We start from the raw sequence: 43,709 nt of genomic DNA, 5'->3' as shown, positions 1-43,709 counted from the left end.
AGCTGGGTGCGGGGAAACTCGCACGCCCAGACCTAACAGAGAGGGGCGGGGAACAATATCCCCCCTCGACTCAACCCGGATGATTCCCCCTCGGTTCGCCCGACCCCACCAATTTGTCGAATGCAACCCCAATTATTTAGAGCTAGTTGAATTAGACAATGCGGGCCACTGTCCCCAGGATGAATGCCCGGAACAAGTAAATCAAGCCATTTTGAACTGGATGAGCCGGAATTTTGCACCTATGGGCGAGAGCGAATTGCAGCACTGTTGATTAGACGTCAACTACCGCACACCAACCCGAAGGGTCTGGTGTGGGCTTGAAAAAGCCTGTTGACCAGACGGCTAGTTCTTGACTAGCAGGCGTTAAGACCAAGCGTTAAACTTCGTACCTTGAAATGCGTGCCAGTTTCAAGCTCTACAACCGAGCAATTAAACAGGTGATTAAGGGAAAGCCAGTGTTGCTCAGATAGTACCGAGTCTTAACATCGTCGAGGCAAACTTAACCAAGAAATTGAGTGATGCAGTAATGCGTACATTTGTCCTAGATAAAAACTTGAAACCTCTTGACCCATGCCACCGGGCACGGGCAAGAGAACTATTGAAAAAAGGGAGGGCTAAGGTTTTTAAACGCTATCCGTTTACCATTGTTTTACAGGATAGGATTCTCGAAGATTCGGTAACTCACTGTCACCGAATCAAAATTGACCCAGGTAGCAAAACTACGGGTATTGCCGTGGTTCAAGAGCAAACTGGTCGCGTCACGAACGCATTAGAAATTGCTCACCGAGGGCAACAAATTAAAGAGGCTCTCGAATCTCGCAGCTCGCTCAGAAGAGGGCGTCGCAACAGAAAGACCCGTTACCGCCAACCCCGTTTTTTAAACAGAACCCGTAAAACAGGATGGTTGCCACCATCTCTTGATAGCCGTGTTGCCAATATTGAAACCTGGGTTAGGCGAATCAGAAAGGTCTGTCCCGTTACCGCCATTTCTCAAGAATTGGTGCGTTTCGATTTAAAACAGTTCCAGAATCCTGAAATTTCTGGAATCGAATATCAAAGGGGCGAATTATTCGGTTTTGAAATTAAGGAATATTTACTGCAAAAATGGAATAGGAAGTGCGCTTATTGCGGTGCGACAAATGTTCCTTTCGAGGTTGAGCATATTCTCGCCAAGTCTAAGGGAGGAAGTAATCGGGTCAGCAATCTGTGTCTTAGTTGCCATTCCTGCAACCAAGCCAAGGGAAGTAAACCCGTTGAAGAATTTCTCAAGAAAAAACCTGAAATCCTTCAGCGGATACTAGCCCAAGCCAAGACACCTCTACTGGATGCAGCAGCCGTCAATGCTACTCGTTGGGAGCTATACAGAAGACTACAGTTAACCGGACTGCCCGTGGAATTGGGTTCAGGGGGACGAACAAAATTCAACCGCCAAACCAGGGGAATAGAAAAACAGCATTGGACTGATGCAGCTTGTGTCGGGGAATCAACTCCCGAAAGACTACTGCTAAATAGCGTGAAACCTTTGCTAATTAAGGCTAAGGGACACGGAAGAAGACAGCGCTGCGGAACCGACAGATTTGGGTTCCCCATTCGTCATGCACCGGCCCAAAAGTTCTTCATGGGTTTTCAAACTGGGGACTTGGTGAAAGCTAACGTCCTCACTGGAAAATATGCAGGAAGCTACACAGGCAGAATTGCAATTCGGTTTAGACCAAGTTTTAAGCTAACCGCAAGAGACAAATGTTTTGACGTGCATCCAAAACATCTGACAACTATTCATAAGGCTGATGGCTATGAATATTAGTCCTAAAAACAAGGATGCCCTGTCGGGCAACTTATTTATTGGCGACAATTTCCCAGACGCTAATCCGTTGGCGGTACTCGCGGAGCTCGATATATCCGCCTCGGTTATAGCGTCCGCCCCCTTGTCGCATTTTAGGTGGACGACTCATGGAGCAAAGTAAGTCTCCGTCTTTCTGTGATGTCATGTATCTACTGTTATTGATGGTTGCTTCTTTGAGAAGCTCAGAGATTGACACAATCACCAAGATAGTGTATCTTCTCTAACTGGTAGTACAGATCCAAGTTATGCAGTTAGTCGAAAGGCAAGTCATTAAACCAAATCACAGGTTTTACCCAGAAGCTGATCGATTGTCTTTGCTGTCCAACAAACTTTACAACTGCGATAACTACTATATCTACGGTCAAAACTTTTTCTCAGGTCAACCAACCAATGCTCTGGCTGTCGATCGAACACTCAAAAAGAGTCTAAAGTACAAAGCATTGCCGGCCCAAGTAACACACAAAACTCTCCCGTTACTGCTGAAAACATGGACTAGCTATCATAGTGTTAAATTGGCGGGCGCGATCGCGATCGCCCCACTAAGTTTCAAGCAGCACCGAAAACCACTGATTTAAAAAATCAGAAAAGAAAGAGCAGGGGCGATATGTAGTTGTATTTAACTGTCAATGTGTTAGCAAAAAAGCTTTTGCCAAAGAATATGTCAGTTTGTCTGGGACTAACATTTGGCGGTATTGAAAAGTTACCTAAATCTTGAAAATCCGGATTGTTCGCGAGGTAAGTTGTTAAGTTATTGAGGTAGTTTAGGAAAAGTTAGAACAAAACGCAAGTGTAAAGCGGATTATAACCCTTGCAACGAGCTTCGCCAACATTAAAGAGCTATGAAACCCCTCCCTGGAAGAACGGTAAAATTCTACCTTCTAACTTGTACCTTCTAACTTGTACCTTCTAGCTTCAAGAAACACCTTGTTTCTTGCTCCTAAAAATAAATACCTTCCCTTGTGCCAACAATCTTTCAGTCTGCTTATAACCGATCGCCCCCAAGTATACGGGAAAGTTCAAAAATGCCGGTATCTGGCATTTTGGAGCCTGTTAACGCATAAAAAGTCAATTTAGCCAACAACTGACGGCCCCCGTGCCCCCGGTCTGCTGGCGGCTAACTGCTGAAAGCCTCTGAGGGCAAGCAGCGCCCTTCCAGCTTTTGGCAGTAACGCAAACGAGGAAAAAACTGTCGTGAAATTCCACTGGCTACTACCGAGTTTCTTAAGTGTATTTTTGCTCGCCGGAGCCGCCGAAGCAGCTAGACTGCAATCTTGGCGGTTTGATGCTTCAGAGAACCGGCTTTACATTACAACAGACGGGGGAGTACAACCCAAGGCTCAACTGATCTTCAACCCGATGCGGTTGGTAATCGACTTGCCGGGGACGAGTCTGGGTCGTCCCTCGGTCAGCAGACCGCTCTCAGGAGCGATCGAATCGGTGCGGGTAGGGCAGTTTGACAACAATACGACCAGAATTGTGGTCGAGATCAGAGACGGGTTTACTATAGACCCTCAGCAAGTAAAATTCCGGGGTATTTCTCCGAGCGAGTGGACAGTGGATTTGCCAACGCCGGTGCGGGCAGAAACTCAAAATCCGATTTCAGAGCCAGGGGGAGAAAGGTTATCAGTTGAACCTTCAGCATCCCAAGCCGAGTCAGCCCAGGCGACTGTAGTTCAGAACGTTCAGGTGACGGCGGACGGTTTTTTAGTCCGCACCCAGGGCCGTCGCCCCCAAATTAATTTTGAACAAAGTCGCGCTGGGGACATCGCCACCCTCGATATTGAAGGAGCGAGTTTAGCTCCGGCCCTAAGCAACCAACAGCCTCAAACGAACGGTCAGCACGGGGTTGACAAGATTGAAGTCCGGCAACTGCCAACAGACCCGCCCGTTACCCGCGTGACTTTGCGGATGAAGAGTCCTAATACTCAGTGGCGGGCGTCAGTGAGCAATTTGGGCGGGGTTGTGCTATTGCCTGGAAGTGTAGTACGACAGCCCTCGGTTCCCCGCCGCCTGACGGTAGACCCTCCGGCTAGACAAGCTCAAGGAAATTTAGCGAGAGTTCAGTCAATTGATTTAGCCAGTAACGGCACGCAACTGGTGGTGAGAACTGACCGCCAAGTCTCCTATAGCAGCGGGTGGGATCAGGGGTCGAGAGCTTACTGGATTAGGATCGCCTCTAGTGTGCTGACGGGCGAAATTCCTCAGCTCGATGCCAACAGTCCTGTATCGTTTAGTGCCAGCCAAGAAGATGCGGAGACTGTGGTGATTTGGGTGCAGCCCCGATCGGGGGTAGAGGTAGGCAGGGTGACAAGACCCAACCCGCAGTTGCTGTCTTTGCAGTTGCGATCGTCGAATGCTAGCGCGCAGCCTTTGACTCGCACTCCCAATTTGCAGCCTTTGCCGAGAAGGACTTTCGGAACCGATGAGTTGCCCCAAGCTTCTAACCGCCGCGCCGTAATAGTAATCGATCCCGGTCACGGTGGCCGCGATCCGGGGGCAGTCGGGATTCAGGGCATTCTGGAAAAGGAGATTGTTTTGGATATCTCGCTTCAGGTGGCGAGGCTGCTGGAACAGCAAGGGGTGCAGGCGGTGATGACTCGGACTGACGACAGGGAAATCGACCTGGATCCCAGAGTTTCTTTGGCGGAACGGGTGAATGCTACTTTGTTTGTCAGCATTCACGCTAATGCGATTAATATGAGTCGGCCGGATATCAATGGGATTGAGACTTATTATTTCAATAACGGCCAAGATTTGGCCAGGGTGATTCACGCCAGTATTTTGGAGGGGACGGGGGCGAATGACCGCCGAGTGCGACAGGCGCGATTTTATGTTTTGAGGAAGACTTCTATGCCTTCTGTTTTGCTGGAGGTGGGTTTTGTGACGGGTGCTGAGGATGCTGCTAGGCTTTCTGACCCAGCTTACCGCAGTCAAATGGCGGCTTCGATCGCTCGCGGCATTTTGCTTTATCTTCAACAAAGATAATGGGCAGTGGGCAGTGGGCAGTTGACTCTTGACTGTTGACTGTTGATTAATGTTATTGGTTATCTGTTATTAGCCACAGCAAACGATTAACAAATGACAACTGCCAACTGCCAACTAACAACTGCCAACTGCCAACAGATAACTAACTATTAACAAATGACAACAGACTCTGGACAACAAAGAATCGGTATTTTTGACAGCGGCGTGGGCGGTTTGACTGTTTTGACCCAGTTGTACCAACAATTGCCCAACGAATCGATACTTTATTTTGGAGATACGGCGAGGCTGCCTTACGGCACTCGCACCCCGTCAGAAATTGTGGAGTTTGTCCGCGAAATTATGGCCTGGTTGGTGGAACAGGATGTGAAAATGGTCATTATGGCCTGCAACACCAGTTCTGCTTTGGCGATGGAGATGGTGCAGGCTGAGTTTGATATCCCGGTGCTGGGAGTAATTCTGCCGGGGGCGCAGGCTGCGGTGCAGCAAGGCAAGCGGATCGGGGTCATCGCAACTCCTGCTACGGCTGCTAGCAATGCTTATCGAAATGCGATTTTGGAGATGGACGATTCTTGCCTGGTGTGGCAGGTTAGCTGTCCGGCTTTTGTGCCACTGGTGGAGCAAAACCGGATTCACGATCCTTATACTTGTGAGGTGGCTAGGGAATATTTGGCTCCTTTGATTCAGCAGCGCATCGATACGCTGATTTACGGCTGCACTCATTATCCGCTGTTGGCTCCTGTGGTTCGATCGCTTTTGCCTGCTGGGGTGACATTGATCGATCCTGCGGTACGGGTGGTGGCGGCTGCAGCCAGAGAATTGGAGCTTTTGGGGCTGCGAAATCCTGGTACGGCGCTACCGACTCGTTTTTGCGTGAGCGGCCCCCCGCAGCAGTTTGCTCAGTTGTCGGTGCAGTGGCTCGGTTGTACTCCTGCTGTTGAGAAAATATCCCTGCCGACAGTTGTACGTAGCGAAGCGGGGCGTAAGGCATCGCCCGTCCCACTGGAATCTGCCGAATAATCCGGAAAATTTATAGATGAATCTAACCCCCCAAAACTCAGGTAAAGCTGGCTCTGGGGGGTTTAATTATTGCGATGTAACCTAGCAATTACACATCAATAGGTAATATTATTGAACAAAAGCTTTGATGAACAATGCAAATAATGTCCTATACGTGCTGGAGCTCTTCAGCCTTGAACCATGTCACCCTATGTATCACAAGCAGTTTTACTTGTAGACGGCTATAACATAATTGGACTTTGGCCTCGACTCCGAGAGAAGCGCGATCGCGACGAACTCGAAACAGCTCGCCGCGAGTTGATTGAGGTTTTAGTTAACTACAGCGCCGTTCAAGATTTTGAGGCCAGGCTGGTGTTTGACGCCCACTATCGAGATACTCCCGGCGTTAAAGAAATTATTACTAAAAATTTATCAGTGCACTACACTGACTTCGGTCAGACAGCAGATACTTATATTGAAAAATCTTGTGCTAGTTTGCGCTACGAGTTGCGATCGGTCAAAGGCAAAGGCCGCATGATTGTCGCCACCTCAGACCGAGCGCAGCAATTGACCGTAGTCGGCTACGGTGCCGAATGGATGTCCGCCGAACAACTAGCGGCTGACGTAGAATCCACCGCCCGCCGCAGCGAGCGCCGGCACAAATCCCGCAAACAAAATTCCAGTCGCTTTCTCGCCAGTTCCCTCGATCCAGAATCCCAGCAGCGCCTCGCCAAGTTGAGAATGGGGCTGCATTAGCTGCTGAAACCCGCTCCCTGTCTGACAAAAAAAAAGTTTCTCAAAGGCCTTGCCAAATCGAGGAAGTTCAGCTATTGTTAGTAAATGTGGGTAACAAAAACCCCCAATCCTCGGTAGCTCAGTGGCAGAGCGGTCGGCTGTAATGAATGCAAGCCTTTGGCATCAACCAAAAGCCCTAGTGACATAGCAGCTCTATCCGGTAACGGATACTGAAAAATCGGGTGAATTCAAGGAAACCGCAGCACTTCGGGTGGCGGCAATCTTGAGCCAAGTCTGGCGAAAGGCAGCGGTTACGATCGCAAGTAGCTGGAAAGGTGCAGAGACTAGAGATGAGGAGCCTAACCAATAAATCTCATAGCGCCCGACATCCGACGACAAATCACAAACATGATTTGTAGGGATGATGAAATAGTCCGCGCCCTTCGGAAACGTTGGGATAAGTGTAACCGATTGGTCGTAGGTTCAAATCCTACCCGGGGAGTTAGTAAAAGTCTGAAGTTGGAATTTTCCAGCTTCAGACTTTTTGTTTTTTAAGATTTGAGATGGTTTGGGGTCAAGCTTTCTGGTAGCGCCTTAATTCACATCCCTGTGAGTGTGAATTAACTCACCTTCCATAGGTATGGAAATATTCAACTTAGACAACTCCGGGTTTAATATCGCCTTGACAATACCAGAACTCACCATCACCTCCAAACAACCAAGGGCTTGATGAAGAGCTACTCGTGCGTGTTGCACAGAAAAACGTTCCTTAAACACCAGTACCAACTGCCGATAAATTTGTTCAATGTACTGAGTGCGGCCCAAAATGTCAATCAGCAAACCATATAAACCTGTAACAGGCAATCGCTGACCGTTCTTCACATAACACTTGATCTTGCTAATTTGACCAGCATCATAAACAGCTACAAACTCGACTTCCGCATCCAATAAATCTAACTGAAACACATTGTATGCCGAAAGTAGCCACGGAACCTCCTGCTGCGAGAAGCGTTGCATCACCTGTTTCATAGAACCCAAATCAAATCCAGCAATCACAGCTTGACCCAAAATATCATTCGTGAATCCGCCTTGAGCCAACCACTGAAAAGCTTTTTCCGGGCTTAAATTCAACCCAGAATCCCGCGCGATTTCCCTAGAATGCTCTTGTAAATCAGTGAACTGACCATTAGCAGCGTACCAGTAATCCGCGAACCGAATGTGCTTTTTAACTCGGCTGCGCTGATTGTGGTCATATTGAGATTTAAGCCAGTTGCCGTCGTGCTTCTGCTGCTCTAGTTCCAAAATTGTGTAAGCCACTTCACGGGCACCAGTGTGAGCTAAAGTCATGCCAGCAGCTAAAATTGGATCAGCAAAACCTGCCGCTTCTCCCACCAAAAACCAGTTTTCTCCTACTGTTCTATCAGCCAAAAATGACCAATCTTTTGTAGTTTCAATCTTTCCGGTACTGGTAGCATTAGCGATTAACTTGCTGATGCGGGGTTCGCTGTTGACGGCTTGAGAGTATATATCCTCTGGCCGCTGTTTCATCTGCTTGTAATGTTCCACAGGGCAAATAAAGCCGATACTGGTGCGAGTAGGGCCCAAGGGAATAAACCAAATCCACCCGTGACTCAAACTCATTACCTGTACGCGGGTGCCACCAACGCCAATTTCATCGGCCCATTCAGCGTTTGTCCAGTAGTCCCAGATAGCGATATTTTGCAACCGCGTCGGGCAGTGTGTTTCGATTCCTAAAACTCGTCGCAACACGCCAATGTGACCGGAGGCGTCGATGTAGTAGCGGGCAGTTATTTGTTCTTGCCGCAAGTGCAAAGCGGTAATTCTATCGCCCTCTTTATCTACTTTAACAACGGGCGTTTCTTCTTTTACTAAGCATCCCATTTCTTCCGCGTGACGCAGCAAAATTTCGTCATATTTTGCTCGATCGACTTGGAAAGCAGTTTGCCGTCTCTGTCCCTCAAATTTAGCAGGACGCTGCTCATCTTTAAACTGTTCAGGCTTGATAAAATTAAAATCCCAAGGATTTGGATCGCTTCCCCAGCGATAGGTAGCACCGATTTTAATTGGGAAGTCGGCTGCTTCTACTTTGTCCCAACATCCCATTTCTTGAAGCACATCACTAATTTGAGGCAATTGACTTTCCCCAACATGATCGCGAGGGAATTTTTCTTTCTCTAGGATTAGCACGCTCAGATTGGGATTGTATTTCTTGATCAGAGTGCCAGCAGTGCTCCCAGCGGGGCCGCCGCCCACAATTACAACGTCGTAATGGCTCATATCACAGAGAGATAGTAGATGCTGACTTTGGGTATTTACGAGAAATATTTCTAACTATTCAGCCTCCAAATGAGCGAGGCTAAATAGTTATTTTCAACAGGTTTTATCTGAGATGTTGCACCATTCCCAAGAACTTGTAGGGGCGGGTTCACCAACCGCTTTAAATGGTACAAACAGGTTAAGTAAACCCGCCCCCACCCACGAAAAAGCCCCAATTAACATTGGTGCAACCTTTCAGTTTGCAACAGATTTTATCCGACTGCTACTTTCTCATCTTCAGCTATGGGAGAAGTCTGAGAAATATCCAGATTCTCAGTCCAGGTATGAGCAATATCCAAATTTTCAGTCCAAGTATGAGCGATATCCAAATTCTCAGTCCAAGTGTGAGCGATATCCAAATTCTCAGTCCAAGTGTGGATCAAATTCGGTTCTAGTTCATTCATGAGCGTAGAAGAATTGCTGTTAAGTTGTGACATGATAGGTCTCCTTGTAAGTAATAGATTTTGTCTAATTCTAAAATTGATCGGGTTCTAAAAGTAGCCAATTTTACATCTCGTAAGCTACGCAGCTTTTAAAGGTTGCAAAATCTCGCGGGGCTGGGTAAAAGGTTGGTCAAAGCTATGGGTTTTTGCATAAACCAGAAGTTCAGCAATCTGTTTCGTGAAAATTTCAAACAAATTCTCAACTATCTCAAAAATCTCTTGACGGCTCTCAATAGTCAGTGGTATATTTTTGATCGATTGCTCCACATCCGGCGTCCCTGTAGTATGACCTGTTTCCACATCCAAATGAAAACAGCCAAAATAGATAAGCTCCTTTTTAGTAATTGATCGGAGTTCTTCGGCAATTGATGCTGTCGCTGACAAGAACACGTTACCCGATGCTTCTACCACTTCCAAAATTGCTAGCTTGGTGATGGGACTGGCTCCAAAAGCGTATCGAAAAATTTGATATGTTACCAACCGTGAAGCTTTTAGTTGTTCACTCCAGACAAAATTCAAAGCATCGCTGAACTTCAAGGATTTGTTATTAATACCCAGTGTTTCCATGTCTGCTAAAAACCACAACCAGTGATGATCGTCTTCGTAAGTATGATTGTTGATCATTGCCTGAAGAGGATCGTTGGTTGGTTCTTCTCGGAAAATAGACTGGTTCAATTCACCAAAACTCATTGCAAAGTGAGCAATGCAGGGAGCGAAAGCTAGGCGTTGTCTTGGGTCTATACTTTTGTCTCGCATAAACTCAAATAGCTCTGCTTTAGCAAATTCTTGCTTCTTCTTTTCAATCAATTCTAGGACTTCTTCCATTGTGATGCACCTGATTAATGAATCTATAGGCTAGTAACTTAATCACGACGTAAATGTGATTTAAATCAATAATTGTTGTGTTTGATATCACGTTTAATTATGTTCTCGATCGCCTAAACCTGCGTTTTCCTGCCCCGGGCGTCCCCTTCGTTGTTGTTTACCGGACTCAAACATTGAGCAAAACTTTGAGTATATAAAAATTTGTCTGTCATGTGTGCGATCGGCATCACAGAATTTGTTACAATATGGCAATTAACTGGGTGAGGTGTCAGACCGTACATGATTAAGTCGGAGTTCAAACCAGATGTTTGGCTGTCCGCCCGTTCAGGCACTTTCAAAGTTTAGGCATCTCGCTATCTAAAAAATCCATGAGTAATTACTTAAATTGTAATGTATCCCAAATCACCATAGTCACAAAAAATACTTAAGTATAGTTCGCCAGAGATTCGATCGATATCAAGCGCAATGTTTACTAAAAATTTCGTCACAGAATAAAAGCCATGAATACACTTCCCGGTTACAAAATCACAGAAGTTGTTCAACTTGGTGTGAAGTCCATCATTTATCGCGCTGTCAGGGAATCCGATCGAGCGTCAGTCATTATTAAAACACTCAATACCGAGTACCCCACAATAGAAGAAATTACCCGTTTGAGACATGAATACAAAATTAGCTCGAATCTCAAACTCGAAGGGATTGTCAAACCCCATAGCTTAGAAAAATATAACAACAGTTTCGCTCTGATCTTAGAAGATTGTGGCGGTCAATCTCTCAAGCACCATCAAGCGGGTAAAAGCATTAAACTTCATAAATTTTTGCCACTAGCTATTCAAGTGGCTCAAACTCTCGGAGAAGTGCATCAAAACCAGATTATTCATAAAGATATAAAACCCTCAAATATTATCATAACACCCGATTTTGAACAAGTAAAAATCACCGACTTTAGCATGGCGACGCGCCTATCGAGAGAAGTCCACCAAAATAGCAATACTATGGTGCTAGAAGGCACTCTAGCCTATATATCCCCAGAGCAAACTGGTCGGATGAACCGAGACCTCGACTACCGAACTGACTTGTACTCTCTAGGCATCACCTTTTATGAAATGCTAACAGGAGAGTTGCCCTTTAATTCAACCGACCCGCTAGAATTAATTCACAGCCACATTGCGGTGACGCCAGTTCCTCCCCATCAACTAAACAATCACGTCCCGCAGATAATTTCATCCCTTGTCATGAAACTATTAGCTAAAAATGCCGAAGACAGATATCAAAGCGCCTTTGGAGTAAAAGCAGACCTGGAAAATTGTCTAACTCAACTACAAACTACTGGCAAAATTGAAAATTTTATTCCAGGGACACTTGACAAATCTGGTCAATTTTTGATTCCCCAAAAACTCTACGGTCGCACACAAGAAGTCGCTGATTTGATGACATCTTTCGAGCGAGTCAGTTGGGGACAAACTGAGATGGTGTTGGTAAGCGGTTACTCAGGCATCGGTAAAACCTCAGTGGTCAGTGAAATCCACAAACCAATTGTCAGGCAGCGGAGTTATTTTATTGCTGGTAAATTTGACCAATTTAAGCGGGATATTCCTTATGCTTCCCTGACTCAAGCCTTTGAGTCATTGATGCAGCAGTTATTAACAAAAAGCTCAGAGGAGTTGGCAATTTGGAAAGAAAAGCTCTTGTCGCGGCTAGGTCAAAACGGTCACATTATTATTGATGTTGTCCCTTCTGTCGAACTAATAATTGGTTCGCAGCCTGCTGTTCCACAATTGGGGCCGACAGAATCTCAAAATCGCTTTAATCGATTGTTCAAAGAATTCTTGAAGGTGTTTGCCCAAGCAGAACACCCCTTAGTTCTATTTCTGGATGATTTGCAGTGGGCAGATTTAGCTTCCTTAAAATTGATTCAGGAACTGGTAACAGACTTGGAGAGCCGATATTTTTTACTGATAGGAGCCTATCGAGATAACGAAGTCAATTCGACTCATCCTTTAGTTCAAACTGTCGAAAAAATTCAACAGACTGGTGCTCAGGTGCATCACATTATGCTCCCATGTTTAGAGTTGAGCAGCGTCACTGAGCTAGTATGCGATACTTTGGGTAATCAAACTGAAAAGTTAAAGTCTTTGAGCGAGTTAATTTTTAATAAAACTGGCGGAAATCCTTTTTTTATAACTCAACTTCTTTCAACTATTCACTCAGAACAACTGTTAGTTTTTGATTTCACTGTTGGTGCATGGCAGTGGGACATCACGGAAATTGAAGCCGCTGGCATTGCAGATTACAGTGTCGTTGAATTAGTTGCTCGGAATCTGCAACAACTGCCGGAGGAGACGCAGCAAGTATTAAAATTAGCGGCTTGTATGGGCAACCGTTTTAATTTAGAGAATTTGGCAATTGTTAGAGAAAAATCCGGTCCTGAAACGGCGGCTGATTTATGGGATGCACTTCAAGCTGGTTTAATTCTACCAATGAGCGATGCTTACAAAATTCCGATGCTTGATGAAGAAATCGTGAAAACACACGGGAGGGGTGGGAGGCCCATCCCACAAAACAATCAAAATCATCCCGCAATTATGCAACGCTCAATTGATTACAGGTTTTTGCACGATCGCGTACAGCAAGCCGCCTATTCTCTCATTCCCGACTCCCAGAAAAAACAAACCCACTTAAAAATCGGCTTCCTGCTACTGGATTCAACTCCCGCGTCAGAAATCGCAGAAAATATCTTTGATATTGTCAACCAACTCAATATCGGAGTGGAATTCCTCACCACTCAGTCAAAGCGAGATGAATTAGCTAACTTTAATCTCATAGCTGGCAATAAAGCTAAGAGTTCTGCCGCCTATGAAGCGGCACTCAAGTATTTTAATGTAGGTCTAGGACTTTTAGCTGAAGAAGCTTGGCAGAGTCACTACGATTTAATCATGGAACTCCATATCGAAGCGCTGGAATTGTCCTACATAAATACCGACTTTGAGCGAGCGTTTCAGCTATCAGATGTGATTATATTCCGCGCCCAAAAGTTGCTAGAAAAAATTAAGGTTTATGAGCTAAAAATAGTTTTTTATTTTAATCAAAATCAAGCTCAACATTCGATAGATATAGCTCTCGAAGCTTTGAAAATGCTGGGAATTTATATCCCTAAAACCCCCAAAAAACTGAATATTCTCATGGAGCTATTTCTGACAAAACTAGCTTTAAAAAACAAGCAGATTGATGATTTATTGAATCTGCCGCCAATGACTGACCCTAATAAAATTGCGGCTATAAGGATTTTAACGAATATGACTCCTGCTGCTTTTATAGTAGCACCTGATCTGTACCCACTGATCATCTTTAAAATGGTTATTCTTTCTCTGAAGTACGGGAATACGCCGCTGTCTAGTTTCGGGTATGTAGGGTATGGTTTGATTCTCTGTGGAGTGTTAGGTGATATGGATTCTGGATACCGATACGGTCAACTAGCTCAGGCACTGTTAGAGCGATTTCACACCAACTTGCACAACTCTCGGATCTCACTAAGCTTTAATGGTTTTATTCGCCAGTGGTCGGAACACCTCAGAGCAAGTCTTACAGGTTTCATTGAGGGAATTCAGAGTGGAATAGAAACGGGAGATGTCAACAATGCTTGTTATTGTGCTAGTTTTTACAGCAATTATATATTTTTTAGTGGCGAACCTCTGGATTCCGTCGTGACTAAGCAGAGTCAATACATTGAAATGTTGGTGAATTACAAGAATGAATTTACGATTGGTTACGCCAGAGTGGGGGCCCAAATGGTCTTAAATTTGCAAGGTAAAACAGCTAATTTTTGCCTGTTGAGTGGCGAAATGTTTAATGAAGAAACTATGCTGCCAGCTTTAATAGAGAGTAAAAATAATCTGGTAGCATTTGTAGTTTATTTGTATAAATCATGGCTCCATTATTTATTTAAAGACTATGCCAATTCGGTAAAAAATGCGATGACAGCCTCAAATTACTCTGACGCTGTGATGAGCATGATGTATGTTCCCATCCACAACTTTTACTATTCGCTAGCACTCTTAGCTTTATACCCCAATGCTTCTAAAACCGAACAGAAACAATATCTAAAAAAAGTTGTGTCGCTTCAGAAAAAAATGAAGCATTGGGCTTTTCACTGTGCGGAAAATTATCAACACAAATATGACTTAGTAGAGGCTGAAAAAGCGCGAGTATTGGGACAATATGAAAAAGCAGCTCAGTATTATGATCTAGCAGTGAAAGGAGCATCGAAGAATGAATACATCCACGAAGAAGCTCTAGCCAATGAACTAGCGGCAGAATTTTATCTGGCTCGCGGTCGAAACAAAGTGGCTCAGAGTTATCTAATAGATGCTTACTACGGCTATATTCACTGGGGAGCAACCGCCAAGGTAAAACATTTGGAGTCACAGTATCCGCTCTCTTTACCCCCTGCCTCGATGGCAAAAGCGGGCGCAGATAGAACTATTACTAGCACTAATTATAGCACGAGCAGCAGTCACAGCAGTTTATTGGATTTGACAACTGTTGTTAAAGCATCTCAAGCGTTAGCTAGCGAAATTGTGTTGGACAAGTTGTTAGAAAAGTTAATGAAAATGGCGATCGAGAATGCTGGTGCACAAAAAGGTTTTCTGTTGATGCCCAAGGGAGGCAAATTGCTGATTCAAGCAGCGGCATCGGTGGAGTCTTCGGATGTTGCAGTTGAACAATGCCCTAGAGTATCTCCTGCAGAGGTTTTGCCAATAACCGTGATTAATTATGTTGAAAAAACGCACTTAGATGTAGTTTTAAGTCAGGCTGCTAGAGAAGGTCTATTTACAGACGATCCCTATATTAAAAGGCAGCAAGTGAAATCTGCGCTTTGTACTCCTATTCTGAATCAAAGCAAACTCGTAGGTCTCCTTTATCTGGAAAATAATTTAGCTACTGAAGCGTTTTCTCCAACTAGGTTGGAGGTTTTGAAAATACTTTCTTCTCAAGCTGCTATCTCTTTAGAAAATGCGGTACTTGTTGCTAATTTGTCGGAGGCTAAGGAACAGTTGGAGGATTATTCGCGGACGCTGGAGGTGAGAGTAGAAGAGCGCACGCAGGAATTAAAGACTAAAGAAGCTAAGCTGCAAGAAGCTCAAAAACTGGCGCACCTCGGCAACTGGGAATTTGATTTGGAGGGGGATAAATTAACTTGGTCTGAGGAAGTATTCCGAATTTTTGGCATTGACCCTAAACTACCAGAACCCACTATTTTAGAACACAGGAAGCAAATTCATCCAGATGACCTAAAGTTGTGGTTAGAGGCAGTAGAGCAGATTAGTCTGTTAGGAAATCCTTGCGAGTATGAGATGAGAATTTTGCGCGCTGATGGAGCGGTCAGATATATTTATCTTAAGGCGCAAGCTATTTTTGATGGCGGTAAGGTGATTAAGTTATTTGGGACGATACAGGACATTACGGAGCGCAAGTTAGCGGAGGATGCTTTGCGACTGTCGGAGGGGCAATTGAGAGAAAAAGCGACACAATTAGAAGTTACTTTGTCCCAATTACGCTCGACGCAGACTCAACTAATTCAAACTGAAAAAATGTCTTCTTTGGGACAGTTGGTGGCGGGGGTTGCTCACGAAATTAATAATCCGATTAATTTCATTTATGGCAATGTTCTCCATGCTAGCGATTATAGCTCGGAGCTGCTGGGATTGATTGAGCTTTACCAGGAATCTTACCCGAATGCTAATCCTGAGATTGTTGCTAGAACAGAAGATATTGACCTCGCTTTTATTCAAGAAGATTTGCCTAAAATTCTAAAATCAATGCAGGTTGGGGTCGATCGCGTTCGCAATATTGTGCTGTCGCTGCGGAATTTCTCACGCCTGGATGAAGCCGAGATGAAACCAGTGGATGTTCACTCCGGGATTGATTCGACTCTGCTAATTTTGCAGCACAGGTTGAAAAAGGATGCACTCGGACATGGGGTTGAGGTAGTTAAAGAATACGGTCAACTGCCGAACGTAAATTGTTATGCTTCTGGGTTAAATCAGGTGTTTATGAATATTTTGAGCAATGCAATTGATGCAGTGGAGTTAGGAGTTGGGCGACCGGAGACAACTGCCCAACTAGAAAATCCTTTATCTCCAATTTTTGAGCGAAGGATTAAGATTCGGACTGAGGTATGCGACCAAAACTTGGTGAGAATTTATATTGCTGATAATGGTCGGGGGATGACGGAGGAAGTACGATCGCGAATATTTGACCCTTTCTTTACTACAAAAGCTGTGGGCAAAGGTACCGGTTTAGGGTTGAGTATCAGTTATCAGATTGTGGTAGAGAAACACGGAGGGAAGCTAATGTGCTTTTCCGCGCCCGGTGAGGGGGCTGAGTTTGTGATTGAAATTCCCGTGAAGCAGTGAACTTTTTGTAAGGATCGTCAATTAAATAATTTCCCTTTTTTCTTGTGGGATGGGCGTCCCGCCCGTCCTTTCTGGGCGGGCGGGACGCCCATCCCACAACAGTCATGAAAAGTGGATTTTATTTAATTCTCATCCCTAAGTTTTTATATATGTTTTTTTAACCGCCGATAAACGCAGATGAACGCAGATACAATTATATCTGCGTTCATCTGCGTTCATCTGTGTTTCTCGGCTGATATCTGCGGTTAAAACTTCTCAATTTAAATATTAAACATCGCGTTCTGTCCGCACCCATTTAGTTTGCCGCTTCAGGAGAAAACCTAGATACAAAGGGATTTTCCAAAGGATGTAAAAAGGTACAGATAAGAGAGTTGAGCCAGAAATATCGGCACGCCCGAATTTTGCCCAAGCGCCGACAATTGAAACTAAAATCAGCAATCCTTGTACTGCTAACAAGACGGCGGGAATTGAGGATGTTCCCAAAATTGCTGCTAGTAAAGAGGTGGCAAAAGCAGCTAGCCAGATCGCGACTAAAAGCGATAGGGGAGGGACGGATAAGTCGAGGGCGATCGCCAATAAGTCAAAACGTTTTTGTTCGACTGAAGCTGCTGTCAGCCGGGGAGTTTGAGTTAACAATGTCTGTATGTGACCGTGTTCCCACCTGGTTCTTTGACTTTTAGCTGCTTGCTGCTGCTGTGGCAAACACCCGGTGACGTTGGCTTGGGGGCAGAATACTGTTGGGTGTCCGGCGATCGCCAAATCCAAACTCATCTGCATATCTTCAACAATATTGCTGCTAGCTAGGGAAACCGATCGAATTATCGACCAGGGAAAAGCCATGCCAGTACCTGTTAGTAATGATGGGAATCCTAACTGTTTTAATCCGCTGGGACGGACTAAGTTTTTCACAAGAAATGCTAAAGCAGAAATGGAATCTTTGGGAGTAGGATTTGGTGGCTGTTCCATGAGATAAGTTGCTTGCACTGGTCTTTGTTCAGTAACTGCAACCCGGGCTAATTTTTCTATAGAGTCTGGCTGACAGATGCAGTCTGCGTCAACCATGATGACTACTTCGGGGGGGTCTGATTCGATCGACTGCAAGCCAAAATCCAGTGCGTATCCTTTGCCCTTGCGTTGTGTGTCTTGGCGCTCGATCGCACTTGCACCGCAGTTACGGGCGATTTCTGCCGTAGCGTCCGTGCAGTTGTCCGCAATCACTAACAGGCGGTCTTGAGGTGTTAGCTGTGGCAATATGGTGGAGATGGTGGCGGCAATTCCTGCTGCTTCGTTGTAAGCGGGAATTAAAACTGCTACTTTGGGGCGGGGCGCTTTAGTTTCCGCTGTCTCGCCCTCGCCGGACAAGAAAGCTGCACTGCATTCTAGAAATAGAACTGCAACGGGAATTAGAAGGATCAGGGCGATCGCCAATAGCACAACATCAATCAATAGGAACATTAGCTGATTAATTTCCACAATTCTAGTACCTTAATTTAATTTTATTTGTTGCGTTCATTGAGTGTATTTAATCTTATTGCATCTTTGTTAACTCACTGCGCCACGCTATCTAAAGTATGATTATATCATGCCCGCCAACAATCACCCTTCTCACATTTGTTGTGAGAACTTAAGTCCTCCTAAAAATATTAGGACTAGCCTCCTCACTAAAAATTAATTTGATTGCGGTTGTGCGGTTTCCAGTAAGATCATATCATGTCAATTATGACAATGTTAAGTCACTCAATTTAATTAAACGTCAAACAAGCCCAGACTGGAGAAACCCGGTTTCAAAAAGAAACCAGGTTTCTACGTGTTCTATTTTTAATCCACTAAACACTTAGGCGATGTTTAACATCAAATCCGGTTGCATCGGAATCATAAAATCGAGTCAACAATCAACACTCAACCATTGAGTTTTTCGACCCCTCCTTCTACAGTCAACAGTCAACAGTCAATAGTCAACAATCATTTCGCTCGTGCAACCGGAATTGATATAACTCATCCCCTGTGGGTGGGAACTCAGGAAGTAATCTCCCAACTCAAAACTATGTTCAAGCTACGCTGCATCGCGGATAGCAACAGGTTCAGATTTTTTGGTGGTGAACTGTGCGGGGGGTGCAAATTCTCTTAGATATCTCGATATCGATCGCAAATATCCCACTTCTGCTTGAATCGAATCCAGGGTAGAAAGACTCTCAACTAAGTCATCAAACTCATCTGCCGTAACTCCAGCATTGTGCAAGACTTCTTGGCTAAGTCGCCCGCAAATTCCTTGCAGGAGGAGTTCGATAATCTCGCTATAGTCAGCGATTTCTGTTCCGTAACCTTGCAATTTCTTGGGATTGATTCCCCACTGCAAAATCTTCAACAAGTCTTCAGGCGCACTCCACGCAAAAGAGGAAGCAATGACTTCTTTTTCCGCTGCGACAAGAGCGTGCTTGATTTGCACTTCGGGGAAATCTGGATCGATGATTAAGCTTTCCAGCTTTGAAACTTGTTTATCTAATACGGGCAAAGAAAAAGGAGCTAATTCTACACTCACCATGTCGCCAGCATCGTTAACACTTCTAAAAGGATCTTCCAAGACATTAATTAGAAGGTGAATATCGGTAGGCTTTTTCCAGTCAAATTGTCCTAGGAAAAACGGTTCTTCATATCCCGGCAAAAGTCCTTGAAAATAAATCGGCAGATTTTTGCCTGATTCAAGAATTTTATAAAGAGCTACTTCCAAGGTTTCTGTCGGCCAACCGAGATTACTTACTGCGACAAACTTCAGTTTGCCGGGAACGGACACAACCAAAGAATTCAGCAATAAATGTACGGCTTCGACCAGATTTTGAGCAGTTACGTAACGGTGGGGAGCGTGAACGTTGACAGTTTTACCTTGTTCTACTTTTTTGGACATTTGCTCGCAGAACAAGCTATTTTCTAACATATGGGTAAAGCGAACCATCCCGTAAGTGACATCTCCTTCTTGAGCTGCTTTGGCAAATTGCCATTCGGCAAACTTTTTCGAGGCGGCGTAAACTTCGGTTGTAAAATATCGAGATGTTTTGCCTGTAGAAGAGAAGATGCAATGTTCTACGCCGTATTCTTCGCAGAGTTGGATGATGTGTTTACATCCTAACAGGCTGGTTGTAACTGTTTCTCGGATTTTGATTTCAGCTAGTCCGGGTTGACGTTGGGCTGCTAGGTGAAAAACAATTTCTGGTTTTTCTACCTCAAATATGTGTTTGAGCGCGTCGAGGTTGCGAATATCGGCGGCATAGAAAGTTACACGACCTTCTCTGGTAAAAAGCGGGAGATTTTCTTCGGGGTTGTGACATCGGGCGTTGTCTGCGGAAATGATTTTATTTGCGCCTAATTCGAGGAGTTTTGCGATTAAGAAACGACCGACACATCCTTCTCCACCGGTGATGAGGATGGTTTTTCCTTTGATTTTGCTGCTGCAGGCTGATGCGTATAGGTGAATAGTGCGATCGCGCACGTCGCTAAAAGGTTCGCTTTCTAATTGTCCGTCGGCTTGATAGGCGGAGATTAGCTGTGCGGTGAGAGTTTGTAATGCCGCGAGGATTTCAGGATCTTGGGGTTCCGGGGAACCGGGGCGAACTAGCTGCTGGATGCGATCGATTATTTCCGCTTTGCTGGCACCTTCAAACACTTCTCTTTGGTTAAATGCACTCTTCACTTTTTTTTCTCCTTTAAATTCTAGAAATACCGTTGCTGATAAGCGCGTTGTTAAACAAATTTTCGAGGAACAGAATCTTTAAAATTCTGGTGGGTTTTAGGATTTTTTCGACGACGAAAAGCTAGTTAATGGGAAAGACACGCGATCGGCTCGGCTTGTAGTTTTATTAAGCCCTTTTGTAACCTGCTTACTTCTGCGAGCTGCAAATATCGGCTAAGTCGGAATGTTTTCTGTCGAAAATTTGTCACTACAACTATATACTTAAATTGCTGATTGCTGCCAATACTCTGAACATATCTTTACTATTTCTTTGCAATAACCTGTGAGTTTTCACGTAATTTTAAAGTTTATGTAAAGTAGGGTCTACATTTAAAAAACTTAACAATACACTAGACATTGATTCTAGCACTTTACTATTTAATTAAAATGTATTTTTTGTTACTAAATGAAAGTGAAGTTTAAGTAAAAATACGCACAAAAATCTTAATCAAATATTTCCGTCTGCTCAAAATCTTGTTACTTGAGGGGTGGGGTAGTCCTGCAGTGCCTACCCCTGTATGTGTGCTGCTACTAGGCGCGAACGGTGCGTTCTTTTTTGCTGCCTTCAAAGCCGCGAGCGTCGGCAACATCGTAGCCTCCTGTCCGCAAGCGGCGGTCTAAATCGCTGGCTTCAGGAGAAGTTTTTGCTGCTTCTTCGATCGTCACTCTGCCTTCTAGCACCAGTTTGTAAAGACCTTGGTTGATAATCTGCATTCCTTCGTAAGTATCATGTTCCATCAACCGGAAAGCTTCATCATCAGCACCTTTCATCAAGTAATCGTGCATAGCAGGTGTATTCACCAAAATATCGTGAACTGCTACCCGACGGTTGTCAACTGTTGGCAGCAAAAGTTGGGCAATTACCGCTACTAAAGAATCGCAAATTTGAAGCCGCATCGCCTGTTGTTCTTCAGGTGGGTAGAGGTTCAACAACCGATTAATAGCGTTAATGGCACTGCGAGTGTGGAGAGTTCCCAATACTAAGTGACCTGTTTGAGCTGCTTGCAAAGCTGTATTGATGGTAACTCTGTCGCGCATTTCCCCGATCAGAATTACATCGGGATCTTCCCGCAAAACTGCGCGCAAAGCCTGCTGAAACTCGTGGGTATGCAAGCCGACTTCCCGCTGGCTGACCAAGCATTTTTTAGAAGGATGAATGAATTCGATCGGGTCTTCAATTGTAACTACGTGCTTTTGCTCCATCTGATTGAGGTGGTCGATCATCGCAGCTACAGTTGTGGATTTCCCCGAACCGGTAGGCCCCGTAACCAATATTAATCCCTGCGATCGCAAAATGATATTTTTGAGAACTTCTGGCAACCTCAAGGAATCGATAGTAGGTATTTCCAAACTAATCAACCGCAATACTATGGCACCGCCGCTGAGGGAATCAAAACAGTTTAGCCGACACCGCACGAAGCCAGGGTAAAAAATTGCTGAGTCTAATTCCTTGGTAGTTGCAAACTGTTTTCTCTGTTCGGGGGTGAGAATTTCGGCTAGGTAATTTTCAAAAATTTCTGGGGTTACTTTGGGGTGGTTAGTTGCTACTTGCATCACGCCCCGAATCCGAAATCGAGGTAGTTGGCCGACTCGAATGTGAATGTCGGAAGCGCTCGCTGCATGGGCATCTCTGACCATTTGTTCGATCGTACTGACGGGTGTCTCAACAGGCCGCTGCTGCTGGGCTGCGGGGGGCACACTCGGCGCTGGAGGCGGTGCGGGAGTTGCAGCCAAGGGCGGGGGCGGTGGCGGTGTTCGTCGGCGGCCTTGAGCCTCTGGTTGAACGGGTGTAGGATTGTTTAATGGGTTCATTTTTTGGTCTCCAGTCAATCGATTTTAGATTTTAGATTTTAGATTTTAGATTTACTCGACAGATTAATCTGGGAGCTTGAACTAAGCTCTAAAATTGGGGTATGTCCACAAAGCGAGTGTTGGGGCTTGTATCCGTTGTTGGGCGCGGTCAATGTATTAATTGCGAAAAAAGGCCCGATTTCTAATTTTATCGCTCGCAGCTAATTCGGTGTTAAATGCTGAGAATATTTTACAATTAGGCTTGATGGGGCGATCGAGTAATTAACAATTTTAACTCCTATGAACATCGGTCACAAAATTGCCGACTGGCTCGAAAATCGCGCTGTTACACCTGCCTACGCGGGTTGGCTGCTGTCGGGGATGACGGTTTTCTTTTTTGGGTCGGCAACTAATACAATGTCTGGGTGGCTGTACGTGCTCAGCGGTGGGGGTTTGGCGTTGTTGGGAGTAGCGGCGGTTTTGCCTGGAAAATCGCTCCGTTCCTTGGAAGTCCGTCGCCGCCCGATCGAACCGGTGAGTGCGGGCGATCAAATCACCGTCGAACTAGAAATCGAAAATCGCGCCCGCCAACCTAAGACTTTGTTGCAAGTGATAGACATCTTGCCGTTTGTATTGGGAGAACCGATTGTCCGCCCGATCGAAGTCATAGAGCCTAACAGTATATACAGGGATACATACTATCTGGAAGTCCGGCAGCGCGGCGTCTATCGTTGGCAAGAGATAAACTTGAGGACGGCGGCACCTTTAGGGTTGTTTTGGTGCAGACGCAGCCGCGCAGTCAAAGCGGTGGCGGTTGTGTATCCAAAGGTTTTGCCGTTGAGCACTTGTCCTTTGATCGATCGCATCGGTCAAGAAGACAGCCCGCAATTTTACAATCGCAGTCGATCGCAAACTGCCACCGAAGGCCTCACCCGCAACCTGAGACCTTACCGCCACGGAGACCCCACCCGCCTGATTCACTGGCGCACCAGCGCCCGCTACGGAGAACTGCGGGTGAGAGAGTTAGAAGTTGCAGCCGGCGGTCAAGAAATTATTATTGCTCTCGACAGCGCTGCGGCGTGGCAGCCAGAAGAATTTGAACGAGCCGTGACAGTAGCTGCGTCTCTTTACTTCTATGCTAGCAAGCGCCTGTTAAACGTCAAACTTTGGACTGCCGGGACTGGACTTGTTTCGGGGAACCGGGTAGTTTTGGAAACTTTAGCGGCGGTTAATGCTGGGGAAGATGCGATCGATAATCGGTCGAAACTGCCGATAATTTGGCTGACTCAAAACTCTGCAAGTTTAAACACTCTTTCCCCTGGCAGTCGCTGGGTACTTTGGTCGAGTGCCACTGCTGAAACAGGCGAAAAAATGTTAGTCAAACATGAGTTACCCGGTTTAGAAATTCGCTCCGATCGACCCTTAGAACTTCAGTTACAAGATCCTCTGGAAAGAGCGATTAGTTATTAAGTAAGATAGTCCACGAAAAAACCTGTGAAAGAGCGATTAGTTATGAAAATTGACTTGATTAATCTAAAATCTCAAGAAACATGATAAACTACAGAAGTATAATCCATAAACTTGAGCGTCTTACAGGAGCCGGCAATTGCTTGGCAAGTTAAGAGCAGGTTAGATTACTCGGACTCCGGTCGCAAACATCATATCTCATTCACCAAATAGGAGAAAAAATGAGTTTCTGGGAGAAATTAAAGCAGAACGTATCGCAAATGAACGATTCTCTGCAAACCAACATTTCCAAGTTTAAAAATAATGAGTTTGCTGAAGCCTCAATGGCCATCTGTGCATTGATTGCTGCTGCTGATGGCACTATCAATACCGAGGAAAGACAAAAAACGGCGGCTCTAATAATTTCCAATGAAACACTCCAAATTTTTCCGGCGTCGGAGTTGAAGCAAAAATTTGATTTTTATTGTGAGAAGCTATCACAAGACTTCGATTTTGGTAAAATTGAGGCTATCCAAGCGATAGGGAAACTTAATAAAAAACTAGACCAAGGTCGTGCAGTCATCCAAATTGGCATTATTATCGGTGGTGCGGATGGTAATTTTGACAAAGATGAAAAGAAGGTTGTCAAAGAAGCTTGCCATGCTGTAGGCATTAATCCAGGGGAATTCGATCTCTAAATTCAGCTATTTTATGGTTCTAGCCCATCAATTATTCAAGGCTTTATATCTGCGAATAGCATTGTTCATGGAGTTTATTTGCTCTGCGTGAAATGAGGGAGGCATTAAACTATGAACAGTATGAAGGAGTCCATTGTGCATGACATCGGTCGGAAGTGCAGAATGATCGAGTCCTAGTGTATGTCCTATTTCATGGGCAATGGTATTTGCAATTAAGTTAGATAGTTGATTGAGACTAAGGCTGGCATTGTAAGAAGCATAGAATACTTGATCGATCCGAATAATCGCCCGATCTGTAACCATTCCCGATTTGAAGCTAGCCACGCCGAGATAGTCAACCGGCTGGCTATCAACGAATATATAAACATGAGTAAAATCTTCGCCCCACTCTTTGCGATCGGGGGGATCGGAGGTCAAAAATACCTTGACGCTTCTAAATGCGCCGTAGAGTTTGGAGAAAGCGTCCATCAGTAAGGAAAAGATCGCTTCTTTATTTTCGGGTGCGACATCCATTCCTGATAAATCTACCCAAATACAACGGCGAAAATCGCTATCATTATCAATTAGAACTCTTCCACAGGAAGGGCAAAACTCCCACTGAGGCTGGGTACGGGAACGACAGCCGTGACAGCGGAGTTTGGGGGTTCTAGTGAGATTTAGCCGTTGAGAGAGGGGGAGTTTTAGCTTGCGATTGTGTTTGGTTAAGTCTAGGCGATCGTACAGCGACATTGACTGAGTGTAGGAATTTTTTCTCGTAACATAACGTATTTTTCATCTCATGTAAATTACGCTGATTACTTCAGGTATTTCAACAAAACAAAGGGTATTCATCGTTGTTGTCCACTTCTGATTCCAGCAAGTAAGGAGCATCTATGTACCGAAGGAGTTGTTAAGCATAGGTTTTCACAAGTTCCTGTAACCCATTAACCTTAACACCGTTACCGATGGCTGCCATTTTCCACTCATTATTATGCTTGTAGATTTCTGCCATCAGCATCCCCGTCATGCCTTTGTATTCAGAACCTGAGAGGTTGTATTTTGCAAGTTCTTGATTATTAGACGTATTAACCAAACGCACAAACGCATTTTGAACTTGTCCGAAGTCTTGCTTGCGTGCAATGCAATCGTAAATGTTAACTGTAAAAACCAGTTTGACAATTTGCGAGGGAATTCGAGATAAATCGACGAGAATTTGCTCGTCATCTCCCTCTCCCGCTCCAGTCAAATTATCACCTAGATGCGTAATAGCTCCTGAACGGTGGGAGAGATTGCCAAAATAAACGATATTGGTCATATCATTCACTTTGTCATTTCCATCTAAACAAATCACTGAGGCATCCAGGTCATAATCGGGAGCACTGCTAAAAGCCCCAAACAAACCTCCACCGGAGCGTTTCGCCACATCCCACCCTAATCCGCACATCAGTTTTGTTAGCCCGGGTGCTTCTTTGGAAAGCGAGATGCGCTGTCCTTTTTGTAGGTTAATTCCCATGTGTTTTACCTTTTAGCTATAGCGATCGAGTAATGCTTGTAAACCACCTTGATAACCTGATCCCACTGCATTGAGACGCCACTCGCCGTCTTTCCGGTAAAGTTCAGCCATGATCAGCGCTGTCTCTATGGAATAATCTTCTACCAGGTCATAGCGAACAGCTTCCTGTTGTGTTTGGGCATTAACGAGCCGCACGAAGGCATTTTGCACCTGACCAAAATTTTGACGGCGTTGCTGTGCTTCATGGATGGTTACAGTTACAAGAATTTTTTGGACATCATTAGGCACTTTTTTGAGGTTGATTTTGATAACTTCATCATCCCCCTCGCCGGCCCCCGTGAGATTATCTCCCAGGTGCTGCACTGATTTGTCTGGATCTGGACTTGTGAGATTGTTATAAAAAATGAAGTGATTGTCAGAAATTAATTTTTCATTAGCACCTAAGAGGAACAATGATGAGTCTAGGTCAAAGTCAGAGCCCGTGTCTGTAGCTTTAACGTCCCATCCCAGTCCTATGAATACTTCTGAGAGACCGGGTGAAATTTTCTCAAGCGATATCCGTTGTCCTTTGCTCAGAGATACTGCCATGATTCAATCTTCCTCTTTATTAGAAGTGGTTATGGAGGGAGGCGCGGACTTGAAAACTTTTTTAAGTTTTTGCTGGAAATAGTTGTAGAATTTTTAATCTTAAATAATAAGAATATTAGCTAACTGTGCAGATGTCAATAGGGATGACAACTCTTAATTATTTTTTGGGTCTGAGTACAAAGTAATCATGCCCTGCCTCCCACAGTTGTGTATTCTCAACTTGGGTTATTGTGCTTGTGTATTTTGAACTCTCGGAACTTGACTCTGTTTTGTGATGCAAGTGACCATTACCAGGCCGTTTCCACAAGGCCCTCCGCTTGGAAGTCTCCTGTGATGCAATACCATCGACTTGTGGCGTCGATGGTGTTGCGACGGATTCCCAACTCTTGAGCGGCTTCGATTTTCTTCATGCCATTTAACTCGATCGCTCGGATGACCTGATGAAGGATGTATAAATGTACAGTTTGGGCCCAAAAGTCGGCGCGATCGCTCTGCAAAACTGGCCACTAATTGTAGTCTATTTTCTAACCGACGAAAGCGGTTGCTATAGTTTAATTTAAATGCCGATCGGCTCGAATCGAACTCTTTGCCTGACAATAAAATCTCAATCCCTATCACTCCGTAGTGTCGGGGAGAATTTCGACTACATACTCCGGTACATATTCGGGTCGATTTTCGGGCCGATTCGGGGGCAAATTCTTGGGCAAATTCTCCGGTGGATGCTCGATCCTGACTCGCCGGATCGGAAGATTTGCAATTAGTGCTGTGGCCCGCTGGTCGCTCTCCAGCGAGAACTCAGACCCAGTGGTATCGATTTCCACGTAGCGAGACACCACCTCTAGAATTTCTCGGCGCATCGACTCAACCATTTCTGGGCTGAGTTCTGAGCGATCGTGGGCTAGAACCAGTTTGAGGCGCCGTTTTACCTCGTCGCGGCTGTTGTCAGGGGTGCGCGGGAAAAGTCGTTCGAGAAGTGTGTGTATCATGGGTCAGGCTGATTTGTCAAGGGTTAGGCATAGAAAACGTTATACGATTTTCGATTTTCGATTGGGGAATCACTCATTCCCTAATGGTTTAAAGTTGACCTACAGTTTCATTCTTTTTGGGAACTGGTGTCACTGGGGGAAAATTTGGGCTAGTTTTTTTGATGAAGTCGCTGCTGTTAAAGATCGATCGCCCATATTGCAGCACATCACATAATTTTAGTATTTAAGAACTTGCGGAGGCGAGTAAAGAAGTTTTCTCGATGGGGATTGAGATCTAGAAATTCAACTTTTTCGCCTTCTAAGCGGCGGGCAATATTGTCGAAGGCAGTTCCAGCTAAAGAGGCAGTTTCCGACAATACTAATGGTTCGCCTCGGTTGGTGGAAACGATGACGCGCTCGTCGTCGGGAACCACGCCTAACAGCGGAATGGCGAGGATTTCCCGCACGTCTTGCACCGACATCATATCATTTGCCAGCACCATTGCGGGTCTGATCCGGTTGACGATCAGGTTGATTTTCTTGACGTTGTTGGCTTCCAGCAGGCCGATGACTCGATCGGCATCGCGGACAGCAGCGATTTCGGGAGTGGTGACAATTATCCCTTCTTGAGCCGGCGCGATCGCATTTTGAAAACCTTGTTCAATTCCAGCAGGAGAGTCGATCAAAATATAGTCGTATTTTGCTCCCAACATCCCCACAAGCTGCTTCATTTGCTGGGCGCTGATGGCATCTTTCATCCGAGTTTGGGCAGCCGGCAACAGCACCAAGCGCGGCTGCCGCTTATCTTTCACCAAAGCTTGCTCTAATCGGCACTCTCCAGCGAGAACTTCTAATGCCGTGTAAACAATCCGATTTTCTAAGCCCAGCAGCAAGTCTAAATTTCTGAGACCGAAATCGGCATCAATTACGGCAACGTTGCGCCCCCGCTTAGCTAAAGCCATGCCGAGATTGGCTGTGGAGGTGGTTTTTCCTACCCCGCCTTTCCCTGATGTAACAACAATAATGCGAGCCATAAGCGATTTTAGATTTATTGGGAATTTGTGATTTGTGATTGGTAATTAGTAATTGGTAATTGGCAATGGGTAATTGGTCTTATTATCGGTTGATGATTAGCAACGATTATTTGGCAATTTGGCAGCAATCTGTTATTCAGTGAATTAACTCAAAACTAAAAACTCTCCTTGTAATACTAATTCTATATGAAGCTGCGCTTAATTTTAAAATCGTCCTTTAGTGGCTGATTTAGCCAAGGGAAAAATTATCAAGTGCAGGCTTAAAGAGAAATAGTATTACAAATTACCCATTACCAATTCCCAATTACCAATTACCGATTACTCATTACCCCCGACTAACTGCGATTTGTCAAAATCAGAGGCTCTACCGATCCGAATCCCTTGGGGCGTCACATAGGCGACTTCCGGGAAAAACTGAGCGGGTGAGGTTTCTGGGCCTCTGGCAACATACTTAGCAATCCTAATCACCATCGGTTCCATCTGCAAGGTCATAATCACGCTTTTGGTGTTGCCACCGGCACCGGCGTGCACGACTCCCCGCAAACGGCCCCAAACTAGGATATCGCCTCCGGCGATGACTGAGCCGCCGGGATTTACGTCTCCCAAAAGTACGACGGTGCCCGGATGGCGAATTTCTACGCCTGATCGCACTGTCATCTGCAAATATAAAGGTTCCGCCAGCGATTGCGGTTTTTCAGCGGCGGCTTTATTCAGGGAAGAAACCGGAGGCTGCTGTTCTACACAATAGCCTGCTGTAGCTGCGGCAACGGCGGTTTGGCGGCGACTGGTGTGGACTCGTTTGAGTTGCAGTTCCACTTCGGAGAGGGCATCGGCGATTTCTTGCAGTTGGCGGATATCTAAAAGTCGATCGTTCCCCATCAATTGTACTTCTGCGTTTGGCTGCCAAAAGCGTTCTCCTGCGTTCAGTCTGACTTTTAGCTGCTGCCAAAGTTCAGTCCAAGTCGAGGCGGAGGCTGTTGCGGGTTCGCTATTGGTTTCTGGGGGGAGTAGCAACAGTAGCTGTCCATCTTCGGTTTTGAGTCTGACTTGCAGCTCCAAGCTGACTTCGGGTGTTGATTGAGGGGCGGCAGCGGCTCCGGCGGTGGCATCGGGTGTCATGGACAGGTCTGAGTTCAGGTAGGGACAGGTTAACATCAATATTAGCTCGATCGGTCTTTTGGCTCAGCTTCGTTTGTGAACAAGATTTTTTTTATTAACCGCAGAGGGCGCAGAGGACACAGAGAAAGAGAATAGAGAGGAGAAGAGAGAAATAGTTTTGACAAGCTATAGCAATCCTCGCATCATTTGTGAATTTCTTACTCCGTCCCCGCGAGTTCGGGGAGAGTTGGGGAGGGGTAAAAAATTCACGACTCCTGCAAGGATTGCTATATGATAATTCAATAATAACGGGCTTACTAATTATTGATTTTTAATTACGTTATGCAACAAATTGAACGTTATCGCGGCAGTCTTCTCGGTTTGGCAGTTGGCGATGCTTTGGGAACAAGTTTAGAGTTCTGTCGCCCCGGAACTTTTACACCTATTAACGATATGATTGGCGGTGGCCCGTTTCGACTGCAACCGGGTGAGTGGACGGATGATACTTCGATGGCGCTTTGTTTGGCCCAAAGTTTGATTGAGAAGCAAGGTTTCGATCCAGTCCATCAGTTAGAAACTTATTTGCGGTGGTGGCGAGACGGACATTTGAGCAGTACGGGCGAGTGTTTTGATATTGGCAATACGGTTCAGCAAGCTCTTTGGAAGTTTGAAGATACAAGAAAACCTTACTGCGGTTTTACCGATGCTCAGACTGCTGGCAACGGTTCGATTATGCGCTTGGCTCCCGTGCCTTTGTTTTATGCTACAAATCCTTTGGAAGTCATAGAAAAATCTGGAGAAAGTTCGAGAACTACTCACGGTGCTGCTACTTGTGTGGATGCTTGCCGTTATTTGGGTGCTTTAATTGCGGGGGCGGTGAATGGAGTTGCTAAAGATGTGTTGCTGTCGGAAAGATATTGTCCTATTTCGGGATATTGGGCCGCAAATCCGCTGGTAGCAGAGATTGATGAGATTGCGGCGGGTTCTTTTAAATTGCGACAACCTCCTGAAATTAAAGGTACTGGTTATGTTGTCAAGTCTTTGGAGGCGGCACTTTGGGCGTTTTACAACAGTTCTTCTTTTGCCGAAGGCTGTTTGTTGGCTGTGAATTTGGGCGACGATGCGGATACAACTGGTGCGGTTTACGGACAGTTGGCGGGGGCTTTTTACGGAGAATCTGGTATACCGGAAAAATGGATCTCGCAATTAGCCGATCGCACTTTAATTGTATCTTTTGGCGATCGGCTTTTCTCTTTATCTAGTTAAAACCGATGTTTTAAATCAAGGGTGACAATTCCCAGGCATAACATAAATAATTGTAGATACTGTCAGGACTTGTTTCATGACAAGATTGTATTACGTATGGAATAAATTCTGTTGTTTTTATAGATAATTCGTTCAGCTCTTGAGCCTCACGCGCATTCCTCCCGTCACTCACCGGAGTACCGTTAGACTGCGGGACTCCTGCTTTTTTAATTGAAAAAACGTGCATTTCTCGGACGCAGATAATACCCTTTCTTAACTATTTCATCGGGACACAGCATTGTTGTGTCCCTACTGTATGCAAGCGCGATCTCATTTGAAAAATACCCTGTTAATAAGTCAACTTTTCTTCGCCCGTAATTTGCACTTTCCCACCTTCTCAAGACTCTTCGCTAGCTCTTAGCTGAGTAGGTTGGCTACCTTGTTTGATGTTGATGCTAATTTTTTTAGATCCTTTGTTTTCCAAGTCCCGGATGTAGTCGTTCGAGTTGTCGGAAGCTTCCTGTCTGCTGTCATAGGGCCCGAAGTAATAGGTACGCTTTGGCGAATCTGTATCAACTTCTACCCACCATTCGTCGCGTCGAGTGCTGCTAGCAGGTTGAGCTAGTAGCCAAAAAGCCGTGAAAAACATACCCAACATAGAGATTTCAAACATATTTACCTCTGGGAATACTTAAGTAGTGTTTACTCTTATCAACTTATCCGGGCAAATAACTCGATCGCCTCATCCTCAGTGCTGATTTGACGCAGGTAATTTTTGAGAGTAAGTGCTGCATCAAATCAGCATTTTGGTGGAGAAGAGTTCTAGGCTGGGTGGCGGTAAGTGACTGCTAGACATACAAAGTCCGCAAGGTAAGGACTAGAAGAAGAGTGTGTTTATATTATTGTTGAGGTTTGAGTTAAGTCAAAACTCAACTTTTTTAAATCTCTACACTTGCTGATAATTCTTCTTCGCAAATGGTAAGATGCGAAGGCTGACAGCGTTTGATGCGGATACTAACCCTTTTAGCTCCCTCGCTTTCCAAGTCTTCGATGTAGCCTGGAATATTGCTGGAAGCTTCTTTGTCGGTGTCGAAGGGGCCAAAATAGTAGGTACAGTGGGGCAAATCGGTGACAATTTCTACCCACCATTTCTCAGACCGGCGGTGGTTCGGCCCGGCCAACACGGACAAGACTGCAACGTAGATACAAAATAAATAAAATCCGAGCATCTTTATTCTTGAGGGTGGTTTAATTTATTATTTAAATGTATCAAAATAATTTGCCAGATCGAATCAACCTCAGTGCTGATTTTGCGTCGATCGACTTTAGATGCGAGATTTTAGATCCTAGATTTTTCTTCCCATCTAAAATCTAAAGCAAAACCCGCCGGTGCGGGTTGTTTGCTAACTAAAAAATGCTCTTTTTCCAAACTAGATGGCTGGGTAAACCTCAGCAGGCTGAGGTTTAGCGCTTGCCTTTGGGGAACTGTTCGATACCCGCCCAACCGTAGAAAACCAGCTCGTCGTTCTGAACTCGGCAGCGGTCTACTCGCAGTTGAGTGCCTTCTAAGGCAAATTTGTCTAAGTCTAGCAAGTTATTTACGTGGGCAATTATAGCTTGGCCCAAGTCTACTGCTTGCTCGTCACCGCCGTAAGTAACGCTGACAAATTGGATTTTGCGTCTGTCTTCTACTTGCAACTGAGCTGTAATATCTATTTTGACCGGTTCGCTGGCCTCGCCTACGGTAATTTCGGACTGAAGCCGAATTGATTTGTCGGTTCCGAAGCTGACTTCAGTGTTTTGAAAGTGCAGAGATTGCTCTTGGTACTTCAGCTTCTGGAGTTTTTCAACTACAAAAGGTGTATTGAATGAGGTGGTTAAATCCGATCGACTTAAGACTACTCGCATATTTGCCTGGGTAGGCTGCCGCAATTTCACTTGACCTGCAAAAATCGCCCCAAAATCAATGGAGAGTGCTTGCAGATAGAGTTCCATCACTTCTATGCGAAGGCCGTTGTACATCAACATACCTTTGCCAACGAAGTCGAAACCGTCGATGCTTCCCTGCAAGAGTTTGGCTACTGGTTCGACTCGGATGTTGGCCTCGGCCTTTTCAGAACGCTTGAATAAGGCTGCGATCGCAGCTCCTGCTACTTTACTAACAAGGCGATCGCCACTTTGACCTTGAAAGGATGTACCGCTAAACAAAGCTGCTACCATTTATTCGTTTGCTCATCTACAGTCGCCATTATAACCTCATATTAAGAAATGTAAAAATAGCTTGTGCTTATTCACATCATAAGCAGATCTTGTTTTTTGTCTGTCTTCAAAACAACATTGTTGAAATTTAAAGGCTCAGGGGGGTGCCTTGGAGACAGGCGCGATCGAGCAAAGCTCCATCCCAAACGGTTTGTTCGATCATGGCGCAAAGCAAATTAGCCCCGGTCAAGTTAGCGCCGCGCAATACGGCTCCATTCAGGATCGCTTCTTCCAAGTCAGCTCCCGATAAATCAGCGCCGGATAAATTGGCATGGCTCAAATCGGCACCAAGCAAAATTGCCCTAGCCAAAGCAGCGCCCCGCAAATCGGCGCCCCGCAAATCGACACCGCTCAAATCCAAATTGCCGATGGATGCCCCCGTCAAAAAAGCACCCCCAAAACTGGCGTCGCGGACTAAAGCGTTAGCGAAGGAAGCTCCCCGCAAATCGGCATTCCGAAAATCTGCCCCTCGCAGGTTGGCGCCGCTCAAGTCAGCGCCGCGGAGGTTGGCTCGCAATACGGCCCGCTGCAAGTTAGCGCCGGCGAGATTAGTTCCACTCAAGTTGGCTTGAGACAAGTTAGCACCGGCGAGATCGGCTCCCGCTAAGTCTTGGCCGGCTAAATCAGTGCCGGCCAACATCAAAATTTTGCCTTTGCGTATGGCTTCGAGGTCATTAGTCATTAGTCAGTTGTCAGTTGTTGGTTGTCAGTTGTTGGTTAACAGTCAACAGTCAACAGTCAACAGTCAACAGTCAACAGTCAACAGTCGAGTTATTTTATAATGCCGGAGCGGCCGAGGTCGTTCGATCGCCCTCCTCCAACCACACGTTAGGCAGTTGGCTTGGGCGAGTTGGTAACTCCATCAAACCAATTTCTGTCATTCTGACGACGTTGCTGAGAGTTTCCAGCAAAGCCGGATCGAAGCGAGTGCCCGACAGTTCGCGGCACTGTTCCAAAGCTTCGCTCAAACTCAAAGCCGGACGATCGCCACGTGGTTGAGTCAGTTCTTGAAAATAAGCGACTAACCCCAAAATCCGCGAAGTCATCGGTATCGCTTCGGCTCGCAAACCCTCTGGCCTGCCGCTGCCGTCCCAATATTCGAGTTTATGCTTGACAATTTCCGCTACAGGTGCTAGTTCCGGCATTGCTTGCAGCAGTTGGGAACCAATGAAACTGCGATCGCGCCAAAACGAGAAAGTTGCTTCGTCAAAAGCATCGGGAGTGCGATCGAACACCTCATTTGGGGCCGAAATTAAGCCGACTCGAAATAGCAATCCAGCCAGCCGCAGCCTCCGCAACTGCAAAGCCGGCAAATCCAGCAGTTGACCCAAAGTTTCCGACAAAGCCGCCACCTGCAATGACGCTGTAGGATTGGAGGTATCGCGTTCGTCCACGCGCTGGGCCATCCGCAGAAAAGCTTGAAGTTTGTTAGCGTTCAAATTGCGGCTGACGCGCAAAGCTTGACCTTCCAATTCCCACAACTCGCGGGTTTGGCGGTTAATTGCTACCATTTGCTGCTGAGAACTTTGCAGGTAAGTGACTATCCGCGATACCACGCCACTAATGTCGGCCAAGGGCGGGCCTTTGGTTGCCAGGATTTCGTGGTACATTTCCAGCAAACTGTCGGCCAAGGGAGAGTTGTAATATCGCGTCTGTTCTATAAAAATTTCAGCAGCAGCCGACACCAAAGACTGGTCAAACGACCACAAGCCGTAGAACTTTCGTTCTGTATCTACTTCAGGCTTGCCTTCTGGCAAGTATTCTTGGTCTGAAAGTTCGCGACAAAGCACCATTGCTTTGTATGTCGGGGCGAGGATGATTAAATTCCATTCTTGAATTATGGGATCGCTCTCATCAAGATTTATTAAAGATACATTTTCTAATTGCCCGGTTTTGTGGGTAGCGAAACCGCTGTCGGCTACTGCACCGATGACAACGCGCCTAGAGGCATTAGCAATATCTAGGTAGCGATCGGCTTCCTGTAAATACCATTTACCCTGCTGAAACGTTACCAAAACTAAGGGTTGGAGTTCACTCTTGTCCCCGCCACTGGTTTGCAAAATGTGGTCTTCTAGGGCGTGACATAGGGCTACTAGGGTGTTTTTGAAGTATACCCCGTAGCTAGAAGGCAGTTTTCCGTCGGGAAGTGTAGCTTGTAGTCTAGCGAGAGTTGATTCTGAATTCATTGCAAATGGCGGTGCCGGCTCTTAACTTAATTGTAGCGGGCGATCGAACTTCTCGAAAAGACTTTTGGCAAAAATCCGAGTTTTTGAGTTTTTACCGCTTCGCAACCGAGTCAATCGATTTTAGATTTTAGATTTTAGATTTTAGAATTGACCCACGGATAAGTTCGGGGGTTCCTTTATCGGATACAGGTTTTTTATTTCTCCGTCCTGAGTCTGCGAAGGAATGAATCCGGCGGCTTGTATCCTGGATGCTTTCGGTCAATGTAGAGTGCGCCGAAGACTACCTGATTAATTTTAGCAATTTTCTGGAAACCCTCTGTCTTTGGCTGAGTTTTTTTCAGACGAGAAACCTCCCAAGAGGAAGACGCTAACTCAATTAGGTATTAACTACTATTTGAAAACAATATTATTAGGAATTCTGAGCGTGCTTCAACAAAATAGAAGTTTAGGGGAACAGGCGATCGACAAAGTGGCAGAGATTGCTATTGCTAGCAAATTAGACGAATCCGAAACTTTGTCTGTCACAGTTAACACCGATCCTGGCCAGCTAGCCCAGGGAGAAGTAGAGGCCGTTGCCGTGGAGGGCAAAGGATTGGTAATGCAACAAGATTTGCGCGTGGAAGAATTGCAAATTCACGTCAAGGATATTGCTGTCAATCCCCTCACCGCTATGTTTGGCAAAATTGAACTGAACGGGCCTGCCTTCGGTGGGGCGCGCGCAGTTTTAACAGAAAGCGATATCAACCGCGCTTTTAATTCCGAATACATCAGCAGGAAACTGAAAAACTTAAAAGTTACTGTTGAGGGACAACTGCTGACAATAGACGTTAAAACTATTGAGTGCCAATTGCTAGACGGAAAAATCGCTTTAAATGCTGAGGTATTGGTGCGAGAAACTGCCTCCACGGAAAAAATTTATTTTACCTCAAAACCTCAGATCGCAGCGGGCGGTTGGGCAATTTCTCTTCAGGATGTCGAGTATCCCGAAAACAAGGAATTTTCGCCGGAGTTAACAGCAGCTTTGGCGGACAAAGCTGGTGAGGTTTTAAACTTGCGAAATTTTGAAATTGAGGGAATGTCCCTGCGAATTCAGCAGCTAAATGTGGAAGCTGGTGTGCTAACTTTGCAAGCTGAAGCGAAAGTAGAACAATTCCCTAATTAGGAGCTTGTAGGGTGGGTCAGAAACAAAAAAGCTCTTCAATTCCAGCAACTATTGGAACTGGCGCACCCTACCATTATGCTTTGCTTGGGAAAAATCTCCGCCGTTAATGAAATCCCTCTAAAGTTATAAAAAAGTCGGTAGCAACCCGCACCAAAATATCACCGCCGTTAGAGGCAGGCATGGGGAGTTGACTTTTACTCTTGACAAGTAGTAGTAAAAATTTGGAAAAGTTTTGTGAACACTGTAACTGCTTTTTTTAAAAGACTGCGTATCGGTCAAATTTTGAGTCAATTTTTGACTGTATTTATGGCAGGTGTGCTGCTGTTTATCAGCACCGCTTGCAATTCGGGCGATGTTCGAGGTGCTCGGCCTGACAATCCTCCCGTTCAAGCTGGAGGAATGAATAACCCTCACAAGGGTGGCGGTGATGGATACACGAATTATAAAACCTCCACCGATCCTAAAGTCAATCAATCGCCTGCTCAAGCAGAAAAAAATCGGGCTGATTTGTCGATTATAGGCGATCGTCTCCTGGCTGCGACTACCGCTGAATCTAATTCCTCAAAGCTGCTTTATCCCGGTTCTGCACCGATGGAAACGGACAAGTTCGACCTCGAACTCGGCGGAGATAAAACTCTGTTAGAAGCGCCAGACGGACAGCCGGCTAAGGCTCAACCCGTATTCGATCGCAGCGATCCCGATGCCAATATTTTAGAGAGAGTAGGCGCCGCCTTTAAGGATGCTTCTGGTTTCCTCCAAGATAGCGCTGAAGATGCCAAGGAAAGCTCGGTGACGAAACTCAATCCGCTGCAAAAATAAGCAATTAAAACTGGCGCGGTATAGCCAATTTGTAGGGGCTTTTTCTGAATAGTCCCTACACAATATTCACAAGACTTACCCAGAACTTCTATATCAGTCTTACGCGCAGCATCTGTAGGTGCACTGGGCGCACCTTACGCTATATGTATCGTCTAAAACTACTTTTTAGCCTTATGCCTGTATATGTAAAGTGCTTAGGGACGCACCTGATTGTAGATTTTAGATGGGGATTTTAAATTTCTAGGACTTGTGCAAAAAATGGGAAAATGAACCATTGAAATTGCAGCGCTCCGGCTGGCACTGACAAACTCGCACTGACCGAGTTTTTTCATTAATTAATGCACAAGTCCTGCTTTTATTGCTCTAAAGAAACTTTGTTTTATTTACCTTTGGAGTCAGAAACATCAGCAATCAAATCGTCTTTATCAACTTTCGGTACAAAATCAGGACGTTCTTTGGATTCCCAACCGGGTGGGCGCTTGGAGTTGTACCAGGCGATCGAGCCGATCGTAACTGCGGCAATAAAGCCAGCGACAAGAACTGCTATTGGGGTCGTCAAGCTGACATCTGTCATGATAGTTAAATCCTTATCTACTCTACTTTTACATTATCTTAAGTGTTAATGCCGTTTGGTTGATATATCGGAAGACAGAAAAATTGACATAATTGCCGTCATAATGTTTAGAGGTTGAAAATAGGAGAGCTGATTTTATGCCGTTGGGGACAATAGCATTGCTGTTTGCTGCTAGTTTCAGCCTGGGTGCTTTACCGCTAACGGGATGGGCGGTACGAGTCTTTACCCGCCGAGATTTGAGGGCGCTGGGCACGGGGAATGTGGGGGTGTCGGCTGCTTTCATTCACGGGGGGAAATTAGCGGGAATTGCGGCGGTGTTGGCGGAAATTGCCAGGGGTATTCTGCCGGTGTTGGCGGGGCGATTTTGCTTCCCGGATGCACCGGCGATCGCGATCGCCCTGTTAATTCCTCTAGTGGCGGGCAGATATGCGATCGCCCGAGGTGGAGGTGTGACCAACGCTGTTTGGGGTCTTTTGGTATTTTCGCCGCCGGTGGCTGTATCATCGGGCATTTGGGGGCTGCTGGTGTGGGGTTTGGCACAGCGGTGGTGGGGTGAGGGCGATCGGGCGAGACTCTTTGCTTCCCGTTGTGGGTGTCTGTGTACCCCAATCTGGGTTTGGGTGTGGCGACAATCAATGCCCGAATTTTTAGCAGCAGCAGGATTAGCTTTGTTGTTAGCAGCAATTAATTTCAGTCAGGGTGATGATATGGCTTTATCTAAATCAGAACAATTGTTTTCTCTTGATGACTCGTTAGATGCTGCAATGTGCGGCGATAAAGCGGCTAAATTGTCTCAAATGAAACGCGCCGGTTTTAATGTACCTAATGGTTGGATATTATTGAATGAATCGGGCATTGGGCATCGGGCATCGGGCATCGGGCATCTAGAAAATGGTGAGGAATTGTCAATTCCTAATTCTGTAATCCAAAATCTAAAATCCAAAATCCAAAATCGAATGATTGTGCGCTCTTCTGCTGCAGGAGAAGATGGCGATACGAGTTCAGCCGCCGGACAATATCAAACTATTGGCCCTGTTTTCACTGAAGCAGAATTACTCGACGGCATTAATCGCTGCCGCCAGTCTTATTGGACTTCCGAAGCAGTGGCTTACCGCCGACAGCGACAATTGCCAGACACCAAAATGGCTGTATTAATTCAGCCTTATATTGACAGCCAATTTGCGGGAGTCATGTTCAGTCGCAATCCTTTAGATGGCGGTTCCCAGGTAATTATTGAAGCTTTACCGGGAGGAGCAGAAGCTGTTGTCGGCGGACAATGTACTCCGGTTCATTTAGAAATTGATTTTAGTCAACCTGAATCATTAGAAAAAAAATTAACTGAAGTTCAAAGTAATTCAATTATTGCTCAATCCATTTTAGCAGAATTGGTGAAACAAGCCCAAGCAATTGAAGCATTTTTTCACGGAGTCCCGCAGGATATTGAGTGGAGTTGGGACGGGGAAAAAGTGTGGATTTTGCAAAGTCGCCCAATTACTAATTTGCAGCCTTTTTGGACGCGCACTATTGCAGCAGAAGTGATTCCCGGTGCAATTCGCCCGCTAACTTGGTCGATTAATCGGCCGCTGACTTGCGGGGTTTGGGGGGAGATTTTCAAGGTGGTTTTGGGCGATCGCGCGATCGGCTTAAACTTTAATGAAACGGCAACTTTGCTGGGTTCTCACGCCTATTTTAATGCGACTTTGTTGGGCGAAATCTTTCGGATGATGGGATTGCCGGAGCAGGGTTTGGAATTTTTGCTGAGAGGGCAAAAAATGGGCAAGCCGCCTTTGGGGAAGATTTTGCCTTCTTTGCCTGGTTTGTGGCGTCTGGTGCAGCGGGAGAGGGCGCTGAATGCAGAATTTAAGGGCGATCGTACTTCTATTTTCCTCCCGGCACTGCAAAGTCTGGAGAAGGAAGAAGGAAGTTCGGCAACGGATTTAACGGAATTGTTGGAGAGAGCGGAGCAAATTCAGGAGTGGCTGAAACCGATTACTTACTACAATATATTAGGGCCGATCGGGCTGGCTATTCGCAAGGCAATTTTTCGCGTTAATGATGATTGGCTGGCTAATGACACCGCTCCTGAAATTGCTTCTGTGCGAGCTTTGCAGCAGTTGGCTCAGAAATTGCGGCAAGCTGCTGTTTCGCAGTCTGACGAAACTGTTTCAGTCGCACATTTAGCACAGACATTTGCGGCAAGTCCGGCTTTACAAGGAGACTTTGAAAAGTGGCTTGATATTTACGGATATTTGAGCGAGGTGGGAACGGATATCGCTGTTCCTACTTGGCGAGAACAACCGGAAGTTTACCAAAAACTGCTAATAAATATGGCTCAAAAAGCCGAAACTAATTTAGTCGAAAAGCGGAAATTAGGATTGACTTTTGGGCAGAAGTGGCGACTAGATAAATGTCAGGAAAGAGCGATCGTCAAAAACGAAATTAGCGAAATCTACGCGCGGTTGTTGGCTCATTTACGGTGGACTTTTTTGGAGATTGAAGCTTGCGGGTTGGGAATGCAGGTGTTTCAGGAAAACGGGGATATTTTTTATCTGGAATTTGGGGAAATTCAGCAGTGGATTCGCAGCGGCGCGAGTGTTTCTTTTCAGGATACAATTAGGGAAAGGCGCGATCGCCTGGTAGCCGATCGCGATCGCCCGATTCCCCCTGTTGTATACGGCAATTTGCTGCCAAATTCTCACAGAAGGGCGATCGACTCCGCAACATCGGAAACTAATATCATCCAGGGAATTCCAGCAAGTATTGGTAGTGTCGAAGGCTTTGTCAAGATTTGCCGCACTGCGAGCACGGATTTAGGAGAAAATGCGATCGCAGTAGTTCCTTACACCGATGCAGGTTGGGCACCGCTGCTATTAGGAGCAACAGCAATTATCGCCGAAGTTGGCGGCCAACTATCTCACGGAGCAATAATCGCTCGCGAGTACAAAATTCCCGCAGTTATGAATATTGCTGAGGCTACAACTCGCTTCCGAGACGGTCAAAAAGTGCGAGTAGATGGGTATCTCGGCACTGTAGAACTGCTGGAATAATTAGGAACAGGCAAGATGCCTGTTCCACAAAGAGTTGATTTCTTGTGGAACAGGCAAGATGCCTGTTCCTAAAAAGATTATTGAAAATGGTGCAACATCTCAGCAATCTCGTAAACCCGTCCCAACTTTCCTAGGCTGTTAAGAAATTCTGGAGAACATAATTCCCCAGATTTCTACCCGCACTCAAACCATTTACGTTAGCACTCATGAAATGAATCCCTCCGTAAATTCGACTTATACCCGATTCGTCGGCCGCTTCGCTGAAGTTTTGATAGGTTCGCAAAGTGTTGACAGATGGATCGCCTCGATCGGCAAAGCCGTAATCTGAACCAAATACAGCACTCATAACAGGATCAGCGGCACCACTAAAGGTACTGTGGCCCGAGGTATACTCAGGGAACGGCGGAGTAGTTAGCAGAGGCGTCCACAGGGGGTCGGCTGTCGTGTTGGGGTTGTTGTCTGTGTCAGCTTGGCGGATAGCTGTCAGCGGCCGCCATAAATTGTACTGGTACTTGGCATCCCAGCAACTAATAGCTGCATCGGCGAGAGCAATATTCAGCAGGGCGAATAAGCGGGCGCTATCTTCTAAGGATTGACCAGTGAGAGTCGCTGTTTCTTCGGCGATTTGATTCCAGTGGCCCGGAGGCGTAAACGTCCCAGCGCCGTTGGCCCAGAATTTTGCGATCACAGTTTGGTCTGGGGTGCGCGTAAGACTGTCACTTTTGCCGATTTCTTGGACGTAGTTAACTTCCTCTGCGTACTGCGCGCTGTCAAGGGCGGGCGGGGCAGCCGGGCGGAACTGAGAACCGCTAGTCATCGCAAAGGGAGTAACTTCTCCCCACTGTGGTGCCAGCGGGGCGGCAAGGGCGGGGGGAGTCGGCACCCAACTGCCAAGGTTGCTTGAGGGGTTGTACTCCACTACTTTGGCGATGCCGTCTGTATTCCGCGAACTGATAATTTGGTCAGCAACTTGCTGTCCGAGGGCAATCCCGTCTTCTTTAGCTTTGCCGTCGGTAATTTTAGCTAAAGACGATGCGTATACTTCGTTGAATGTGGCTGCTTGCGCTGGGTAGACGCTGACTAAGACGCCGTGGGCTGCTGCGGCTGTGGCAGCTTCTGCTGATGTGCCTGCTGGTGCATCTATGTTGACCCGGTAAGGGCTGTATTTTTTGCTGATCGAGTTAACAGCATCGTGAATGGCTGCGTGAACCATTGCCATGTTGCGGGAGGCGAGGGGAGGCGCGGTACTGTCTGTCCGCACTGCATTCAGCATGACTCCGTTCCACTCAATGACAGGGTTTCCCGATAGCTGATTGGTGAATTGGTCGCGGTTGATTGTGTTGCTGTTGACTCCCGGCAATACTACTACATACTCGCCCGTGAGTTTGTCTTGAATTATGGTGCTGTTGCTGTTAGCGCCGGTGCCTTGCTGGATGTTTAAATCTTCAAAGCCCAGGCCGTCTAGCAATCGAATTTTGTCATTCCCGTTGCCGAAGTCGGCGATGTAGTCGGCTGTGACTACAGTTGGGCCACCGCTGCCTTTAGCAATGGCAAATATATCATCGCCTGTGCCACCACTCATGGTATCGCTGCCTGCGCCACCGTAGATGAGATCGTTGCCGGAATCGCCACTAATTAGGTCGCTGCCTTTGCCCCCCCAGAGGATGTCGTCGTCTGCACCACCAAAAATCGTATCGTTACCTTGGTCGCCACAGATTTTGTCTTTGCCGACATCGCCTTCGAGATAGTCGTCTCCGCTGTTGGCATAAATTATGTCGTTGCCATCCAAGGCGTTAAATCTGTCTGGTTGGATGGTTCCTTCAAGATAGTCAAAGTTAGGACTGGGGGTCAGGGATGCCATGTTTATTTATTGGATATTTTGATTAAAGCGCAAAGGTTCGTACCATCTGTAGATGCTTAGGTGTGTTTACCCCTTATTTAATAATATTAAACTTTCTGGTTGAGACGTAAACGTCACAACCAAGCTTTATTTAAAATTTAACGGGCTTTTTATGAAGTTTTGCGCTTTGAATATCCGTAAATATACAGACATTAAAACTGACTCAGATACTGCAAGGTTGCTAATTTTTCACAAAAAAAACAGTTTTTTTATATTTAGAGCAAGATACTTTTTACCAGCAGAAAAGGCGCGGATTGTGTAACTGAGTAAGTAAATATTTATTAAGCACTCCTCAAAGCTGCGATCGGGTCTAGTTTGGCGGCTTGGCGGGCGGGGACAACGCCGAAGAAGAGGCCTACTGCACCGGATACACTGACAGCCAGGGCGATCGCCACGGGTGATATTCCAGCTTGCAAAGGCGTGAAATTACCTACAAGCAAGATACCGCCGACACCTACGCAAGTACCGACTATCCCTCCGGCAGCGGATAAAATTACAGCTTCGACAATAAATTGAAATAAGATGTCTTGTTGGGATGCGCCGATCGCCTTTCTGAGCCCAATTTCCTGAGTGCGTTCGCTAACGGACACAAGCATAATGTTCATAATCCCAATTCCGCCGACTAATAGGGAAATGCTGGCAACAGCAGTTAACATCAGAGTCAAAGCGCCGGAAATGGCCCCCATTCTTGCCATTAAATCTTTCTGATTTCTGACAGTAAAATCATCTTCGGTAGTAATTTTGTGCCGCAATCTCAGCAGGTTTTCCACCTGAAATTGCGCCGCGTCCATTTGCGATTCATCTTTAATCGAAATAAATATCGATGTGACAGCCAAACCGTAGGGAGATGTGCGCCCGACTATGCGATTGGCCATTGTGGTGATCGGCACAGCGGCGGAATTATCAAAATTCGTACCAAAAGATGTGCCTTTGGGCGCCAATACTCCAATTACTTTGACGCTGACATTTTTGATCCGCACTTGTTCGCCCAAGGGATTTGTATTGCCAAAAAGTTTCTCGGCCAATTCTGAACCGAGCACTACAACTTGGTTACTTTGCTTAACATCAAGTTCGGTCAAAAACCGCCCTTTTGCCATTTCAAAG

General features: G+C 45.8%; 35 protein-coding genes (1 of these 35 only partly in view). 13 read left to right on the top strand and 22 right to left on the bottom strand.

The window, feature by feature from the left end:
* Both QUB26_RS10275 and iscB read left to right on the top strand, forming a co-directional pair.
* On the top strand, window positions 1-271 hold a 271-nt coding region (locus QUB26_RS10275), incomplete at its 5' end, for an alpha/beta fold hydrolase (protein ID WP_445299600.1).
* A 255-nt stretch (window positions 272-526) separates the two neighbouring features.
* The gene (gene iscB / locus QUB26_RS10270; RefSeq protein ID WP_333241471.1) at window positions 527-1,804 is read left to right on the top strand and encodes an RNA-guided endonuclease IscB; all 1,278 of its coding nucleotides are present in this window, start codon (window positions 527-529) and stop codon (window positions 1,802-1,804) included.
* Between the two features lie 31 nt (window positions 1,805-1,835).
* On the opposite strand, the gene QUB26_RS10265 is transcribed toward iscB, so the two are convergent.
* Complete coding sequence (locus tag QUB26_RS10265; RefSeq protein WP_333056096.1) at window positions 1,836-2,039, bottom strand: hypothetical protein; 204 nt, start codon at window positions 2,037-2,039, stop codon at window positions 1,836-1,838.
* A 49-nt stretch (window positions 2,040-2,088) separates the two neighbouring features.
* On the opposite strand from QUB26_RS10265, the gene QUB26_RS10260 reads away from it, so the two are divergent.
* From QUB26_RS10260 to QUB26_RS10245, 4 genes are all read left to right on the top strand, one after another.
* The gene (locus QUB26_RS10260; protein ID WP_333317783.1) at window positions 2,089-2,418 is read left to right on the top strand and encodes a hypothetical protein; all 330 of its coding nucleotides are present in this window, start codon (window positions 2,089-2,091) and stop codon (window positions 2,416-2,418) included.
* Between the two features lie 616 nt (window positions 2,419-3,034).
* A complete protein-coding gene (locus tag QUB26_RS10255) occupies window positions 3,035-4,828 on the top strand; it encodes an N-acetylmuramoyl-L-alanine amidase (protein WP_333245507.1) in 1,794 nt (597 codons plus the stop codon).
* A gap of 156 nt (window positions 4,829-4,984) precedes the next feature.
* Window positions 4,985-5,845: a glutamate racemase gene (gene murI, locus QUB26_RS10250; protein WP_333241466.1), complete on the top strand. Its 861-nt coding sequence runs from the start codon at window positions 4,985-4,987 to the stop codon at window positions 5,843-5,845.
* A 180-nt stretch (window positions 5,846-6,025) separates the two neighbouring features.
* A complete protein-coding gene (locus QUB26_RS10245) occupies window positions 6,026-6,580 on the top strand; it encodes an NYN domain-containing protein (protein ID WP_006635267.1) in 555 nt (184 codons plus the stop codon).
* 573 nt (window positions 6,581-7,153) lie between these two features.
* On the opposite strand, the gene QUB26_RS10240 is transcribed toward QUB26_RS10245, so the two are convergent.
* From QUB26_RS10240 to QUB26_RS10230, 3 genes are all read right to left on the bottom strand, one after another.
* On the bottom strand, window positions 7,154-8,857 hold the full coding sequence (locus tag QUB26_RS10240; protein WP_333317781.1) for an NAD(P)/FAD-dependent oxidoreductase: 1,704 nt from the start codon (window positions 8,855-8,857) through the stop codon (window positions 7,154-7,156).
* A 251-nt stretch (window positions 8,858-9,108) separates the two neighbouring features.
* On the bottom strand, window positions 9,109-9,333 hold the full coding sequence (locus QUB26_RS10235) for a hypothetical protein (protein WP_333317779.1): 225 nt from the start codon (window positions 9,331-9,333) through the stop codon (window positions 9,109-9,111).
* Between the two features lie 84 nt (window positions 9,334-9,417).
* A complete protein-coding gene (locus QUB26_RS10230; RefSeq protein WP_333317777.1) occupies window positions 9,418-10,164 on the bottom strand; it encodes a hypothetical protein in 747 nt (248 codons plus the stop codon).
* Between the two features lie 500 nt (window positions 10,165-10,664).
* On the opposite strand from QUB26_RS10230, the gene QUB26_RS10225 reads away from it, so the two are divergent.
* The gene (locus QUB26_RS10225; protein WP_333317774.1) at window positions 10,665-16,577 is read left to right on the top strand and encodes an AAA family ATPase; all 5,913 of its coding nucleotides are present in this window, start codon (window positions 10,665-10,667) and stop codon (window positions 16,575-16,577) included.
* A 267-nt stretch (window positions 16,578-16,844) separates the two neighbouring features.
* Here QUB26_RS10225 and QUB26_RS10220 read toward each other — a convergent pair whose 3' ends face one another.
* From QUB26_RS10220 to QUB26_RS10210, 3 genes are all read right to left on the bottom strand, one after another.
* Window positions 16,845-18,050 carry a glycosyltransferase family 2 protein gene (locus QUB26_RS10220; RefSeq protein WP_333317772.1) on the bottom strand — a complete coding sequence of 402 codons (1,206 nt, stop codon included), beginning with the start codon at window positions 18,048-18,050 and terminating at the stop codon, window positions 16,845-16,847.
* Between the two features lie 580 nt (window positions 18,051-18,630).
* On the bottom strand, window positions 18,631-20,262 hold the full coding sequence (locus QUB26_RS10215) for a polysaccharide biosynthesis protein (protein ID WP_333317770.1): 1,632 nt from the start codon (window positions 20,260-20,262) through the stop codon (window positions 18,631-18,633).
* A gap of 570 nt (window positions 20,263-20,832) precedes the next feature.
* Window positions 20,833-22,113 (bottom strand): PilT/PilU family type 4a pilus ATPase, encoded by a 1,281-nt coding sequence (locus QUB26_RS10210; RefSeq protein ID WP_333056086.1) that lies wholly within the window; start codon window positions 22,111-22,113, stop codon window positions 20,833-20,835.
* Window positions 22,114-22,392: 279 nt separating this feature from the next.
* Between QUB26_RS10210 and QUB26_RS10205 the strand changes: the two genes are divergently transcribed.
* A complete protein-coding gene (locus QUB26_RS10205; RefSeq protein WP_333317768.1) occupies window positions 22,393-23,562 on the top strand; it encodes a DUF58 domain-containing protein in 1,170 nt (389 codons plus the stop codon).
* Window positions 23,563-23,780: 218 nt separating this feature from the next.
* Window positions 23,781-24,236 carry a TerB family tellurite resistance protein gene (locus QUB26_RS10200; protein ID WP_333209493.1) on the top strand — a complete coding sequence of 152 codons (456 nt, stop codon included), beginning with the start codon at window positions 23,781-23,783 and terminating at the stop codon, window positions 24,234-24,236.
* 27 nt (window positions 24,237-24,263) lie between these two features.
* Here QUB26_RS10200 and QUB26_RS10195 read toward each other — a convergent pair whose 3' ends face one another.
* The 7 genes from QUB26_RS10195 to minC form a co-directional block, all read right to left on the bottom strand.
* A complete protein-coding gene (locus QUB26_RS10195; protein ID WP_333241450.1) occupies window positions 24,264-24,965 on the bottom strand; it encodes a zinc-dependent metalloprotease family protein in 702 nt (233 codons plus the stop codon).
* A gap of 160 nt (window positions 24,966-25,125) precedes the next feature.
* Entirely contained in the window at window positions 25,126-25,728 is a 603-nt protein-coding gene (locus QUB26_RS10190) for a TerD family protein (RefSeq protein ID WP_333056081.1), read from the bottom strand.
* A gap of 12 nt (window positions 25,729-25,740) precedes the next feature.
* Window positions 25,741-26,316, bottom strand: a complete 576-nt coding sequence (locus QUB26_RS10185; protein ID WP_333056080.1) for a TerD family protein — start codon at window positions 26,314-26,316, stop codon at window positions 25,741-25,743.
* A 287-nt stretch (window positions 26,317-26,603) separates the two neighbouring features.
* Complete coding sequence (locus QUB26_RS10180) at window positions 26,604-26,813, bottom strand: hypothetical protein (protein WP_333291286.1); 210 nt, start codon at window positions 26,811-26,813, stop codon at window positions 26,604-26,606.
* A gap of 117 nt (window positions 26,814-26,930) precedes the next feature.
* Window positions 26,931-27,302 carry a cell division topological specificity factor MinE gene (gene minE / locus QUB26_RS10175; protein ID WP_333056077.1) on the bottom strand — a complete coding sequence of 124 codons (372 nt, stop codon included), beginning with the start codon at window positions 27,300-27,302 and terminating at the stop codon, window positions 26,931-26,933.
* A 206-nt stretch (window positions 27,303-27,508) separates the two neighbouring features.
* Complete coding sequence (gene minD, locus QUB26_RS10170; RefSeq protein ID WP_333241448.1) at window positions 27,509-28,315, bottom strand: septum site-determining protein MinD; 807 nt, start codon at window positions 28,313-28,315, stop codon at window positions 27,509-27,511.
* Between the two features lie 318 nt (window positions 28,316-28,633).
* Entirely contained in the window at window positions 28,634-29,434 is an 801-nt protein-coding gene (minC, locus tag QUB26_RS10165; RefSeq protein ID WP_333056111.1) for a septum site-determining protein MinC, read from the bottom strand.
* A gap of 321 nt (window positions 29,435-29,755) precedes the next feature.
* Between minC and QUB26_RS10160 the strand changes: the two genes are divergently transcribed.
* Window positions 29,756-30,679 carry an ADP-ribosylglycohydrolase family protein gene (locus QUB26_RS10160; protein ID WP_333245479.1) on the top strand — a complete coding sequence of 308 codons (924 nt, stop codon included), beginning with the start codon at window positions 29,756-29,758 and terminating at the stop codon, window positions 30,677-30,679.
* 376 nt (window positions 30,680-31,055) lie between these two features.
* Here the strand turns inward: QUB26_RS10160 and QUB26_RS10155 are convergent, their stop codons facing one another.
* The 5 genes from QUB26_RS10155 to QUB26_RS10135 all read right to left on the bottom strand — a co-directional run bounded on the left by QUB26_RS10155 (window position 31,056) and on the right by QUB26_RS10135 (window position 35,103).
* Complete coding sequence (locus QUB26_RS10155; protein ID WP_333157253.1) at window positions 31,056-31,331, bottom strand: DUF1816 domain-containing protein; 276 nt, start codon at window positions 31,329-31,331, stop codon at window positions 31,056-31,058.
* A gap of 265 nt (window positions 31,332-31,596) precedes the next feature.
* Entirely contained in the window at window positions 31,597-31,887 is a 291-nt protein-coding gene (locus QUB26_RS10150) for a DUF1816 domain-containing protein (protein ID WP_333241444.1), read from the bottom strand.
* 235 nt (window positions 31,888-32,122) lie between these two features.
* Entirely contained in the window at window positions 32,123-32,878 is a 756-nt protein-coding gene (locus QUB26_RS10145) for a DUF2993 domain-containing protein (RefSeq protein ID WP_333056071.1), read from the bottom strand.
* 127 nt (window positions 32,879-33,005) lie between these two features.
* Entirely contained in the window at window positions 33,006-33,599 is a 594-nt protein-coding gene (locus QUB26_RS10140) for a pentapeptide repeat-containing protein (RefSeq protein WP_333241443.1), read from the bottom strand.
* A 94-nt stretch (window positions 33,600-33,693) separates the two neighbouring features.
* Complete coding sequence (locus QUB26_RS10135) at window positions 33,694-35,103, bottom strand: HD domain-containing phosphohydrolase (protein ID WP_333245472.1); 1,410 nt, start codon at window positions 35,101-35,103, stop codon at window positions 33,694-33,696.
* A 424-nt stretch (window positions 35,104-35,527) separates the two neighbouring features.
* Here QUB26_RS10135 and QUB26_RS10130 point away from each other — a divergent pair, with 424 nt between their 5' ends.
* Complete coding sequence (locus QUB26_RS10130; RefSeq protein WP_333317766.1) at window positions 35,528-36,265, top strand: DUF2993 domain-containing protein; 738 nt, start codon at window positions 35,528-35,530, stop codon at window positions 36,263-36,265.
* 234 nt (window positions 36,266-36,499) lie between these two features.
* Window positions 36,500-37,084: a DUF6658 family protein gene (locus QUB26_RS10125; protein WP_333317763.1), complete on the top strand. Its 585-nt coding sequence runs from the start codon at window positions 36,500-36,502 to the stop codon at window positions 37,082-37,084.
* A 379-nt stretch (window positions 37,085-37,463) separates the two neighbouring features.
* Here the strand turns inward: QUB26_RS10125 and psb35 are convergent, their stop codons facing one another.
* Window positions 37,464-37,658, bottom strand: coding sequence for a photosystem II assembly protein Psb35 (gene psb35 / locus QUB26_RS10120; protein ID WP_333157259.1), 195 nt, complete (start codon window positions 37,656-37,658; stop codon window positions 37,464-37,466).
* Between the two features lie 137 nt (window positions 37,659-37,795).
* Here psb35 and QUB26_RS10115 point away from each other — a divergent pair, with 137 nt between their 5' ends.
* A complete protein-coding gene (locus QUB26_RS10115; protein WP_333317761.1) occupies window positions 37,796-40,705 on the top strand; it encodes a glycerol-3-phosphate acyltransferase in 2,910 nt (969 codons plus the stop codon).
* 130 nt (window positions 40,706-40,835) lie between these two features.
* Here the strand turns inward: QUB26_RS10115 and QUB26_RS10110 are convergent, their stop codons facing one another.
* Window positions 40,836-42,566: a chemotaxis protein CheB gene (locus QUB26_RS10110; RefSeq protein ID WP_333241431.1), complete on the bottom strand. Its 1,731-nt coding sequence runs from the start codon at window positions 42,564-42,566 to the stop codon at window positions 40,836-40,838.
* Between the two features lie 320 nt (window positions 42,567-42,886).
* Window positions 42,887-43,709 carry the 3' portion of an ABC transporter permease gene (locus QUB26_RS10105; protein ID WP_333241486.1) on the bottom strand. 398 nt of this gene lie beyond the right edge of the window, so only the last 823 of its 1,221 coding nucleotides appear in the window; its start codon lies off the right edge, out of view; it ends in the stop codon at window positions 42,887-42,889.

It is taken from the genome of Microcoleus sp. B4-C1 (assembly GCF_036705285.1).
Classification (GTDB): Bacteria; Cyanobacteriota; Cyanobacteriia; order Cyanobacteriales; family Microcoleaceae; genus Microcoleus.
This window is presented reverse-complemented; position numbering and strand designations above follow the sequence as displayed.

Excerpts from the sequence above, each read along its gene's own strand:
- QUB26_RS10150 (WP_333241444.1), bottom strand. The coding sequence starts at position 31,887 with ATGCTCGGATTTTATTTATTTTGTATCTACGTTGCAGTCTTGTCCGTG.
- QUB26_RS10110 (WP_333241431.1), bottom strand. The coding sequence starts at position 42,566 with ATGGCATCCCTGACCCCCAGTCCTAACTTTGACTATCTTGAAGGAACC.
- QUB26_RS10240 (WP_333317781.1), bottom strand. The coding sequence starts at position 8,857 with ATGAGCCATTACGACGTTGTAATTGTGGGCGGCGGCCCCGCTGGGAGC.
- QUB26_RS10235 (WP_333317779.1), bottom strand. The coding sequence starts at position 9,333 with ATGTCACAACTTAACAGCAATTCTTCTACGCTCATGAATGAACTAGAA.
- QUB26_RS10200 (WP_333209493.1), top strand. The coding sequence starts at position 23,781 with ATGAGTTTCTGGGAGAAATTAAAGCAGAACGTATCGCAAATGAACGAT.
- QUB26_RS10195 (WP_333241450.1), bottom strand. The coding sequence starts at position 24,965 with ATGTCGCTGTACGATCGCCTAGACTTAACCAAACACAATCGCAAGCTA.
- QUB26_RS10160 (WP_333245479.1), top strand. The coding sequence starts at position 29,756 with ATGCAACAAATTGAACGTTATCGCGGCAGTCTTCTCGGTTTGGCAGTT.
- iscB (WP_333241471.1), top strand. The coding sequence starts at position 527 with ATGCGTACATTTGTCCTAGATAAAAACTTGAAACCTCTTGACCCATGC.
- QUB26_RS10230 (WP_333317777.1), bottom strand. The coding sequence starts at position 10,164 with ATGGAAGAAGTCCTAGAATTGATTGAAAAGAAGAAGCAAGAATTTGCT.
- murI (WP_333241466.1), top strand. The coding sequence starts at position 4,985 with ATGACAACAGACTCTGGACAACAAAGAATCGGTATTTTTGACAGCGGC.
- minD (WP_333241448.1), bottom strand. The coding sequence starts at position 28,315 with ATGGCTCGCATTATTGTTGTTACATCAGGGAAAGGCGGGGTAGGAAAA.
- QUB26_RS10145 (WP_333056071.1), bottom strand. The coding sequence starts at position 32,878 with ATGGTAGCAGCTTTGTTTAGCGGTACATCCTTTCAAGGTCAAAGTGGC.
- QUB26_RS10155 (WP_333157253.1), bottom strand. The coding sequence starts at position 31,331 with ATGTTTGAAATCTCTATGTTGGGTATGTTTTTCACGGCTTTTTGGCTA.
- QUB26_RS10225 (WP_333317774.1), top strand. The coding sequence starts at position 10,665 with ATGAATACACTTCCCGGTTACAAAATCACAGAAGTTGTTCAACTTGGT.
- QUB26_RS10210 (WP_333056086.1), bottom strand. The coding sequence starts at position 22,113 with ATGAACCCATTAAACAATCCTACACCCGTTCAACCAGAGGCTCAAGGC.
- minE (WP_333056077.1), bottom strand. The coding sequence starts at position 27,302 with ATGATACACACACTTCTCGAACGACTTTTCCCGCGCACCCCTGACAAC.
- QUB26_RS10140 (WP_333241443.1), bottom strand. The coding sequence starts at position 33,599 with ATGACTAATGACCTCGAAGCCATACGCAAAGGCAAAATTTTGATGTTG.
- minC (WP_333056111.1), bottom strand. The coding sequence starts at position 29,434 with ATGACACCCGATGCCACCGCCGGAGCCGCTGCCGCCCCTCAATCAACA.
- QUB26_RS10205 (WP_333317768.1), top strand. The coding sequence starts at position 22,393 with ATGAACATCGGTCACAAAATTGCCGACTGGCTCGAAAATCGCGCTGTT.
- QUB26_RS10135 (WP_333245472.1), bottom strand. The coding sequence starts at position 35,103 with ATGAATTCAGAATCAACTCTCGCTAGACTACAAGCTACACTTCCCGAC.
- QUB26_RS10190 (WP_333056081.1), bottom strand. The coding sequence starts at position 25,728 with ATGGGAATTAACCTACAAAAAGGACAGCGCATCTCGCTTTCCAAAGAA.
- QUB26_RS10260 (WP_333317783.1), top strand. The coding sequence starts at position 2,089 with ATGCAGTTAGTCGAAAGGCAAGTCATTAAACCAAATCACAGGTTTTAC.
- QUB26_RS10115 (WP_333317761.1), top strand. The coding sequence starts at position 37,796 with ATGCCGTTGGGGACAATAGCATTGCTGTTTGCTGCTAGTTTCAGCCTG.
- psb35 (WP_333157259.1), bottom strand. The coding sequence starts at position 37,658 with ATGACAGATGTCAGCTTGACGACCCCAATAGCAGTTCTTGTCGCTGGC.
- QUB26_RS10245 (WP_006635267.1), top strand. The coding sequence starts at position 6,026 with ATGTCACCCTATGTATCACAAGCAGTTTTACTTGTAGACGGCTATAAC.
- QUB26_RS10185 (WP_333056080.1), bottom strand. The coding sequence starts at position 26,316 with ATGGCAGTATCTCTGAGCAAAGGACAACGGATATCGCTTGAGAAAATT.